Below are 57,671 nucleotides of genomic sequence, written 5' to 3' on the forward strand. Positions count from 1 at the left end.
CTAGCCAATCTAATTTTCTATTTTTTTATCTTGAAATAATTCAAGTAAATCAGAGTGGTTTGCAGCTGGTTGTTCTTTCAGAAATATGTTCGCATAATCTTCTAAATGTTCTTCCATAAGGGAAGTTGCGAGTTGTTCATCACCTTGCTCAATTGCATTAAGAATAGCCGTATGCTCCTCAATCGAGCAACTGTTATGGGCTGGGGACTCATACATGCGGATTAATAATGACGTTCTGGCAATTAATGTTTGAAGGTAGTTCGTCACCAAGGGATTGTTATTAATTTCGCTCAGCTTTAAATGGAAGTCACCTGAAAGTTTTACCCACTCTTTCCAGTTACCATCAGAAAGCGCATTTTCTTCTTTTCTGACTAATTCTCTTACACTTTGTAAATTCACATTTTTCGCACGTTTCGCGAGTTTTCTGACTGTTCCCAATTCCAGCATGCTACGTGCCTCAAACACAGCTTTGGTGTCTTCTAGATCATGCTCAGCAACAATAGCACCACGATTTGGCTGTATTTCAATAATTTTATCGTGAGCGAGCTTTACAAAAATCCGTCGAATCACGCCACGCGTAACTCCAAATGCCTTACATAAGGGTGCTTCAACCAAACGAGTACCTGGTTTTAATTGACGATTTAAAATTGCATCTAAAATTGCATTATAAATGTGCATATCTATGTCTTTGTTATTCAGTGCTTTTTGGCTTTCATCTGAATGCAATGACATTTTTTAGGGTCTCCTTAGCGCATTGAAGTTACAAAACAGTGCAAATGTTAGACGGGGCATAAAGAGCTAATTATAGGCTCTAAACGATTTTAGCAATGAATGTGTATAATGCAAAGAAAAATAAAAAATATAAATATTAGATATTTAATTAAAAATCATGTTGATAAAAATGAAGATTTTAAAATTAAATTCATTGTTGGCTCAAAATTTGCATTGTATGGATTGTGCACAATACTGAATTATATTATCAACAATTTGACTGAACTTTGTGAGTCATTTTTGGGAACGACTTATGTTGCAAGTTAAGAAAAGTATCTTGTTTGGAGTGATGGCCTCTTGTGCAGGTTTTTGTCATGCAGGGGTGGAATTCAACACAGATAGTGTGAATGTGAAAATTAGCGGTTTGATTGATACTGGTATTGCAACAGTGACAAACGTGAAGGGTGGAACCAAGACTGAAGCTGTAGATAGTATTTTGGGTGTGTCTAACATTGGTTTTAGTGGAAACTATAAAATTGATGAAGATTATCAAGCCTACTTTAATTTGCAGTCTGGTTTTAAACCTTCAAAAGGTGAACAAAACAAAGATGGTGAGCTTTTTGACCGAAATGCATATGCGGGCCTGAAAACACCTTATGGTTCATTAAGTGTCGGAAAACAATGGACGTTTAACGATGATTGGTTTGTCGGTAGTGTATTTAAAGGCGGTTATAACTCAGGTGCCATCTTTAAAATGTCTGAGTTCGATGCTGTAAGTGAAATTTACAGTAATACTTTTAAGTATTCTTCGCCTGAACTGAATGGTTGGCAGTTTGGTGCTTTATATGCCACAGATGATGACTCTGCGAAAAATACACACGGGCAGATTTTCTCTGGTGCAGCGAAATATACAACACCAAAACTGATGTTAGGCGCAGCCTATGAAGATCATGAAGCACATGATACCGATAATCATTATAGATTAACCACTTTAGCTTCAAAGTATACATTTGACCAATTGACCACCCGTTTAGGTTTTGCATACGCAGATATTACAGGACCGGGTCAATATGCAGCGATTGCAAGCAACTCAGCTGACCAAAAGGCGTGGGCTACTGAGGTGGGTGTGGATTACAACTTTACCCCGAAGCTCACCGTATCAGGCGATGTGATCTATAAGCAAAATACAACATTTGATCATGACGCGATGGTCTATAGAGCGCTGGCAATTTATCAAGTACGTAAACCTCTTAGCTTAGTCGCAAACCTTGCTTATCTGACAAACGATGATGGCTCAAGTGAAAGTTTAGTTAACACTGATTCAACACTCCCTGGGGGGGGTTATGCAAATCAGGACCAACTTTCATTGGCTTTGGGCATGAGACTGACATTCTAGCCACAAAACAAAGACCACGAGCTTAGAGCCTATCCAGCGATAGCTTGTAACCGAATTTAATGAATTTAAAATGAGAGATCACAATGGATAACAACTCAGAAGCATTAATTAAGCCAGGTTATGACCCCGCTTTAACCAATCAGGATTTAGCACCACTTAAAAAGCAGACTTGGGGCTCATACAATATTTTTGCCTTTTGGATGTCTGATGTACACAGTGTTGGTGGATATGTCACAGCAGGTAGTTTGTTTGCATTAGGTTTAAATAGCTGGCAAGTTCTAGTCTCCTTATTAATTGGCATTGTAATTGTTCAGTTCTTTGCCAACTTGATTGCCAAACCAAGTCAAAAGACCAGTACACCGTTTCCTGTCATTTGTCGTGCAACTTTTGGTGTTTTGGGGGCCAACATCCCTGCGGTGATTCGAGGATTGATTGCTGTTGCTTGGTATGGGATTCAAACCTATTTAGCATCAAGTGCTTTTATTCTGGTTATCCTTAAATTCTTTCCTGATATGGCGATATATGCTGATGTGAAGCAGTATGGCTTCTTAGGACTTTCATATTTAGGCTGGATTGGTTTTATGCTGCTTTGGGTGTTACAAGCAGTCGTGTTCTGGTCGGGTATGAATAGTATTCGTAAATTTATTGATTGGGCTGGGCCAGCTGTTTATGTGGTCATGTTCGCCATGGCGGCATGGTTGGTATATGAAGCGGGATGGGAAAATATCGATCTTAATCTGGGTGGCGTGAAGTACGAAGGTTTAGATGTATTACCCGTCATGATTGGTGCTATCGCCATTGTTGTTTCTTACTTCTCTGGACCTGTCTTAAATTTTGGTGACTTTTCTCGATATGGCAAATCATTTGAAGCTGTTAAGTTCGGAAATTTTCTAGGTCTACCGGTTAACTTCCTTGGGTTCTCATTATTAACTGTGGTATGTATTGCTGCGACTTTACCAATTTACGGCAAATTAATTACTGACCCTGTTGAAATGGTTGGTAAATTGGACAATACCTTTGTAGTGATTTTAGGTAGCTTAACGCTCATGATTGCTACAGTCGGAATTAACATTGTCGCGAACTTTGTCTCGCCAGCATTTGATTTCTCAAATGTCTCTCCAAGTAAAATCAGCTGGCGTATGGGTGGGATGATTGCAGCAATTGGCTCTATTTTCATCACCCCTTGGAATCTATTTAATAATCCTGAAGTTATTCACTATACCATTGATATCTTAGGTGCTTTTATTGGTCCGTTATTCGGTATCTTGATTGCAGATTACTACTTTGTTAAGAAGCAAAACATTGCCGTAGATGATCTTTATACATTAGATAGCAAAGGTAACTATTGGTATAAAAACGGCTATAACTACAATGCAATTTATGCCTTGATTCCATCCGCAATTATTCCAATTTTATGTGTGTTGCTTCCGCAATGGCATGTACTCGCAAATTTCAGTTGGTTTATTGGAATGTTCTTAGGGCTGCTCACTTACAGTGTGATTAGTATGAGATCACCCGTCAAATATTCAAAATCAATAAATTAAGACTCAATTTAACCCCGTTAAGCCATTAGCGGGGTTAACTGTTAGCACGAATCTGAATCTATTTGCTTAATAGATTTCTCAATTGAATTATGAAAGATCAAAGGTTAATTATGCGTATTCAAGTCATTAATCCAAATACCAGTCTGGAAATGACACAATCTATTGCAGAAAGTGCGAGAAATGTTGCGGCCGAATCCACAGAAATTTTGGCGGTTTCTCCAACTCAAGGTGTTGCGTCAATTGAAGGACACTATGATGAAGCAATTGCTTCCTTTCATTTATTAGATTTGATTAAACAAGGGCAGACGCAACAAGTCGATGGTCATATCATTGCGTGTTTTGGAGACCCGGGTTTAGATGCTGCTCGAGAGTTAACAGATGCTCCAGTGATTGGTATTGCAGAAGCGGCTTTTCACATGGCCACTTTAATTGCAACAAAGTTCTCTATTGTAACGACGCTTAAACGAACCAAAATCATTGCGGAACATCTGTTACACCAATATGGCTATACCCATAAATGTGAAAAAATCCACTGTATCGATTTACCTGTTCTTGATCTAGAAACGAATGAAACAGAAACCTATGAAAAGTTACTTCAGATGTGTTTATTCGCGAAGCTGAATGATGGGATTGGTGCAATTGTTTTAGGCTGTGGGGGAATGTCCAAACATGTTGATCGAATTTCCCAAGAGCTACAAATTCCAGTAATAGATGGGGTGACGGCTGCGGTTAAATTACTCGAAGCACTGCATGGTTTAGGACTGCGTACCAGCAAATGGGGTGATTATGACTACCCAACTCAAAAGTAAGGCTTGAGCATTTTTAGAATTTAAAGACAGTCATTGTCTATGCATTACATGGGTTTAATTATTCAGCATATGCACGTTACAAAAAGAGATGCCGCTTTACTCAACGCGCGAATTGTAACTTTTATGCTCAATAGATTTTATAGATATCATTTTTAGTTTGGAAAACATATGGCAACTTTACATGCACCGACTTTTGAGATTCCTTCACATTTACAGCAGTATACAAATCTAGCGGATGAAAGAATTGGAGCAAAAGTGATTGATTGCTCTGATGATTTTTTTGCAGAAGCAAAACGGATGTTAAACGCGAGTGCACCGATTTTTGTCGAAGATAAGTTTGATGATCATGGTAAATGGATGGACGGCTGGGAAACACGCCGTAAACGCCATGCTGGATATGATTGGTGTATTGTCAAACTGGGAGTCGCTGGAAAAATTCGCGGTTTAGATATTGATACGACATTCTTTACAGGAAATTATCCAGCATCAGCTGCACTAGAAGCATGCTATGCCCCTAGTGATGAGCTTGAGCAGGTCGAATGGCAAAGCTTTTTACCCAATAGTATTCTAGGTTCCAGTCAGCATCACATTTTTCATGTTGAATCAGAACAGGTGTTTACCCATATTCGATTAAATATCTTCCCAGATGGTGGGGTAGCCCGTTTACGTATTTATGGTGAAGTTCAGATTCAAATCAAAGACAGTGGGCAAACACTGGATTTACTCGCACTAGAAAATGGTGGGCGAGTCATTGCTTATAGTGATGCACATTTTGGACATCCACGTAATCTGATTAACCCGGGAAGAGGCGTAAACATGGGGGATGGCTGGGAAACCAAGCGCCGCCGTGAACCGGGTTTTGATTGGTGTGTATTGGCATTAGGTCAAACTGGGACCATTGAAAAAATTGAAATTGATACGGCACACTTTAAAGGGAACTTCCCAGCACAAGTTTCTATTCAGGCTGTATATGTGAAAGACGCGACCGACCCTCAATTGATACCGCAAAGTATGTTTTGGCCATTTTTACTCGAAGCCCAAGACATGCAAATGGATCACGTACATAGCTACATTGATCAAGTTCTCGCACATGAGAAAATCTCACACATTCGAATCAACATGATCCCAGATGGCGGTATTAGTCGTATTCGTTTATGGGGTAAAGTCACGACTACAGTGTAACTGACATGAATAAAATTCAAATACAGCCATTAACTGCTGAAAACTTCAAGCCCTTTGGCGATATTCTCATGACGAAGGGGAATGATTTTTTTTATATTAATGAAAAGCATACCGAACGCTATCACGATTTGGCAGAAATACAATCAGATGCAAAAGTCGGCATGAGTATTTTCAATAATATTAAGGCAAGTCAGTTTCCTATAGAAATTTCGATGCTTGAAAGACATCCGCTCGGCTCGCAAGCATTTGTCGCTATGCATGGGCAAAAGTTTGTGATTGTTGTTGCGGAAAGTTTAGATAAAGACACTCCTGATCTGAATAAAATTAAAGCTTTTATTACTAATGGTAATCAAGGCGTTAATTATCACGCAGGAACTTGGCACCACCCGCTTATCACCCTAGAAGCACCGAGTGAATTCATCGTTGTAGATCGTATTGGGGGTAGTCAGAACTGTGATGTATATCCATTCGAAAACATGCTTTATGTAGAGTCAGAATAATTAAGATTTGAACTTTAGTTTTGATGCTTAGAGTATTGAATTTAATGTAGAAAAACCCTGCAATACAATCAAATTGCAGGATGTAAAAACCTAGTCTTAAGCAATAGAAATAGCGTTTTATTTATCTTGCGAGGAAATAAAAGTGACACAAGATTATTTATGTGGACAAGACCTGATCGACCACATTCAGAATGCACCATATTCACGAGATTTGATTGGCTATCATGGTGAACCACCTAAAGTAGAATGGCCAAATGGCGCTCGTATTGCAGTACAGTTTGTACTGAATTATGAAGAAGGGGGTGAAAACCATATAGAACATGGTGACGCTGGTTCTGAGCAGTTCTTATCGGAAATCATTGGGGCTGCAAGTTTCCCAGACAAACATATGTCGATGGATTCTATGTATGAATATGGGTCACGCGCAGGATTCTGGCGTATTCATCAGGAGTTCAAAAAGCGTAATTTACCTATGACGATTTTCGGTGTGGGCATGGCTTTAATTCGCAATCCCTATATTGTACAAGCCATCAAAGATGCAAATTATGATGTAGTTTCACACGGTCAGCGTTGGATTCATTATCAAGACATGCCCATTGAGCTAGAACGCCAATATATGGATCAAGCCATCAGTGTGTTGGAAACTTTATTTGGACAAGCGCCGATTGGTTGGTATACAGGTCGGGATAGTCCTAATACCCGTCAGTTATTGGCCGAGTTTCCACAAATTAAATATGATAGTGATAATTATGGTGATGACTTGCCATTTTGGAGTTCACTGACGGATGCTACAGGTAATAGCCGTCCACACTTAATTATTCCTTATACCTTAGAAAGCAATGATATGAAGTTCAGCTCACCAGGGGGATTTAACAGTGGAGAGCAATTTTATCAATATCTAAAAGATTCGTTTGATGTGCTTTATAAAGAAGGTGAAAGCTCTCCCAAAATGTTATCTATTGGAATGCACTGTCGTATTTTGGGGCGTCCTGGTCGTTTTAAAGCTCTACAACGCTTTTTGGATTATATTCAAGCACATGAGAATGTTTGGATTTGTCGACGAGGGGATATTGCTGAACATTGGTATCAGCATCATGCGGAATAAGGAACCTGTCTGAGTTCAATTATACGTTTAGAAATAATTAACTTATGCAACAACATCCAAAATGCTATCTATGCAGAGTTTCTAGGAAATGAAGTGGAAATTTTTTAGATGGATGGGGGGCTTCATCTTTTTTCTGTATAGGCAAATCAGACAGACTATATTTGTTTAGGAGAGTGATGGTAGCCCATAAAATTGTGTGAAAAATACAACTCGCGAATGGTACTGGCGTGAAAAGATACTTTAATAGTGCAACTCACTTATTTATTATTTTTTATTTGAAATTAAATAATTAGGTTTTAATTTTACCCTAAATATTTTGATCTCCATTAGAAAATAAATGTTGGTTCAAAAATTGCTTCTATGTTTATTGTGGTGCAATTTTGCATGCAGGAATAAATTTTGAATCAATTTAGGTCAAAAGTAATACCAGATAAAGTAAAGCATGGAGAAAAAATGGAAATTTATACTCAACGATTAGAAGCAGTTACAGAAAATTGTGACTTTGATGTCATTGAGCTGACTTTCGATACGCGCCAAAAGAGCCGTTTTCGTGCAACTTTAAAAAATGGGGTAGATATTGGTGCAGATTTACCGCGCACAGGCATTTTACGCAGTGGATCATATATTTCGACGGAAAGCGGAAATATTCTTAAAGTTGAAGCGAAACCAGAAAAACTGATGAAAGTTTCGGCACAGCAAGAATTTGATTTATTAAAAGCTGCATATCATCTCGGCAATCGTCACGTTCCCTTAATGTTGACGCCAACAGCATTATATTTCGAACCAGATCATGTACTGGCTGAAATGGTAGTGGGTTTGGGATTAAACGTTGCAGAGGTAGATCATCCTTTTGAACCAGAAAGCGGTGCTTATGCACAACATCAACATGATCATCGCTTAAGCCCAATCAAGACTTTACATCATGTCCATCACTAATCCGTCACAACTACTCAGCTTGTTGACCTTGTCATCAACTGCGTTACCGATAGGGGCATATTGCTATTCGCAAGGTGTGGAAAGTGCCATTGATCGAGGGCTGATTCATGATGAAGCCTCCAGCATTGCTTATTTTGAAGAAGTGCTGGAAATGCTCTTGGTTCGTTTTGAGTTGCCAGTGCTGAAACGTTTAATGCAATACAGTGATGACGAAGTAAATTTTACTTACTGGGCAAACTTTTACCGCGCCAGCCGTGAGAGTAAAGAGCTACTGGCAGAATCGAAACAGTTGGCATTTTCTTTAAATGCATGGATTAGAGACGTATTAAAGCAACCCGTTAAAGTGAAAAAACAGCTGGGCTTTGTTCCAGTGTATGGAAACCTGTGTGGCACCTTGGGGCTAAATCAAACAGAAGTACTCACGGCTTATACCTTTACCCTTTTAGAAAATCAGGTCTTGGCGGCAGTTAAAACCGTACCGCTTGGACAGATGAGTGGTCAGCGTATTTTGTGGCATTTACATGCGCTTATTCCCGCAGCAATTACGCGTGCGCTGGCATTGCCAGACACAGAAATCAGTAGTGCTTTACCGCAATATGCCATGCTCAGTATGCACCACGAGACCCAATATTCAAGACTATTCAGATCATAATTTTAAGAGGAAAAAATATGTCACAACGTAGCCCATTACGTGTAGGAATTGGTGGACCAGTCGGGTCGGGTAAAACAGCGCTGACCTTGAATTTATGTCAGGCCTTGCGTGAAAAATATAATATGGCTGTCGTCACCAATGACATTTATACCAAAGAAGATTCAAACTTTTTAACCCGCAATGAAGCCATGTCTCCAGAGCGTATTGTTGGGGTGGAAACAGGTGGTTGTCCGCATACTGCCATTCGTGAAGATGCGTCTATTAACCTCGCGGCAATTGATGATTTATGTGAAAAGTTTGATGGGCTTGAGCTGATTATTATTGAAAGTGGTGGAGATAATTTGGCAGCGACATTTAGTCCTGAGCTTTCAGATTTAACCCTGTATGTGATTGATGTGGCGGGAGGAGAAAAGATTCCACGTAAAGGTGGTCCAGGCATTACCAAATCCGATTTGTTGATTATCAATAAAACCGACTTGGCACCAATGGTCGGCGCAAACCTAAGTGTGATGGACCAAGATGCTAAACGTATGCGTGGCGATAAGCCGTTCTTGTTTAGCAATATGAAAACCAAAGAAGGTTTGGAAATTATTATTTCGTTCATTGAAAAACAAGGTCTATTCAAAGCTTAATTCGGGGAAACACCATGACTTATTTAAAAAGAACTTTAGTCACTTTCGCCGCAGCTTTTCCAATGTGGGCAATGGCACATCCCGGACATGAACAACAGAATAGTTTCTTGACGGGCTTTATTCATCCATTTACTGGAATTGATCACCTCACAATGGCAATCGCTTTTGGTGTGCTGCTGTGGTCAGCGGCTAATCGTTGGAAAGTAGGCGGATTGTTGGGTTTAGTTGTGGCCATGATTGCGGGTTTTAGCCTTGGGCAGTTGCATATCGTTTCCGCAAATATTGCTGAATACGGCATTGTTTTCTCCTTATCTGTTCTTGCCATTGCCCTATGGACCAAAGCCAATCGACTGTTTGCAGTTGCGACTATGGTTTTAGCAAGTTTTCATGGTATGGCGCATGGTGCCGAATTGAGTCATTCAGGTCATGTGATCGGTTTAGTCTTCGGCATGGTTGTTGCTATGTCTTGTATCTACGCAGGTGGCTTGGGTTTAGGTGCATTGTTACAAAAATATGTGCCACATGGTAAGAAAATTGTCGGTGGAATTGCCGCAGTTGTTGCATTGATTGGTTTGGCTTAATGATTTTTAGGTCGTTTTGATGAACAAATTTCAGCACAGCAAATTATTGGTATTGATCACGCAGAGGAAGCATGCAGGATTTAACCGTCAGTCGAACGCATGATGCTCAATTATGGTTTGCCAAGTTGGAACTCGGTTTTCAGGCTCAAAAAGAGCCTGAATGCACGGTGTTACATCACCGCAAACATTATGGTCCTGTTCGGGTACAAAAAATGCTTTGGCCTGAAAAAACAGGGGTTTGCCATGCCATTATTGTGCATCCACCTGCGGGCATTGCGGGTGGGGATCACCTGACTTTTGATATGTCTGTCGATGCGCAGGCTCATGCCTTAGTGACCACCCCGGGCGCAGGTAAATGGTACAAAACCAATGGTAAAAAGGCCTATCAGCATATCAATATTTGTTTGAATGCTGATGCTATTTTTGAATGGCTGCCGCAAGAAACCATGCTGTTTAATGGTGCGAATGCGCATTCAGAAACCATCATTCATTTGGATCATGCAGCCAGTTTTATTGGTTGGGACATGTTGGTCATTGGTCGCCAAGCACGTGAAGAGCAATTTAGTGATGGTGCCTATAGCAACCAGTTCAAATTGTTCCGTAATCAAACTTTGTTGGTGGCAGATACTTTAAGTTTTAAGGGCAATGACCGCTGGTTAAGTTCATGCCTAGGCATGCATGGTCAATCTGTGATGGGGAGTTTCTGGGCCGTGCCCCCCATGCAATATCGTGCCAGTCTAGATTTAGAACAGTATTTGGATTTAATCCGTGAACTGATGATGCGTATGGATGTACCTGTCACCTTAACGGTTTTGGATGATGTGATTTGTGCGCGCTATTTGGGGAATGATGTTCGGCAATGTCACGATGCTTTTGCTGCCATCAGAGCGAAATTAAGACGCTATTGGTACGATCTGGATGAAGAATTCCCACGTATTTGGAGAACTTAAATTCATTTTAGCCTGTAATTTCAAGACCAAATGACACAACGATTTTTGGTCATGTATAGCTCATGAGCGAAGCATCTCCACGTTTAAATAGGTAAAAGATATGGAATTAAATCCAACAGAAAAAGACAAACTTTTAATTTTTACCGCGGGTTTGGTTGCAGAGCGCCGTAAAGCACGTGGTTTAAAGCTGAATTATCCTGAAGCGATTGCGTATATTTCTGCTGCCTTGCTTGAAGGTGCACGCGATGGCATGAGCGTAAGCGAGCTGATGCACTACGGCACGACTTTACTGAGCCGCAATGATGTGATGGATGGCATCGCAGAAATGATTGTTGAAGTCCAAGTTGAAGCAACCTTTCCAGATGGTTCAAAACTGGTGACTGTACATCAACCGATTATGTAAAGAACTATAAGGAATAAAGATGATTCCAGGTGAAGTAATTACGTCAGATCGCGATATTGAGTTAAATGTTGGACGTGAAACCCTAAAAATAACGGTTGCGAACGCTGGGGATCGACCAATTCAAATTGGTTCGCATTTTCACTTTTATGAAGCCAATGATGCTTTGCAATTTGAGCGCGAGCGTGCCAAAGGCTACCGTTTGAATATTGCTGCGGGCACCGCAGTACGGTTTGAGCCGGGTCAGAGCCGAGATGTCGAATTGGTGGCACTAGCAGGAAAGCGTGAAGTGTATGGTTTTGCGGGTCGAGTGATGGGGAAACTTGACTAAGTCGGGCCATCAAAATCTTTTAAGAATTTAGAGTAATCTATGATGAAAATGTCACGTCGTGCATATGCGGAAATGTTCGGACCAACCGTAGGGGATCGTGTTCGTTTGGCGGATACGGAACTGTTTATTGAAGTCGAACAAGACCTGACCACTTATGGTGAAGAAGTTAAATTCGGTGGTGGTAAAGTCATTCGAGACGGCATGGGGCAATCCCAATTGTTGGCAGATGATGTTGCCGATACCATCATTACCAATGCACTTATTGTCGATTGGTGGGGCATTGTGAAAGCCGATGTCGGTTTAAAGAATGGTCGTATCTGGAAAATTGGTAAGGCGGGAAATCCTGACATACAACCCAATATCACCATTCCGTTGGGAGCGGCCACGGAAGTGATTGCGGGGGAAGGTCAAATTCTAACTGCAGGCGGCATTGACACGCATATTCACTGGATTTGCCCGCAACAGGTAGAAACTGCACTCATGTCAGGTACAACCACTATGATTGGTGGCGGAACAGGTCCAGCAGCAGGGACATCCGCAACCACAGTGACACCGGGACCATGGCATATTGCGACCATGTTGCAAGCCATCGATGATTTACCTATGAATATTGGGCTATTGGGCAAAGGAAATTTGAGTTTGCCCGATCCTGTCCGCGAGCAGATTGAAGCAGGTGTGGTGGGTTTAAAACTGCATGAAGATTGGGGTTCAACCCCTGCTGCCATTGATAACTGTTTGACTGTCGCGGATGAATATGATGTGCAAGTCGCAATTCATACTGATACTTTAAACGAGAGCGGCTTTTTAGAAGAAACGTTGGCGGCATTTAAACAGCGTACCATTCACACCTATCATACTGAAGGTGCAGGTGGTGGTCATGCGCCTGATATTTTAAAAGCTATTGGTCAGGCCAACGTGTTACCATCTTCAACCAATCCGACGCGCCCATATACGGTTAATACCATTGATGAGCATTTGGACATGCTGATGGTATGTCATCATTTAGATCCTGCGATTTCAGAAGATGTTGCATTTGCCGAAAGTCGAATTCGTCGTGAAACCATTGCCGCGGAAGATATTTTGCAAGATTTGGGCGCAATTTCCATGATGTCGTCTGATTCACAGGCAATGGGGCGTGTGGGCGAAGTGATTATTCGTACATGGCAAACCGCACATAAAATGAAAGTGCAGCGTGGACCGCTAGAAGGTGATACGCCATATACGGATAATCAGCGGGTTAAACGTTATATTGCGAAATATACAATTAATCCAGCCATTACCCACGGTTTGTGTCATGAAGTCGGCTCGGTCGAAGAAGGTAAGCTGGCAGACTTGGTGCTGTGGAAACCTGCATTTTTTGGTGTTAAACCTGCCATGATTATTAAAGGCGGTATGATTGCAGCAGCACCAATGGGGGATATTAATGCGTCCATTCCAACGCCGCAGCCTGTGCACTACCGTCCCATGTTTGGCGCAAATGCCCGCGGTGTGCATAACACCTGTATTACCTTCTTGTCTCAGGCAGGAATTAATAATGGTGTAGCGGAAAAATTAGGTCTGAAGAAAATCATTTCTGCATGTAAAAACACACGTAATATTTCAAAAGCCGATATGAAGCACAACACCTATACACCAGTGATGGAAGTTGATTCGGAAATCTACGAAGTACGGGCAGATGGCATACATTTGACCTGTGAACCAGCAGAATTATTGCCAATGGCACAGCGTTATTTCTTGTTTTAATTAATTATCTTGCTTAAAAGCCAGCCAATTAATCTCTCACGAGTTTAAAGTCTTAAATCCATAACGTGAATAAACTCCTTTATGGATTTTTGGCTAATGATTCTATTTACTAAGCATGAGTATTTAGGATACCCAAACTAGTTTTAACTAACTGGCATGTCCTTTCAGGCTTTGTTGCACAAAGATTTTAAAATTAGAACAGCTCTAAGCTAATTAAAACGTAATCATTCGATGAATACCTTACTAGATTTCAGGCAGGTTTCCAGTTATGTGGCAGCAGCTCTCACCATTTTTTATGGCGATGGCTATCACTTAACCGTACCGAATTTGTCGGAAACTTATTTAAGCAAATTTCATACCTGAGTTGTCGATTAAATTTGAGTGGATTGCGATAGCTCAATTTTTTAAATCTTTATGCAACAAAGCCTTATGAACTTAAAGTATCATGTTCTAAATTTAACATAATCTATATTATACGCAATCAAAAATGGGAGCCTAAGCTCCCATTTTTATTGATGATTTTTTAATTCTTTAAGCATGGCATCCCGTAAAATTTTATTCATTCGTGTTTGATAGCCTTTGCCTTGGGCTTTTAGCCACTGCATGACATCTGCATCGATGCGAACCGTAGTTACTTGTTTAGTCGGCTTGTAAAATGGATTTTGCACTGCATTTTTCCAGAAGCTGTCATCAAGTTCAGGAATATCTGAAAAATCGATTTCACTGTCTGGACGTTTAGCTAATGCTTCCAGTCTTGCCTTTTGTTCTTCAGACAAAACAGGAGGATTATTCAAATCCATTTTGTAAGTAACGGTTTTGCTCATACTGTTTCCTCTCTTTTTTCTCTGCCTGTCGTGCCGAAATAATGCGGATATGATCCATCCCATTATGGTCTTGTACTGTGTGGGCCACCAATAAAACAGCTTGCCCATGTACCATACCTATCGCTTGCCAACGATATTCACCATTTTCAAAGCGATCCTGTTTGAAGACGGCATAGGCATCATAAAAAACCAAGGTTGCATCTTCGAAAGCTACACCATGTTTTTTGAGGTTTGTATCTGCTTTATGCTCATCCCATGAAAACTCAATTTCCATAGTTGTATCGCTTTTTGTTAATATAAAAATGTTAATACAAAATTGTAAATTTTGCAAAGTTGTTCCACTTTTTATTGGCAAAATATTACAGAATCGAACATAAAAAAGCCGACTTGTTTCAAAATCGGTTTTTTGGTCATTTTAGAATTTTTCTGGTTTTGTTAAGTGTTTGATATTTATATTAATATACAAGTGTATTGCATATAATCGCCATTATGTTAAATAGCCGATAACTAGATGAATCATAGAGATACAATACTTCATAATTTTTTATTTTAAAGCATAGATCCGAAACGCTATATTCTCATGTAAGAAAAATACTAAATTTTAGCAGACTTTTAAACACGTATATCTTATATAATAACTTAACTTATTAATAAATATATATTTTAATCACAGGTAAAACCTATATGTCATCACAACCTTTTGTTAATTCTGGTATACATCCACAATTTGCGTTAGACAGATTTAAGGCTACAGAAAAAACAATAATTAATAAGTTAAAAGAGTTTTGGTACGTCACATCTAGTGGAGATAGTCTTAAGATTAAGAATTCAACATATGATTATTTTTTAATTAAGCCAACTACTCAATTTACAGAGAAATTTAATTTAGATAGAGAAATAGTATGTTTATTTAGCCCATATGAAAATTTTGAGCCAAGAACTTTAGATGTATTTGATACAATTTTTCAAAAAATGCCTAAATCACGTGTAGAAAACTTATGTGCTATCTTAATAAGTAAAAATTCTAGCGTAGAAGAGCAAGTTAAAAAAATATCAAACTCCGATCCTGAACAAAAAATTATTATTCCTTTCACGTATGATGAAATTCATAAAAATCTAAATTCTGAATTATATGATAGTAGATTTAGAAAAGTTTTTTATTCAAGAGATTTATTTGCATTTAAATCACCTCTCAAAAAAGACAGCTATTTTTTTGGTCGAAATAATTTAGTTAATGAACTGGTTAGTAAACATAATTCCAGTGAGCATGCTGGGGTATTTGGATTGAGAAAAAGCGGTAAGACATCAATTATTTATGCCATTCAACGGAAGCTTAATATAGAAAAAAAATCTTGTGTAATGCTTGATTGTGAAAGCCCTGCAATACATCAAAAAAGATGGTATGAACTATTAAAAGAAGTAGTACAAGAGTATAAATCTTTGAAGATTTCAAATGTTCGTATTGATTTAGATAGTCGATATGATGAAAAAAATGCAGCTAAGAGTTTTGAAGAAGATATTCTAAAAATATATAATTCTAAAAAAAAGGAAACTACGTTATTCATTTTTGATGAAATTGAGAGAATCAGCCCATTTACAGGATCCTCTCAACATTGGTCTAATGGCACTGATTTTATTTATTTTTGGCAAACATTAAGATCGTTTTATCAAAAACATCCATCCGTTTACACCTATATGCTTGTAGGTACAAATCCTAAATGTATAGAACAGCCTCAATTTTTTGGTCAAGATAATCCAATTTATTTGTCTTGTTCCATTCATTATTTACCTAACTTTTCAGCAAATCAAGTCATTGAAATGGTTGGAACTTTAGGTAGGCTGATGGGGCTTAATTTTGGTACAGATATTTGTGCCTTACTGCATAATGATTGTGGTGGACATCCTTTTTTAATTAGACAAATGTGTAGTTTTATTCATAATACTTATAAAAATGAAAGACCATTTACAGTAGATAAAGCTACATACCGTACGGCATTAGCAGATTATAAATCTAATCTTCAACAATATTTTGACATGATGCTAAATGTTTTATCATCTTGGTATCCAGATGAATATGAAATGTTAATAATGCTTGCTTTAGAAGATATAGAAACATTTAATGAGTTTGCAAAAGATAATCCTAGTATGGTTGACCATTTACTTTCATTTGGTCTTATTCAAAAAAGTTACAATCACAAGTATGTTTTAAGTTTAGATTCTCTTGAAATTTATTTGAAAAATAAAAATAAATTTAAAAAAATTACACTTTCTGATGAGGAAAAGTTAGAAGAAATTTCGTTAAGAAGAAACAGATTGGAAAAAAAATTAAGAAATTTAATTTTAAATGGACTCAGGTTTGCTTATGGTAAAAAAGCTCAAGAAGAACTATTAAAAGCGATTCCAGAGGATAGAAGAGAAAAATTGAGGTCTTCTTCTATTAATGACTTACTTAGTAATAATACCCAACTGTTTTTTATAGACTTAAGGAATATTCTTAATAAAAATTGGGATAAATTTTCTAATGTTTTACATGATTTTGAGAAAGTAAAATTCTTAATGATCTTAGATGATCTTAATAAATATAGAGTTGATGCTCATGCTAAAGATATTGATGAAACAGATTTTAAACAAATTAGGATTTATTTTGACAAGCTTGAAAGTTTGCTAGAATCTTAGATTAATTTAAGATTTTCTAAAATTAACATAATACACCTTATACGAAACTAAAAATGGGCGCCTTTAGCTCCCATTTTTATTATATTTTTTAAAGTCTTAGGCGTGTTGTACTGTGAGTTTTAAGCCTAAAGCATTCACTACACGATTAATCGTATCAAAACGTGGTGCTGAATCATGACGTAGGGCTTTGTAGAGTGCCTCACGCCCAATTCCTGCTTCTTTAGCGATTTGAGTCATGCCACGAGCTTTGGCAATAACACCAAGTGCATGAGCTAATTCAGCTGGATCATTCTCTTCAAGAACCATATTGAGATACATCACAATGTCTTCTTCAGTTTTGAGTGACTCAGCCATATCAAAACTTGGTAAATCAGCTACTTTAACCATTTTAATCCTCCAACGTTTTCGATAGTTTGACTGCACGATCGATGTCTTGTTGTTGAGTTGATTTATCTCCACCACCAAGCATTACAATCACAACGTCACCATGTTGGATGTAATACATCCTCCATCCAGAACCGAAGTGATGTGTGCTGAAAAAACAGGAGGTTTTAACTTGGTAAACTAAACACACTCATCAGGAGTTTACCATGAGCAAGAAACACAAGACTTACACCACAGAATTTAAAGCTGAAGCCATCAAATTAATTGAAGCCAATCAAGGCAATGTCTCGGAAACAGCTAGACAACTTAGCATTTCAATGCAAACTCTTTCAAATTGGAATACCAAAGCAAAGGCTGGAACTTTAGCAGGTACAAAACAGTATTCACCTGATCTAAACGCTCTACTCGAAGAAAATAAAAAACTCAAACAACAGCTCAAAATAGCTGAAATGGAACGTGAATTTTTAAAAAAGGCAGCAGCGTACTTTGCCAAAGAAAGTCAGTAAGGTACGCCTATATGAAACAAAAAAGATATTCTTTTCCAATTACCTTAATGGCTCGATTACTTCATGTTTCAGTTTCATGTTTTTATGATTGGCTCAAGAGAGGCGTGAGCAAAAGAACGATTCAACGAAATCAACAGACGATATTGGTGAAAATAGCCCATGAGGAGACAAGGCAGAGCTATGGTTATATTCGATTAACCAAATACTTACAAGCTCAGGGTATAAAAATGAGTATGTACGCTGTACGTCAGATAAAAGCGCTGAACCACCTGTATTGTAAGCGACACAAGCGTTTTAAAAGGACTACGAATAGTGACCATAATCGAGCGATCTATGAAAACCTGCTGGAGCAACAATTCTCAATGACTAGACCAAATCAAGCATGGTCAAGTGATATTACGTACATATGGACTGTTGAAGGATGGCTGTACTTAGCAGCGGTAAAAGACCTTTACACGAAGCAAGTGGTTGGCTATAGCTTAAATGAGCGCATGACAGCACAGCTTGTTTGTAATGCGCTAAATATGGCTATTCACAATCAAAAACCAACCAAAGAACTGATTGTGCATTCAGACAGAGGAAGTCAATATTGCAGCCATGAATATCGAAATATACTTGAGCAATATGGTTTTCAAGGTTCAATGAGCAAGCGCGGAGACTGTTACGATAATGCACCGATTGAAAGCTTTTGGGGAATACTGAAAAATGAGTTAGTGCATCATTACAACTATCAAACCAGAGAAGAAGCCAAAGCAGATATTATAAAATACATTGAATTATTTTATAATCATCGAAGAATTCAAAAGGGTTTGGGTTTTAAGACACCAAATCAAATGGCCGAAGACTTTTATAAGTTGGCTGCCTAGAATCTCCCAAGGGAAAGTCTCCTGATAATTCAGCGTATATCAACTTTATACATGCGAAGAGTAAGTGATCTCAAGGAAGAAGAGTTAGATCAATATTATATCCCTATAGAAGAATGGAAAAAACGATTAGGGTTAAGAACAGAATAAATCGTAGAGCTTTTTTAGAAGATTAGATTTTGTTTTTGCTAAAAAATTAGTTTTTCTAAAATTAACATAATACACCTTATGCGAAATCAAAAAAGGGAGCTGTAAGCTCCCTTTTTTACTAATTTTTTCAATTTTTAGATGTCAATCTAGGCTTCAATAAATTAAGCACCTAAACGCATTAATTTCTCTTGAATCGCATCGCTTACAAAAGCATTAAGAGAATTATCACTTGATGCTAAAACAGCTTTACGGTGTAACTCAGGACTAATACGGACATTAAATGTACCTTTGAATGGCTGATCGGGTTTTTTACCTAATTCAGCACAAGACTCTAAATATCCATCGACAGATTCCTGAAAAGCTTGTTCAAGAGTTTTTAATGTTTCTGCTTCATAAGTGATGAGATCACGGATAAATGCAAGCTTTCCAAATAACTCACCTGTTTCAAGATCAGGTTCAATTGTACCTAGATAACCTTTGTATTTTAAATAGCTCATAAAAATCCCTCCTGCTTGAGTGCCTGTTTTACAGATTTCAAAGCCCCACCTTTGATTTCATTTTCAGGGTGTGGCCTGTGCAGTAAAATCATGTGTTCAGTTTTCGTATTAAAAAAACGGACACGAGAGCCTGCCATTTCAAATTTTTCATAGCCGAGCTGATTCAGTAAAACGACTAAATCTTTATACGGAAATGTATTTTTTGAATTTCCAAATTTTTCCAGTAACTTTTCCGTTTTACCCATACTTCAGCCCTACTGCTATTGCAACTAAGTATAGTTACTTTTAAATAATAATTGCAACTATATTTAGTTGCAGTTTCGTATAACAGCCCTTATGTTAAATCAGGTTTAAAACTTAATATCATGTGAATTAAAGTAGGTCGGATCAAACTCTATCTCTCCTATTTCATCCTCGATAATTTGCATGTAATCGTCATATCTTGGATGTTTGGGGTCTTGTAATGCATCTAAAATATCAAGATATCCAAAAATTCCTCCAATATCTTCAAATGGAGCATGATTTTGACCATCTATACAACATGGATATTTTTTATTTAAATCAGGAGATTGTCTGCTTTCTACAGTAATCAAATGTTCCCAACAATCGCCAAAATCATATGTATATATAATTTTTTTACCTACACGTAGAACTTCTTTCAATTTTTGTCTTTTATTGATCTTTTCATGCTTAATAGTCGTGAATTCATGTAAATGGCTATCTTCCCAATCAAAAGCAGATTGAATTGCCTTATGGAGCCTAGATAAAGTAGCTGCCGATGAAATTTGAATAGTTCTCCAGATTTCAGGATCACTACCTAGCAGACTAATTTTTAATTGAAAAACTTCATCAGAAGATTTGAGCTTTACAGTTCCCATAACAGCCTAGTTCTCAAAAAATAGTTTTAGTAAATCTAAAATTAACATAATACACCTTATGCGAAGTCAAAAATGGGAGCTTAAGCTCCCATTTTTACTGATGATTTTTTAATTCTTTGAGCATAGCATCCCGCAAAATTTCATTCATTCGTGTTTGATAGCCTTTGCCTTGAGCTTTAAACCATGCAAGTACATCAGCATCTAAACGAATGGAAGTTTGTTGCTTCACTGGGCGATATAATTGATTATGGCGTACAGCATTGCTCCAGTCGGTAATTTCAGGCATATCTGAGAGATCTAGCTGATCGTCAGGAACCGTTCCCTTAGCAAGCAAGCGTTGAATTTCAGCATCTTGCTTGTCGCTGAATTTTTCATTCAGTTCTTTGCGTGAGTATCTAACCATGCTCATATCTATCTCGCTCCGCTTTGGTGACTTGTCTTGCACTAATGATTCGTATGATTTCACAGTCATCTTCATCAAAGATGGTGTGAGCTACTAAGAGCATTAGTACGCCTTTTACTTTTCCAATGGTTTGCCAACGTTCTTCACCATCGGTATGTCTGTCTTGGATTGAGATCCTTAATGGATCATCAAAAACAAGGCTTGCTGTTTCGAAAGAGACATCGTGCTTTTTCTGATTCTTTCGATTCTTTGCCTCATCCCATTCGAAATACTGTTCCATAAAAAACATTCAAATTTGTATATACAATAATGTATCACAAAATTGTATCACTCAAGCTGAAAAGCGTAATTTTTAGTCAGATTTATTGGCAAGAACTATCAAAACTGTTCATAAAAAAACCGACTTGTTTCCAAGTCGGTTGAACGAGAACGTTCCAGAGGGTATGAATAACGATAAGATACTGATCTTAAAGTAATATTAAAAACACTGTTATTCACCAATTAAAATGTCTATGCGATAAACCATTTAAAATGTCCTGTTTTTAACCACAAGAGTCAAGCACAGGATTTAAATTTCTTTGTCCAATAACAGCTTTCTGAGCTTTACGGCTCGGCATACTTTTCTTGGCACGGGAACGTTTATTCTGTTTCTCCAATTCTTCATGTTGTTGCTGGATATGCGCCAGGACTGAACCTAACCGTTTATTCTCAACAATCTCATTTTGCTGCAGCCCAGCCAATTTATTGAAGATGCTGTAGTTGAGCTTTCGTCCTTCATGCATGAGGGCCACAGTGCCATCCGGATACTCCAGAAATGAAACGTATTGCCCAGCAAGCTTATGATTCAGCTCTGTCGGTTCAAGCAGATAAATACATTTGTCATAGGTAATCGTCAGGTTCTTGGTGACCTTACGCGGTTCCTGCCAGGTAAAAATATCATCCAGTTCAAGATCAGATTCGGTTAATGGTCGATGCAGGTTCTTTGAGTTTCGCGCACATTTGGCGAACTTCTGATTGAACTGCTCAATAAAGCAGGGCAACCAGGCATTTGCTTCTGCAATCGAACAGATGCCTTCCAGGCGCATCTCCTTGATCAAACGGTCCTGAAGGGTTCTATTCGCTCGCTCTACGCGACCTTTGGCCTGGGGTGAATTGGCGAAGATAATATCAATGTTTAACTCATTCAGAATCCGCCCAAATTGCGTGATCTGGCTGTCTTGCCTAGATTTCTGGTTGACTCTAAATACCGAGTGTTTATCGCTATAAAAGGCCAAGGGCTTGCCGTATTGCTCAATGTAGGCTCGGGTTGAAAGCATATAGTCAAAGGTCGTTTCAGCCTCACAAAAGCGTAGATGCAACAGCTTGCCGGTAGCATCATCGATATAAACCAGCAAACAGCATTTGGTGGCTCTTCCTTCAAACCAGTCATGATATGAGCCATCAATCTGGATCAGCTCACCGAAGCAATCACGGTTATAGCGTGGCTGGTATGGGCGTTTTAGACGTTTGGATCGCGGAATCCAAAGGTCATTTGCAGTCATCCAGCGCCGAACCGTTTCTACCGGGATATTCAGGTCAAACATGCTGCTGAGCTTCTCATGCGCCAAGGTAGGTCCAAAGCCCAGCAGATGTTCAGAAATAATGGAAAGACATTGCGATTTTAATAAATCGTCATGGCGATGATGGCCCGGTTGACCACGACTGGCATGCGTCATGCCTGAAACACCAGGCGAATTCAAACATGAGGTGCGACAGTTTCAAAAGCCATATGATAATCAACAAGCTGAGCAAATTTCTCTAATGGTGTAAGCCAATCTAACGCCTTTCTAGGACGAGTATTCAGTGACATGGCAACTTGATTTAAATAATGCTGATCTGCCTGATTTAAATCAATCCCTTTAGGTAAATATTGCCTAATTAAACCATTCATATTTTCGCATGTGCCTTTTTGCCAGGGTGAATGTGGGTCACAGAAATATACATCTATGCCTAAATCTTCTTCGAGTATTTTATGTTCTGACATCTCACGTCCACGGTCATAGGTCAACGTTTTACGCAGTTCTGCAGGTAAATATTTCAGAGCTTCAGTTAAAGCCTTGCGCACTGATTCTGCCTTTGCATCAGGTAATGTTGCCAAGATACAGAGCCGTGTATTTCGTTCAATAAGTGTTGCTATCGAACTTTTATTGTCTTTACCTTTAATTAAATCAGCTTCCCAATGACCCGGTATTTTTCTTTCTTGAACTTCGGCTGGGCGCTCATGAATAGTTTTAATATCCTGTAATATAGAATCTTTTTTAGGTTCACCGTTAGCTTTTCGCTTTTTATTTTCATGACGTAGACAGGATAATAAGTCTTTTTTCAACTCACCCTTGGGTAATGCTCGTATCGTTGAATAAATCGTTGTATGGCTTACATTCATTGTTTGATCCAAATCAGGAAATGTCTTTAAACGCTTTGCTATTTGCTGAGGAGACCATAAACAACGGATCGCTTCAACAATAAATTTCCAGAGGATTGAATCGATTTTGAGTTTTCTGTGACCACGTCTACGTCTAGCAAAAGTGTTATCAGAAGCATATTGAGCTTGATAAACGTCATTGATGCTATTTCTTTTAAGCTCACGATAGATCGTACTAGGATGTCTTTTAATAAGTTCAGCAAATTTTCTGGCTGAAAAGCCTTCTTTTCTTGACTCAAGCATTAATGCAGTACGATCTTCAAAGTTAAGATGATGGTATGACAATTTTATATACTCCATAAACCCTTTAAATTAATTAGGTGGTTTATGTCGCACTTCAAGTTTTACTCTGCCCCATCTTGATTGAGCTTCTGCAATAACCGGGTATTTGACGGGTGGAAAGATTCAGGATTTCAGCAGCACGGACTTGGGTAATACGATGATCTCGAACGTCTTGCAGAACTGCAAGACGTTGAATTTCTTTGTCAGACATAGTGATCAGCATCTATATTTTATATCCAGTCCATGGTGATAAAAACCATCATAAACCAGACATTTTTATTGGTGAGAATATAGACACTTTAAATGGGTTCTAACAAACACGTTTCGTATAAGCTCTATTATGTTAAATGGAAGCAAACGACCTCCAAGAAAATCGGTATAGTATGAATAGTTATTGAGTAGATAAGAGAATTAAGTTAATGAAATACTCAAAAGAAAAAATAGTAAAAGCCCTATTACTTGCTCCTTTACCACTACTTTTTTTCACAGCATTGCTATTTATCATAATGAATCGTGAATATAGTCTATATTCAATTTTTGTGGTTTTTGCAGGGCATGGTCTTGTTTACTTGGCTTATAGTATTTTGACAGTACCTTTTAGCTTTATGGTCTCAATTCTTTTAAATCGTTATAGTATTCTTAATTTGCTAACTATCTGTATTAGCTCTTTAATTATTGCTATGCCATTTTTTGTTCTTTTTGGATGGAGCCATACAGGAGAAGTTTCGAAAGAATGGTGGAAGATGTATACCGACACTTGGACTATCTTTATGGCTCTAATTCCAGGCTTGTCTTATTGGTTATTTTTAACTGATTTTAAAGTTAAAGAATTATTAAAGAAAAAAATAATATATTTCAATATATTATCTTTTGTTTTGACTTATTTGTCTTTGTTTCATCAGAAATATACATTGATAGACCGGATAGTTGTAGACAAGCTTGGAAAAGTTGAAGTTATAGGAGGAGGATTTCCATTACAGTTTTTAGTAGATGGTGAAATATCTCCAGGCGGTAGTATAGCGCTAGATCCTTTAAATATTATTATAGGAATAGATCAATTCATTTTTTTATATTTTATTCTTGATTATTTATTTTGGCTTATGTGTCTTTTAGTCGGTTATGCGTTTTTTCGAAAGATAAAAGTGAAATTATAATGTCTAAAATATTTATAAAATTAGGAATTTTACTTGTAGGTCTATGTCTACTTCTAATCATTAATTCATACAAACAGAAATTAAATCATGATAAAGAGATGGCAACACAGACAACAATACTTTTCTTTAATTCACTTGCTAAACATGATCTAGAATCAGCAATCAAATATGTTTGGCCAGATGCGCGATTACATGAAGATTTAAAAAGTTCTGAAAGGTTTCTCTCTTTCAAAGACTCAAAAATTTTAGAAGTAGTAAGGATTAATTATGATTCAGCGGAAAGTAGACCTGAGTATTATCAAGAATTTTATAAAATTATTTCAGTGATGGTAAAAGTTAAAGTCGTCCATATAGATGATGCTGGTAGTCCAGTAGGTGACTATATTTTATTTATTACTCTTGTGAAACAATCTCCTCAATCTGATTGGCTAATTACAGAATTTGGTAGTGGGCCTTAAGATAGTAATTATAGAGAAAAGCTAAAATTAACATAATACACCTTATACGAAATGTGTTATAATTTATTTTGAAATTCAAATACTTATTTCAAAGTTTATAGCCCAAACATCACTGTTTGGGTTTTTTTTATGATTTTTCACGTTCCACGCCTATTCTTTGACCAATGTTTCACGACTTTGTTCATATTAGTTAAACAATCGTGGTTAATCATAGGGGCTAAAAAAACGGCTCCAAAAGCCGGGGTATTAACAGCCTTCAATGCAGATGCAGAAATAGCTTTCGATCTTCAGCCGTACAAGTATCAGTGTTGAAAAAGAAAATTACGGAACTCACAGCTGCATAAAATATTCTCCGATCCTTGATGACTGGTCATCATTAAGGCTTTTGCCCTACTGCCCTTTGAACTGTAGCAATCCCTACTCCAAACTGTTTTGCCACACTTCTAAAAGTCGAGCCATCTTCCTGCATGGCTTTTTGTATTTCTGCATAATCAACTTTACGCTTTCTGCCCTTATATAAGCCTTTCGCTTTGGCTTTAGCAATACCTTCCTTTTGCCGTTCACGGATCATGGAGCGTTCAAATTCTGCAAATGCAGCAAGCATTTGGAACATGAGCTTATTTATTGCCGACTGTGCAACATCATGGCTAAAGGTCAGATTTTCTTTATGAAAAATGATGGTTATGCCACGATCATTCAGGCTGTTCACAATGTCGTTCAGATCATTCGTATTACGTGCCAGGCGGTCAATACTGTGAACATGCACCGTATCACCATCACGCAGATATTCGAGCATAGCGAGCAATTGAGGACGTTCACGGCTACCCCCACTTGCCTTCTCTATGAAGGTCTTATCGAGGTGGATTCCATCCAATTGACGTTCCGTATTTTGTTCCGATGAACTGACTCGGATGTAGCCAACCTGATTAGGCATTTTGTACCGTTAGATATTGGAGTTATAGATACATATTGTACCGAAATATAAAATTAAGTCTATAGATACGGTTCTAAGTCTGATTTTATTAGGTCTTAAATTGTTCCGTTAGGCTATGCCTTTTAGTTACATAAAATTAGCTTTAATAATTATTTTTTTCTCAGATATGTCACGTGAAACATAATTTATCATTAATAAAAAAATCCTGTATTCATTGGCGATTTTTTTGATTAGTTAATAGGCTTTGAATTCTTAAGCATGATTTGAGTTAGTTAGAATAATGTATACATCTTGATTTTATATGAATTTTACGTAAAATTTACGATAATTTTATTATATATCAATAGATTAAAATCTAACATACATCACTCTACTGACTATTTATTCAGGATGTTATGAAAAACCTGCACAATCTATTTATTTGCCTCACGACACTATCTTCAAGTTACGCTTTAGCTTCAGATAATGGTAAACCTGCTGATTTAAGCTTTTCTGGGAACGTTTCACTTGCGAGCGAATATCGCTGGCGTGGTCAGACTCAAACAAAGAATGACCCTGCATTACAAGGCAACTTTCTTTTAAGCCATGCTTCAGGAGTTTATTTTTCTATATTTGCATCGAATGTAGATTTTGGGGACGAAGCACATTTAGAATTGGATCCTCAAATTGGCTATACAGCACCAGTAACATTAGGATCGATACATCCCACAGCAGATATTGGCATGCTTCGCTACAATTATGTCGGCAACAGTGATTTAAATTATAATGAATATTATTTCAAAATGATTTTTAATGCCTTACTGTATCAAAGCGACAGCCTTATACCAAGCATAAGCTATACCAATAACTATGGCGGCAAAGTAACCAGTGAGAGCATGGGTAAAGATATCTCAAACTGGTATTTTAATGTATTGTATGCAACCCCTATCTCTCAATCTGATTTTGGTGCAAATGCAAGCCTAGGCTATTCAAAAGCAAGCGAGGAAATTTATGGTTCTGAAGCGGAGGACCATTTTTTTGATTGGAAAATAGGTGCAACTTATGCCTATAAGCCTATGGGAATAAATGCAGAATTAGCAGCGATTGGTAGCAATTTAAATACCAAAGGTTTTACAGATACAAATAAAAAAGGCGTAAGAACAGCAGGTGTATTTACGCTGACAAAATCTTTTTAAAAACTTAAATGCCAATAGTATCAACAGTACTATTGGCATATTTATTTGACTTTGGTTATACCAACATATGCGCTATCTCTTTTCGATTAAACCCTCTCTCACTCAAGATTAGCCTTATCAATTTTTGTATTTTTTCTGAGGAATGATCATATTTCTGCACTAAATCATCTGCATCCATCTCTTGCAAATTATATTTTAAATATAAATCTTCATTGAGCTGCTGATTTCCAGAATCATCAATAGAACTGAGTTTAAAATTCATATTACGTCTGCTAAACATCCCAATGCTGTTCTATTGAGGTAATCTGATGATGAATATGTTGATACTCCGCACGTTTAACCGTACACCACAACTCAATAAAGTCTTTCCCTACATATTTTTCTAAAATGGCATTGCCTTGAAAAAGTGCCAAAGCATCCAGCTGATTCGTGCTCAAAAAAACAGGCTCATTATTGGATTGGCTCACGTCCTTTGGTATTTCTAAAGATTGCGTTAACCCATGCAATGCCCCGATACAGATCATGGCAACAGTTAAGTATGGATTACAATCTGCACCTGCAACACGGTATTCTAAGCGCTGATTTTCATTGTCGGAACAGGGTATCCGGATGGCCACATTACGATTATTTACCCCCCAATTCGCTTCTAACGGGACATGGTTGCCCACTTTGAACCGTCTAAATGAATTTACATTGGGTGCAAGAACTGCCATTGATGAGGGGAGCAATACAATCAAGCCACTAATCGCTTTCAATAACTGATGTGACAGCAAATTATTATTGTTTCTGCTAAAAATATTTTGATGATCTTGATTGAATATACTCATATGAAAGTGCATACCGCTGCCAGCTTTAAGCATATCTGGCTTTGCTAAAAAACTGGCTTTCAGTCCATTTTTTACAGCAATTTGTTTGATTGTGCGTTTCAACATCATGATCTGATCGCATAGCTTAAGGATGTTCTCACTATGCTGAATATTGATTTCATATTGCCCTGAAGAGGATTCGGATACTAAGCCTGTAATATGAATGTTCTGTAAAATGGCAATACGTTCAATTTCATCTAAAACTTCTTGATATCTATCTTGCACATTCACATCAAAACATTGATTTAGATATGTGGTATTCGAACTACAAGCACTATCACCATCCACCAAATAAAATTCTAATTCAGCGGCCATACAGGGATAAAAGTTTTGTTGGTGTAAGCTGTTTAAAACTTTTTTTAAAATATTGCGGGGTTCAACTGGGCAATCATTATTTTGATCATCTTTCATGCTCAGAAATAACTGTGCATTTAATTCTGGTTTTAAAGCACAGGGTTGTAGGCTGCCGGGTACTGGCTTACATAAACAATCAGGCTCCCCTATTGATCGACCTAAACCTGTTTCTTCAATTATTTCACCATTAAGACTCATCGCATAAATGGAGAGCGGGAAATAACTTTCTTGTACAACTTTTTTTAAACATGCGATATCTATACGTTTACCACGGACATGCCCATTAAGATCATGTAAATAAACATCAACATGATTGGTATTGGGATAGCGATCCAGATAACTTTTTACTTCTTCTAGAAATAGTAAATCTTCAGTATTGTTACATTTTAGATTAAAGGGTGTCGAATCTTGGATTAATTCAGCAACGTCTACAATATTGTGTTTCTTCATGAGTAAAGCACTCATAATTTGATCCTATCAAACTTTGATAGCTATCAAAATAAAACAAGTTCTCCCTAAAGTAACGTAAACAAAACGTAAAATAAAAGTGTTTAAAAAAACACTCCTTAAATCTTTTTATCACGTCTAAAAACAACAATATCAGCCCACAAAAAGAATAATAAATTCCTTTTAAATCAGTAAGTATTTAAAAATCTCAATCCAACACCGGGTTCAGTAATAATATATTTTGGCTGAACAGCATTATCATTTAATTTCCCTCTTAATTTAGCGACTAAGATCCGCAAATAATGAGTATCTTCTTGATGCGTTGGGCCCCATAGATCTTTCAGAATTTGAGGCTGAGTAATCAATTGACCTTTATTCTTCGCTAACAAACTCAGCAGCTGATATTCTTTGCGTGTTAAAGAAAGCAATTGCTGATTGAGAAAAACCTGACGTTTAGAAAAATCAATTTTTAATACGCCATCATCATAAACAGCTGAATCTACGACCACATGCTGCGCTTGGCGAAGCAAAACACGTATTCTTGCCATAAGCTCTTGAACACTAAAAGGCTTGGTCACATAATCATTTGCACCTGCATCTAATAGTTTTACTTTTTCTTCCTCATCAGCACGTACGGACAATACAATGACTGGTGCGTTAGACCAGCTTCTGAGCTCAGACAGCACATCAAAACCATCTAGATCAGGTAAACCTAAATCTAAAACTACCAAATCTGCACCCTGCAAAGCCAACAGTTCTAAGCCTTTTTGGCCGTTTTCAGCCAAAAGCGTTTTATAGCCCTGTGCTCTGAGTGCGATGTCTAAGAATTTTCGGATCTGGTTTTCATCATCAATAATCAGCACATTGGCCATCGCACTTGCAGATACGTTTTGCTCTGACATCAGATCTCCTTATTGAATTGAATAGAATACTTCACGCCACTTGCTGTATTGGAAGTTGCATGCGAATACAAGTACCTTGATTATTCTTGCCTGATGATGCCATGATTTTCCCCATATGCGCACCTACAATCGCTTTAACAATAGTTAGGCCCAAACCTGTGCCATATTGCCCGCGGTCACCGCGCTGCATTGTATAAAACATATCAAAAATACGTTCTCTCTCATCTTCCGGTATGCCCTGACCTTGGTCGGTAATGGCAATTTCAATCATATTTTCATTTATTTGTGCTATATCAATGATTACTGCTTTATTTTCTGGCGAAAATTTCGCTGCATTTTCTAAGACATTAAAAATTGCCTGTTCAATCAATGCAGCATGTACAAATAAGCTCAAAGATTCTTGAGGCGCATGTAGCTCGACCAAAGCCTGCGGCATATAACGCTTTAGTCGGCGTATAGCTGAACCAATTAATTCATCTACGCCAATCCAGTCCCGCTTCAAGCTTAAACCTTCATGTCCTAAACGGGTCATGTCCAATAAGTTTTGAATATAGCGGTCTAAACGTTCGCCCTCTAAATGAATCGCTTCCAGTAAACTGTCCTGATCTTTTTCATCCATCGAATGGCGGTAACTACTCAAAGTGTCCGCTGCGCCAATCATAGAGGCTAAAGGTGATCGCAAATCATGCGACACTGAAGATAAAAGCGCTGAGCGCAATTTTTCTGTTTCAGAATTCACATTGGCTATTTCTAAGGCCTTGGTAAGTTGCGTACGGGAAATAGCTTGTGCAATATACTCCACCATAATTTCAGCCAATTGTTTTTGTTCAGTATTTAAAATAGTTTGAACATTCGGGAATTTTAATCCAACCACCCCTAAACATTGCTTAGAAGCCAACAACGGGAGAAACCACCACTCATTTTCCGTGAGGGTTTGTGTAAAGCGGCCAGATGGCTGATGGTTTTTTAAAGTCCAATCGGCCGAAATCTTTTCTTTATCACTGATATTTTCTAATGCTGTTTTCGCTTGTGATGTTTCAGGGAAATAAATCCAAACTTCAGCATTTAAGTTTTTGCTCAGGCTATTTTTAGCAATCTCCTGTACTTGGGTTAAATCTAACGCTGTGGACAGCTTTTGCCCCAAATCCTGCATGATGCTGTTATAGCTGTTTGCCGTTTTAAGGGCGGTCACCTGTTCTTTCAAGCGTGAAGCCAAACGGCTCGAAATTAAGGCGGCTCCCAAAAATGCAACTACCGTGACTACACCCTGATGTGCAGAGATCTGAAATGTAAATTGTGGTGAAATAAAGAAAAAGTTATAGGCTAAAAAGAATAATAGGGCAGAAAAAACCGCTACTAACATTCGTGTTTTTGATGCAACGAAAACTACTGCGGTAATAAAAATAACGGATAGATCATTTATACCAAGATACTTTTCACCCAAGCTTGCTATTCCAATGCTGATGACAGTGGTCGCAAGCACATACAGCATTTCCCTAATCGAAAAAAATGCCCTTTGATTGAAAACTGAATGATATTTTTTATCCGCAATAATCGGCACAATACTGAGTTCAAAATTTGGCTGATATTTCAGTAATTGATCGATCAAATTGGGCCTTAAACCCAACGAAAACTTTTTCTGAACAGATTGCGCTAGAACCAAGGTCGAAATACCGCGATCCATGACATAATCAAATAAAGTTTTTGCATGCTGCTGGCCATAAAGGATTTCGGTCATGCCGCCCAATTGACGCGTTAAATTCAAGGCTCGTTCTATTTCACGGCTTTGTGAGTTTTCTTGTTTATCGATGACTTGAGTATCTTCAGAAAAGGCTACGACAGTCCAATTTGCTAAACGATGTTCTGCAATTCGGCATCCTGTCCGCACTAAAGCTTCAGAATGTCCACAGCCATCTACCATAACTAGAATATGGTTTTTTAAGGGAATTGGTACAAGCCCGTGAATAGCAAAGTTTTCCCGTACATTGCTATCGACATGGCTAGCAACCGTTTGCATGGCCAATTCACGTAAAGCGGTTAAATTGGAACTGTTAAAAAACCGCTGCAATGCCTGTTCTGCTTGTTCAGGCACATAAACTTTGCCTTGATTTAAGCGTTCCAATAATTCATTGACTGGCAAATCAATTAGGCGAATATCACGGATACGTTCGAATAACCGATCTGGCACCGTTTCGGTGACGCGAACCCCTGTAATTTGATATACCACATCATTCAAACTTTCTAAATGCTGAATGTTCATGGTGGTAAAAACATCAATACCTGCATCTAATAATTCATTGATGTCTTGCCAACGCTTTTCGTGGCGACTGCCTGGCATATTGGTATGCGCAAATTCATCAACAAGAACGATACTGGGCTTTTTTTCAAGAACGGCATCTAAGTCTATTTCTTCAAGTTTATGCCCTTGGTACTCAATGATTTTACGCGGGATAATCGTGAGCCCTGCAACCAAATTTTCGGTTTCTGCACGACCATGCGTTTCGACATAACCAATAACGATATTATTGCCCTGCAAGGCCAAATCATGCGCACGAACCAGCATAGCAAAGGTCTTCCCCACACCGGGGGCTGCCCCTAAAAATATGGTTAAGCGCCCAGATTGATAACGCTGAGTATGTTGTAGCAAAACATCTGCTTTATTATTTCTATCGTCCATAAAGATATCTTTTGTCTTTGAAGAGTGGTCACCAGGTTATGCCAAAATAAATGAACCACTTATTTCTAAAAGCTTAGATTCATTGTTTAAAATATTGGCTCAATATCTGCCCGAATCCGTATTTAAATCAGCAGTGAATATTGTCTCTACATTTATAACAGAGAAGATTGAGGTGCCGATTATTTAAAAAGTCACTCTCACCCATTCATACAATACATTCCCCATCAGTCCTGACAAGGAATGCCTAGCGCTATTGAATATATTGTTCTTAAACATCATACAAGCACATCAAATTGCCAGCTGATGACCCATATTAATTTCCAATCTGAATTACTTTCCAATGTGATCCAAAGCCAAATTCAGTTCAAGCACATTCACACGTTCAGCCCCCAAAATGCCTAAAGTAGGCTGAACCGTATGTTGCTGTACCAATTTCAGCACATCTTGCTCAGAAATCTGTCGTGCTTGTGCCACACGTTTGACCTGAATCAACGCAGACTGCACACTTATTTCAGGGTCTATTCCACTGCCTGAAGCGGTCACCAAATCTGCTGGAATTTTTGATTTTTCAATCTGTTCCTGCGCTGCAATTTGATTTAAACGTTCATCGACTGCTTGGTGCAAAGCTGGATTGGTCCTCGCCATGTTACTCCCTGCCATTGCCATCGGATCATAATTTGAAGCCGATGGGCGTGACTGAAAATACTGTGCCTGAACAAAAGGTTGTGCAACCAGACTTGATCCCACAACCCGATCTTTCTCCACAATCAAACTACCATTGGCTTGATGCGGAAAGATCATTTGACCCAGTCCTGCTGCAACTGAACTATACACAAAACCGCATAGCCCCAAAGCAACAATACTTAAGCCAATAGATGCACGTGTTAAACCTGCCAATGATGAGTCAACCAATTGACTTTTTTCCAATGGATTATTTTGCAATGCATCATTTTCAATATTCATTTTTTTCATCCTCACAAATTTTTAAAGTGATAACAATGGACTGATCATCAGATCAATCACTTTGATTGCAACGAATGGCAACAACACCCCACCCACCCCATAAATCAACATATTTCGGCGTAACAATTGTGTAGACGTAGACGGTTTAAACTTCACACCACGTAAAGCAATTGGAATGAGTAATGGAATGATCATGGCATTAAAAATAAGTGCTGAAAGAATGGCGCTTTCAGAACTGCCCAAGTGCATCACATTTAAGACATTCATTTGCGGAATAGCAGCAACGAACAATGCAGGTAAAATTGCAAAGTATTTCGACACATCGTTGGCCAAGGAGAAAGTGGTTAATGCACCTCGGGTAATGAGCTGCTGTTTCCCAATTTCAACAACTGCCAGTAATTTGGTTGGGTCTGAATCCAAATCCACCATATTGCCAGCTTCTTTGGCCGCTTGCGTACCTGAATTCATGGCGAGTCCAATATCTGCCTGTGCCAAAGCAGGTGCATCGTTGGTCCCATCCCCGACCATCGCCACCAAATGCCCTTTATTCTGCTCTTCACGAATACAATGCAGTTTATCTTCAGGTCTTGCTTCAGCAATATAGTCATCGACACCTGCTTCCGCTGCAATGGCTGCCGCAGTTAAAGGGTTATCCCCTGTGACCATGACGGTTTTGATGCCCATTTCACGTAAGCGCGCAAATTTTTCTTTAATCCCTTGCTTAATCACATCAGAAAGCTCGATCACCCCTAAAAGGTTTTGATCTTTCGCGACCACCAACGGGGTTGCACCTTTAGATGCGACTTGCTCTACACGGGCTTTGAGTTCGCTATGGTTTTCAAGGGTCTGTGATGCAAATTTAAGAATCGCATCCAAAGCCCCTTTACGTATTTGATGACCATCTGACAAATTAATGCCTGAAATACGCGTGGATGCATTAAAAGCAATAAATTCCGCCTGATCTGGGTCAACCACACGTTCACCCAATTCTTTTGCCAAAGCCACCACCGATTTACCTTCAGGTGTGGGGTCTGCAAGTGACGTGAGAACCGCCGCTTGGCGAAGTTCAGACTCTGTCACACCTGCTAGCGGATAAAATGCAGTTGCCTGACGGTCACCATAAGTAATGGTTCCTGTTTTATCCAGCAACAACACATCCACATCACCCGCCACTTCAACCGCTTTACCCGACTTCGCAATCACATTAGCCTTTAAGGCTCTGTTCATACCCGCAATCCCAATTGCAGGCAGCAAGCCACCAATCGTGGTTGGAATTAAACATACCAATAACGCAACCAAGACGATTGGATTGATTTCAATATTCAGAAAATGTCCAATAAAAGGCAGACTTCCCACCACGACAATAAAAGTCACCGTCATCACAGTCAGTAAAATACCCAATGCGATTTCGTTCGGTGTTTTTTGACGGTTAGAACCTTCAACCAAAGCAATCATGCGGTCGAGGAAACTACTTCCTGCTTCGGCCATCACTTGTACAACAATACGGTCGGTTAAAACCTTGGTTCCGCCAATCACGCCCGACTTGTCTGTGCCTGCTTCACGTAATACAGGTGCAGACTCCCCCGTAACAGCCGCTTCATTAATGGTGGCAAAACCATAAATAATTTCACCATCAGCAGGAATCAACTCTCCTGCACGAACTTCTATCAGGTCATGCATTTTCAATAAAGAAGCCGCAATGTGTTGACCATCAGTATCATCTTTATGCTGAATCAAGCGTGCAGTCAGATTCTGACGGGCCTGTCTTAAAGAGGATGCTTGACCTCGACCTTTGGCTTCCGCCACCGCTTCGGCATAATTGGCAAACAGGACAGTGATAAATAAAATAAAGGTGACCAATAAGCCAAAAACTAAATCAGCTTTCCCCATCAAGGTACTGACCAAGGTAATCAGCGTCCCGAGCCACACAATCGCCATGACAGGATTTCTAATCGCATGTTGTGGAAGCAATTTAATACATGCATTTTTCCACGCTTCAGCTTGGAATAATGTTGACGTATTTTCTTTGTTTTGAAAATTTTCTTGATTCTGAACCGCTTGTTTTGAATGATTCATTGTACTCACCCTTACCCCTGTACCAATAACAAATGATCAGCAATCGGCCCTAAGACGAGGACTGGCATAAACTGTAATAAAGTCAACATCACCACAATCGCAATCAGTGTGAACGCAAAAGTGGGGGTTTCAACTTTTAAACTACCGCTACTTTCAGGTGCCTGACGTTTCGCAGCTAAACGTGCTGCAATCCACAATGGAATAATCAGTGTCGGGAAACGACCCAGTAATAAAGCCAGACCACAACTTACATTCCACCATACGGTGTTATCGGCCAAACCTTCAAAACCTGAACCGTTGTTGGCAAATGCAGAAACATATTCATACAGCACTTGTGAAACAGCGTGGTACTGCGGATTACTATTGCCTGTCAATTCAGGGAAAAATAAAGTCACAGCCGTTAAACTTAAAATCACAATCGGCTGGATCAAAATGACCACTGCCAACAATTTAATTTCACCTGCTTCAATTTTTCGGCCTAACAATTCAGGTGTACGCCCAGTCATTAGACCCGCAATAAACACAGCCAAAAACAGGTAAATAATGAATTGCTGTAAACCACAACCAATCCCTCCCCAAATGGCATTGATCAGCATATTGGATAAAGCCACAAACCCTGTGAGTGGTGCAGATGAGTCATGCATCATATCGACAGAACCATTATTGACTTGCGTGGTCACGGCTGCCCAAAGTGCCGAGGAAGCTTCGCCAAAACGAACTTCCTTTCCTTCCATTGCATAAAGCTGTGTGGCTGTAGATGAAAGACTCTCAGACCAAATTGCACTACTTGCCGAAATAACAGACATCAACAACATTGTGCCAAAAACAAAGCCAGCAAATTTTGCACGCTTGGTGAAAAAACCCAACATGAAAATCACAGAAACTGGAATCAGAAGAATCGCCAACATTTCTAAAAAGTTTGATAATGGTGTTGGGTTTTCCAGTGGCACACTACTATTCGGCCCATACCAACCACCACCATTACTACCCAACTGTTTAATAGCCACCATTGGTGCAACTGGACCCAATGGAATTTTTTGAGTTTTCAATTCTGTCGTTTGATCGATGACTTGAGCTTCAGGCCCGCCTTGAAATGTAGATGGCACCCCTTGGCTATTCAGCAACAATGACCACACCATGCACAATGGAATTAAAAACCGAAACGTTGGTCGAATCACATCCGCCCAATAGTTCCCGATATTTATGCGCTGAACTTTATGATTAAAACTTGCATTTTGATCTTCTTCAGAAAGGGCATTCGAGTCCTTATAAAACAATGCTCGAACAGTAGCCACCACCATTGCCAACCCCATCATCGGGGTAATAATTTGCATCCCCACAATACCGACCATTTGCGACAAATAAGACAGTTGAGCCTGTCCAGTATAATGTTGCTGATTGGTATTGGTTAAAAATGAGATCATGGTATGTAAGGCCAAATCCCACGACATATTCGGCGCGTTATTGGGATTAAATGGCAAGCTTGCTTGAGTCATGAATAATACCCAAGTGACCACACCAATAAACAAACAACTCAGTACGAAACTCAATGAATAGGTCTTCACGTTCATACCAAGTTTAGGATTGGTTCCCAGCACTGCATAGATTGGTTTTTCAATCCAATTGAACACAGGGTCAATTTTCATCTCACGATTTTGCATAATTGCCGCGAGGTATTTCCCCAAGGGATAAGCCAAAATAGTGACTATTGCGAGCAGTAAAATAAACTCTAACATGGCATTTCACTCCCATTTATCAGAGCTAAAAACACCTTACAGTTATTGAGATATCTATCATTTTGATTATTTTGTACAAAGCATATTTTTGGATGCTGTACTTTTTGATGCACTATGAGTATCGCACTCATCTTTTCCATCCTAAACATTGGGATATTCCACAGCTTAGTATGAAAAATAGCTGCGTAAACTCTCTATTCACAACTCAGACCCTGCCGTAAAAAAAGCGTAAAAATTTAGCTACGCTCATTTATAAACAGTGAAAAATAGCTTAAAAATATGGAAAATTTTAACTCTTTACTGCATCTATTTATGGATAATCTTGCACTGCTTAAAGCCTTATTTTTAGGTTTAATTGAAGGCTTAACCGAGTTTTTACCTATCTCCAGTACAGGACATTTAATTCTCTTCGGACACTTAATTGATTTTAAATCAGATTCTGGACGTGTGTTTGAGGTTGTTATTCAATTTGGAGCAATTTTGGCAGTATGTTGGCTTTATCGACAAAAAATTATCGCATTGATTCGAGGCTTTTTTTCAGGTGAGGTGCATGCAAGACGCTTTGCAATCAATGTATTTGTGGCCTTTCTTCCTGCCGTGGTTATTGGGGTCTTAGCTGTCGATTTTATTAAGCAAGTGTTGTTTAGCCCATTGGTGGTCGCTTTTGCCTTAATTATTGGCGGACTTATTATTTTTGCAGTTGAAGCCAGAGAATATAAACCAAAAACTATTGAAGCCACGGACATTAGTTTCAAGCAATCTATCCTTGTGGGTTTTGCACAATGTGTTGCCATGGTTCCTGGTACATCTCGCTCGGGTGCAACCATTATTGGTGGCATGCTATTAGGCTTATCACGTAAAGCAGCAACTGAGTTTTCTTTTTTCCTTGCTATGCCCACTATGTTGGGGGCAGCAACTTATGACTTATTTCGTAATGCTAATGTTTTAACTTCAGATAATTTAGTAAATATTTCTGTAGGTTTTATGGCTGCATTTGTTGCAGCCTTATTGGTCATCAAAGCTTTGGTTAAGTTTGTAGAAAAACACTCATTAAGAGTATTTGCTTGGTATAGAATTGTCTTGGGGATACTTATATTGATTATTTTTTAGAAAATACCAAAAAATTAACTTAATTAACCTCAATCGCGGATAAGCGACTGAGTTGAAAAATACAAGGACTAGAGTAATCAGTTGAGTTACCACACCAAACTCACAACTCTAGTCCTGATGATAATCTTTGAACCGTAACGGGTTTGTCGGAGACCAACTTTCCTGAGAGAATGTTCCGATGAAAAAACCCAAATATACCCCTGAAATCAGAGATAGAGCGGTTCAATTATTGATTGAATCCGAAAAAGATTATCCTTCTACTTGGGCTGCAATCACAGCAATTGCACCCAAGATTGGCTGTACTCCTGAAACACTACGTTCCTGGCATCAGAAGCATTTAAATCAACGGAATCCAATCAAAGTACAGCAGCTTTCAGACCAAGAACGCATTAAACAACTTGAACGCGAAAATAAAGAACTGCAACGAGCCAATGAAATTCTACGCAAAGCAGCCGCTTTTTTCGCCCAGGCGGAGCTCGACCGCCCACACAAATAATGGTGGATTTTATCCATAATAATAAAGAGCTGTACGGAGTCGAGGCGATTTGTAGAATTTTACCGATCGCACCTTCAACCTATTACCGAACTTTAGATCTCGCGGACAATCCAGAGCATCGAGCGAAACGAGATTTACATGACTTGCATCATGCTGAACAAATTAAACGAATTTGGAAGGAAAGTTCAGGTCGATATGGTGTACGTAAAGTCTGGCAAAAATTAAAACGTGAGGGTTATGTTATTGCACGTTGTACAGTTGCTCGATTGATGCAAAAGCTAGGTATACAAGGTGTTTGGCGTGGTAAGAATAAACAAACCACCCGTAGCCGAGATGATCAAAAACGAGCAGCCGACTTAGTGAAACGGGATTTTAGTGCAGATCAGCCTGACCAGCTATGGGTCGCAGACTTTACGTATATTCAAACAAATTCAGGCTGGGTATATACCGCCTTTATTATTGATGTGTTCTCACGAGCAATTGTTGGATGGAAAGTATCTACACGGATGAATACAGATATGGTGCTCGATGCATTGGAGCAAGCATTGCACGATCGAGGCATGCCAAAGAATGTGATTCATCATTCCGACAGGGGTGTGCAATATCTTTCCATTCGCTATACCAATCGTTTAGAAGCAGCAAATTTACGAGCATCAGTCGGTACGACTGGTGATTCATACGATAATGCTTTGGCTGAAACGGTGAATGGCTTATACAAAACAGAGGTGATTAAATATTTAAAAGCAGATTGGCAAGGTTTAGCGGATGTACAACTTGCGACACTAAACTGGGTAGATTGGTTTAATAAAGAGCGTGTACATAGTGCACTAGGTTATGTATCACCTTTTGATTTTGAAGCAATGTACTATGATAAGATTAACCCGTTAGGTCAGGTGGCCTAACTTAAATAAAAAGTCTCCGACAAACCCGGTACGGTTCACCTTATAGTTTTGGGAGAGACTTTAAGGCTTTTTATTACCTTCTTCAATTCATAAAATTTAGATTAATACTCTTAGACAGAAATCACTGATGAGCAAAAAGGGGCGAATATTTTTAGGATCTATCGAGGAATAGCGATATTCCAAAATTTGCATCTTTCCCCCGCTCAATCCGAACAGGATTTATCTTTATCGTCCTTCATTTAACGTTTACTGCATTGATTCTAGAAGAGTTATTTATTAAAAAGCTAAAGATTTTCTTATAAAAACTCTCAACTTAAAAGGGTTAAGTCCAATAGTCCAAAGCTAAGATTTGATTTCTTCAAATTCGGTTATTTTTAAAAAATCTAAAGTATCAATAGCGACATTCTTTACCTGTTCACTATACTCCGTCAATCCTCCAATCACTTCTCTAAGAGTATCCTCAGCAAATACTTGTCCAAGTTTACCAAGAGCAATAATTGAAGCAATTTTCTCTTCATCACTTCGTCCAATTTTTGTATTTATAATTCTTATAAAAATTTTTGCGCTCTCTCTAGGAGCTAAACTTCTGTAACTAAGTGCTAAAATAGCCGCCACTCTTTTGTTTGGATTGGATTCACCCTGGGCATCAATAATTCTAATTAATCTTCTAATAATATCATTTTCATTATTAGACATAGACTCCCCCTTTTCAACTGTTTCAAAAACTTTAATCATACATCTGGCTATCAATTAAAAATATAATCTTATAACTTCATTCAAGCCAGTAACATACTGACTTGAATGAAATTTACTTAACCTATATCACTATAAAACAACTATCTGGAAGTAAATCGACCTTGTTCATCACGCGGTGGGGTGCTACCTGAACCTCGACCACCTGAGCGGCCACCACGATCATCATCGTCGTCATCACGGCTGCTGCTGCGACCACGTCCGCCTGAGCGGCCACCGCGATCATCATCGTCGTCATCACGGCTGCTGCTGCGACCACGTCCGCCTGAGCGGCCACCGCGATCATCATCGTCGTCATCACGGCTGCTGCTGCGACCACGTCCGCCTGAACGGCCACCGCGATCATCATCGTCGTCATCACGGCTGCTGCTGCGACCACGTCCGCCTGAGCGGCCACCGCGATCATCATCGTCGTCATCACGGCTGCTGCTGCGACCACGTCCGCCTGAGCGGCCACCGCGATCATCATCGTCGTCATCACGGCTGCTGCTGCGACCACGTCCGCCTGAGCGGCCACCGCGATCATCATCGTCGTCATCACGGCTGCTGCTGCGACCACGTCCGCCTGAACGGCCACCGCGATCATCATCGTCGTCATCACGGCTGCTGCTGCGACCACGTCCGCCTGAGCGGCCACCGCGATCATCATCGTCGTCATCACGGCTGCTGCTGCGACCACGTCCGCCTGAACGGCCACCACGATCATCATCGTCGTCATCACGGCTGCTGCTGCGACCACGTCCGCCTGAGCGGCCACCGCGATCATCATCGTCGTCATCACGGCTGCTGCTGCGACCACGTCCACCTGAGCGGCCACCACGATCATCATCGTCGTCATCACGGCTGCTGCTGCGACCACGTCCGCCTGAGCGGCCACCGCGATCATCATCGTCGTCATCACGGCTGCTGCTGCGACCACGTCCACCTGAGCGGCCACCACGATCATCATCGTCGTCATCACGGCTGCTGCTGCGACCACGTCCGCCTGAACGGCCACCACGATCATCATCGTCGTCATCACGGCTGCTGCTGCGACCACGTCCGCCTGAACGGCCACCACGATCATCATCGTCGTCATCACGGCTGCTGCTGCGACCACGTCCGCCTGAGCGGCCACCGCGATCATCATCGTCGTCATCACGGCTGCTGCTGCGACCACGTCCGCCTGAGCGGCCACCGCGATCATCATCGTCGTCATCACGGCTGCTGCTGCGACCACGTCCACCTGAGCGGCCACCACGATCATCATCGTCGTCATCACGGCTGCTGCTGCGACCACGTCCGCCTGAACGGCCACCACGATCATCATCGTCGTCATCACGGCTGCTGCTGCGACCACGTCCGCCTGAACGGCCACCACGATCATCATCGTCGTCATCACGGCTGCTGCTGCGACCACGTCCGCCTGAGCGGCCACCGCGATCATCATCGTCGTCATCACGGCTGCTGCGATTATTGGAATTTTTATCGTTTATATGGCTGCGTGAGCCCGCTTCTCGTGCTTCTTCTGAAGTGAATTCATGAGCATTTCCACTCCTGTGAGCAGCTCTTCCCGCTTCACGCGCCTCTTCTGAAGTAAATTCGTGAGCATTTCCGCTTTCATGTGCGGCTTTCCCACCTTGACTTGCTATTTCGCGTTGTCTTTCTGGATCCATACTTGCAAATCCGCGCTTAGAAGTATCTGTATCATTTTCATTATTTTGAGTAGCCATATTTATACCGTCCTATCATTGTTAGGTAAGATAAAATGCATAAGTTATAAATAATGAATTAATGGTGAATTATTAATGTATATATATATTAACTAATGTGATATTTATAACAAATTATTTTTATTAAGCTATTCAATTATATAAATATTATATATTTTTTTATTAACATAATTAACAAGAAATATTTATTTCTTTACTAGAAATTATATTTAAACAAAGACAGTTATTTTAAATCTATAGATTAATTATAATTCATACTCTTATTGTTTATTTAATGCACTAGGTTGTAAAATATTGGATAATCTAAAATAAATAATTTTACAATGAAATAAACTGTGACATTAATAATGTATCTTTATTCAATACAATATGTAAATTTTAGATAGATGCATTTCCCAACTATTAAAAATGGATGAAGATGAAAATGGCTAATCAACAACAAAACCAGCAAGATCAACAAAACCAGCAAGATCAACAAAACCAGCAAGATCAACAAAACCAACAAAACCAGCAAAATCAACAAAACCAGCAAAATCAACAAAACCAACAAAACCAGCAAAATCAACAAAACCAACAAAACCAGCAAGATCAACAAGGACAACAAGGACAACAAAGTAAGTAACCCGAATCCTGCTTAAGCCGATTATTCCTTAATTTGAATTGTTGGCTTATTTCGATGGGTTAATTGATATGCACATAGTGAGGCGTAAATTCCGCTGAGAAATCCATGAAGACTACGTGCTTTACTCGTCACTAAATTGTATTGCCCCTTCAATAAACTGAATAATGTTTCTATTTTATTGCGTTGTCTTAGGTGATATTCATCTGATGCACAGAGTTGAATAGCCTGCATATTCTTCCGATGATAAGTAATTAAATCAATACCTTGATCTTTCAATCTAATTTTTAATTCTTGGCTGATGTAACCTCGATCCCCGTAAAGTTTTCCGTTTAGGCCATCAACTAATTGCTCAACCATTTTTATGTCAGCAACATGTCCATTCGATAAAGCAGAACAGGCAATTTCACCAAATTGATTCATCGCAATATGTAATTTACAGCCATAAAACCAGCCCATTGAGCTTCTACCACGTGATGCAATTTGGACTAATGATTTATGACGTTGAATACGTTGATTCTTACAAACAGGTAGCATTGTTGAATCAATCCATAAATATTGTGTTTCTTGACTTTTCATCAGAGCGACATGCAGGGCATGCAGTGCTAATTCATGCCTTTTGATCAGATGAATCATACGTTGATAACAAGGCAAGTACTTAAATAAATAGCTTTTATCTAGCTTTAGCCATGTGAAAAAGGCTTTGAAATTATTGAAATGAGAACATTTGTACCAAATGGCAATAAAGCAGATTTCTGAAATTGTGAGTTGAGCAGTTCTGACTCTTTGGGAATCACGGTTTTGTTTGAGAAACTCCCAATAAGTTGCTTCAAATTTAAGAAAAAAATCATCAATTACGCAGAATAATTCAGTACTATTGAACATCAGGACTAGAGTTGTGAGTTTGGTGTGGTAACTCAACTGATGGCTCTAGTCCTCTTATTTTTCAAGTCAATTTCTTATCCGCGATTCGGGTTAAGTAAGATCAGTAAAACAATACAAAATAAAGTTAAAATAAAAAAATAAGCTCTGATACTAATTCAGAGCTTATTTTTTATTTATATTATACTCTAATTGTTTTATTAGAATCTTAATCAGTTTTACTGTTAGAGAGATTTACTAAATTTATAAAAATTAACTAGTGTTAAGTAAAATTATCTATTAAAAATTCTTGTAATGAATACTAATTTAAAAGGGAATTAGCCTGTGCTATTTTCAGAAATATCTAGGTCCAGAGTCAGTATCTAGAGAAAAATACAGACAAAAGTGAAACGGGATTATGAGATATCTTAATATGGTCAATAAAGAGAATAATCCTGCCGAATTAGTCCCTACACCTGGTTTAATTTCAAGAGCAGAAAGGTATGATTAAAATTGTGAAAGAAGCAGGTAGTGGACATGAAGCTCTTTATAAAGCATTGCACTATGAATCTGCCCCTCATTTTTGATAATATCAATCTTTTAGTGAACGCTTTAGGTTTAAAACTTGCAATGCATTATGCTTAAAATTTAAAAAAATTAAAGCTCAAGGCTTCTAATTTTGACTTCTAATAAGAGATTTTACGTTAAATCGTTAATTAAAAAAATTTATATATAAAACTTGTAATTAGGTGTGCTTTTATTGCTATTCAATAATTATTTCATAGTTATTCTGATTATATTTAGCTGCATATACGGCTACTTCTTGACTAATTTTTTTATGACTTTTATCTAAGTATGAAAAGTTTATTGAATCCTCATTGTGCTGCTCATAATTGATGGCGTATTTATATTCTGAATAAGGATAAAGAGTACCTAAACTATAAGTTTTTTGAGCGCTCATATAAGTTATTTTGAGATCTGTAATTGGGTCACTAGTTTGATTTATAATAGAAATATATCCAGTTCTTTCAAATGGTTGACATCCCATAAGTAGAAACAATGTAAGACAATACAATAGGCTATTCTTCATTTCGATAGTTCTGTTCAATTGGCCTTATCAGTCGATTAATAATTATAACTTGTGAGCTATCACAGCTATGATCTACTTCTGTTATCCGGTAATCCCCCCTAAAAATAATAGGGTCTAAAAGTAGAATTTTCTCTTAAGATACGAGAAGGAAAATGTCCACCCGACCTCGAGCACAGGCAGGTTAAGTACAAAAATAACATGATCGAATGTGATCATGGCAAGCTCAAACGAATTATTAGGCCCATGTTAGGATTTAAATCTATGAAGACGGCTTATTCCACAATTAAAGGTATTGAAGTCATGCGTGCACTACGTAAAGGCCAAGCTTCGTCATTTTATTATGGTCAGCCTCAGGGTGAAGTGTGTCTAATCAACAGGTTATTCGTTCTCTAAGCTTTTTGAAGGGAACATCATCGTCTCAAATCTCTATTTGCAACAGTGCCAATAGGATTGCATTCATTGAATATGTAGCTTATGATTAGAAGTGTAAAGTAATATTTTATATTACTTTATGGACCATTTCTGTGCCCAATGGTCGATAAAAATGAAGTAAATAGTACAAATTTCTTCTAACAAGAATGAATTACTATTTATGGATCCGAGCAACACCGTTGAACGAGGTTAGACTGTAAGAGTCAGATATCGTTTTTTAGGCATCGGCTAAAACAAAACCAGTAAAAACAATAATTTTTTTACTGGTTTTTTATTTTTAGTAGGTATATTCACCAGCAGTATCTGTAAAAATAATAATTTTCCATTGGATATTGTTTAAGGTTGAGCCGTGTTGATGGTGATTTTGAGGAGGAAATTTATCTCCTTTATTTGATGTAATTTCCTTATTACACCCTGTGCATCTATAGATCCCAGAATGTGGGACTTGCTCACTAGGTTTATATACTTTATCCCAACCTTCCCAATCAGGGATATGTTTTAAAAATTTAGAATTACCGTAAATAGCCATACTTTTTTACATCCAATACAATAATTTAGTACTAAGATAATCAATTTATTTTGAGTAAAAAACAATCGATAAAGTATTCGTGGCGACAGTTTGTGTCGTATTTTCAATGTCTAAAGCTGTATTTAGGTCTAACCCTGGCAGATTTTGCTGCACGTTTGCATATCAGCGCGAGAACGCTACAAAACTGGGAACAATCCAACTGGTCCTGCAGCGACTTTAATTCGTATCCTAGATGCTCATCCGACTCTGATTTAAGAAGTATAGATAATAAAAAACCCCAACATCCTGTCGGGGTTTTTTATTGATTTGGTGTGACTGACGTTGCCGTTATATCCCCACATTCCACGTGTTAACACTTAATATTATTGTTTTATGTCCTGGAACATCCTGTTCCTGATGAATTCATCATAGGAAAGTTTCAGTATTCCGGATAGCCGCAAAGGACCGAGATTGCTGTACGCTTTTGCTTACAAAATAGCCTAAATTTTATCCACAGAAATTGGGGATATTTTCGGCCTTGGGAAGACCGGGAATATTGAGAAAAGTTTCAATTTGATTAAATATTGATCAGTTTTATTGGCGGAATATATCAAAACTGTTCATAAAAAAGCCGACTTGTTTCCAAGCCGGTTTTTTGCTGTTTTTCAGGTGGGTCGAAAATTTTTAACTATATGAAAAACAAAGGTTTTATGAAACGCTGTTATTCACCAATTAAAATGTCTATGCGATAAACCATTTAAAATGTCCTGTTTTTAACCACAAGAGTCAAGCACAGGATTTAAATTTCTTTGTCCAATAACAGCTTTCTGAGCTTTACGGCTCGGCATACTTTTCTTGGCACGGGAACGTTTATTCTGTTTCTCCAATTCTTCATGTTGTTGCTGGATATGCGCCAGGACTGAACCTAACCGTTTATTCTCAACAATCTCATTTTGCTGCAGCCCAGCCAATTTATTGAAGATGCTGTAGTTGAGCTTTCGTCCTTCATGCATGAGGGCCACAGTGCCATCCGGATACTCCAGAAATGAAACGTATTGCCCAGCAAGCTTATGATTCAGCTCTGTCGGTTCAAGCAGATAAATACATTTGTCATAGGTAATCGTCAGGTTCTTGGTGACCTTACGCGGTTCCTGCCAGGTAAAAATATCATCCAGTTCAAGATCAGATTCGGTTAATGGTCGATGCAGGTTCTTTGAGTTTCGCGCACATTTGGCGAACTTCTGATTGAACTGCTCAATAAAGCAGGGCAACCAGGCATTTGCTTCTGCAATCGAACAGATGCCTTCCAGGCGCATCTCCTTGATCAAACGGTCCTGAAGGGTTCTATTCGCTCGCTCTACGCGACCTTTGGCCTGGGGTGAATTGGCGAAGATAATATCAATGTTTAACTCATTCAGAATCCGCCCAAATTGCGTGATCTGGCTGTCTTGCCTGGATTTCTGGTTGACTCTAAATACCGAGTGTTTATCGCTATAAAAGGCCAAGGGCTTGCCGTATTGCTCAATGTAGGCTCGGGTTGAAAGCATATAGTCAAAGGTCGTTTCAGCCTCACAAAAGCGTAGATGCAACAGCTTGCCGGTAGCATCATCGATATAAACCAGCAAACAGCATTTGGTGGCTCTTCCTTCAAACCAGTCATGATATGAGCCATCAATCTGGATCAGCTCACCGAAGCAATCACGGTTATAGCGTGGCTGGTATGGGCGTTTTAGACGTTTGGATCGCGGAATCCAAAGGTCATTTGCAGTCATCCAGCGCCGAACCGTTTCTACCGGGATATTCAGGTCAAACATGCTGCTGAGCTTCTCATGCGCCAAGGTAGGTCCAAAGCCCAGCAGATGTTCAGAAATAATGGAAAGACATTGCGATTTTAATAAATCGTCATGGCGATGATGGCCCGGTTGACCACGACTGGCATGCGTCATGCCTGAAACACCATCTTGATTGAGCTTCTGCAATAACCGGGTAATTTGACGGGTGGAAAGATTCAGGATTTCAGCAGCACGGACTTGGGTAATACGATGATCTCGAACGTCTTGCAGAACTGCAAGACGTTGAATTTCTTTGTCAGACATAGTGATCAGCATCTATATTTTATATCCAGTCCATGGTGATAAAAACCATCATAAACCAGACATTTTTATTGGTGAGAATATAGACACTTTAAATGGGTTCTAACAAACGCGTTTCGTATAAGCGCCATTATGTTAAATGATCATTCTAATGAATGACATTTCTCACAAATTTTACCTGCTCATCACTTTTATTATGATATGAGTACAAAGTAGAGCTAGAAAAAATAAACGAATCTTCAGGGCCTAGAATCTTAAATTGACCTTCAATTTCAAGTGTTAACTCTCCATGGATAATATAGAGCATTTCTTTCCAGCCTTCTGGATCAGGTTCAGCTATATAAGAATCGCCAGCTGCTAGTGACCATATCCACATTTCTGTCTGTGTACCGTTATCCACTGTACCCAGTAAATTTGCATAGCTTTCTGTATGATTGCCTTTCCAAGCTAAGATATTTGTACAAGAGTGTTGAATTTTTGAATCTAGCGGACTAACTAAAGTACTAAAACTAATATTTAGGGCATTTGCTATAGCATCTAATTTAGCCAAACTAATATTTATTTGATCTGCTTCTAAAGCAATTATTGTACGTCTGCTTACCCCTGAACGATCAGCAAGCTCTTGTTGAGTCAGTTCTATTTTCTCTCGAAAAAAACGAATATTTTTTCCTAAAAATTCAAGGACAGTATTCATTCTGAGTATTCACAAGTTTAATGTGCAATATATTGCACTATAAACAAGATGAATGCAATAATAGTGCAGTATATTTCACTTTAGATTTTGTAATGTCCTTAATTCATTTCTTAAAAGAAAGATTACCTCCTGAGATCGTACTTGTATTTATAACTATGATTTGGGGAGGAACCTTTTTAGCTGTTCACTATGTCCTTAATTACACGACTCCTATTTTCTTTGTTGGTTGCCGATTTCTGGTTGCTGCTATGATTTTGCTTATTTTTACGTTTAAGTATCTAAAAAAGATAAGTAAAGATGATGTTATTGCGGGTATTTCGATAGGTGCCGTACTAGCACTTTCATACGGACTTCAAACTATAGGTTTAAAGACGATAACAAGTAGTGAGTCTGCATTTTTAACAGCACTATATATTCCTCTTGTACCAATATTAATCTGGATTTTTTATCGGAAGCTTCCAAATATCTTTATTTGGATTGGAATATTTTTTTCCTTTATTGGTTTGATACTTCTAACAGGGAATGATTTTAGGGGCGTTAACTTTAATTTAGGACAAATTTTTACTCTTTTGAGTGCGCTGGGAATAGCCCTTGAAATCATTTTGATCAGTAAGTTTGCAGGTAGAGTCGATTTAAAGAATGTCACTATCATCCAATTAGTAGTAGCGTCTATTTTCTGTTTTTTTATCATGCCTTTCGCAGGAGAAACGGAAATTCCTAATATTTCATGGCAACTCGTAGTAGTTACATTAAGTCTGGGATTTGCCAGTACACTCATTCAATTTGCTATGAATTGGGCACAACGTACTGTTGATCCTTCTAGAGCCGCTATTATCTATTCAGGTGAGCCTGTTTGGGCAGCAATATTCGGAAGGCTAGCAGGAGAGCGTTTACCATTTTTAGCTATTATTGGTGGGCTTTGTGTCATTTTAGGAATATTAATTAGTGAGATAAAAACTAAAAATAAATAATTTTATTATTGAGTTTCGCTAAAATCAACATAATACACGTTATACAAAACGTGTGAAATTGATTCTATGACATTAATTTTTATGTATTTTTTTAAATTTAAAGCCTGGTCGTTAGTTTAGGCCTTTTGCTTTCTTATAACAGCCATAAATGGCTTATGAGCATGAGTGTATTTTCAATTTAATGGAACAGATAAAATGCCCTATACAGTGAAGTACAGGGCATCTAAATTACTTAACATTCACTACGATTTTTCCAATTTGGGCATTTGTTTCCATATATTTATGAGCTTTTTGGATATCCTCAAAATTGAAGGCTTGGTCAATTAAAGGTGATAATTGACCTGACTCCAAACCTCGATAAACAAATTGTTTTGCCTGTTCTAGAGCATTTGAATCAGTGGTAATTTCAAAGAGCTCATAACCACGTAATGTTAAATGTTTACCCAAAACATCCATAACACTCATTTGGATATCACGTGTATCAAGCGCACCATATTGGAAGAATGTGCCTTGTTTAGCCATAGCTTGCATGATTTTCCCTACAGCTGGTCCACCTACAGGATCAAACACCATATTTACACCCTGATGATTGGTAATATGATTCAACTCATCAACTAAATCTTGTTCTTCAGTCGCGATCACATATTTAGCCCCTAAATCTATGAGTTGCTGCTTTTTAGCACTAGTACGAGTTAATGCTATTGGAGTAGCGCCTATCATATTAGCAATCTGAATTGCTGCTACGCCAACACTGCTTGATGCAGCACCAATAACAACATATTGGTCTTTCTGTAAGTTGCCAAAATGTACTAATGCACCATAAGCCGTCACAAACATCATCCAGCTTGCAGCAGCCTGTTGGAATGTCAAATTCTTAGGATGCTTCACAATCGCATGGACTGGCAGATTGATCAGTTCTCCGTATGTACCGTATTCATCAAAGCCAAAAGATGGAATGACACTAACCGCATCACCAATACTAAACTCTGAAACACCTTCACCAATCCCTGTAACGACACCTGCAGCTTCATAGCCAAGTACAGAAGGAAAAGTTGGTTCAATAACATAATTACCAGTACGGTACATGATTTCAGCCCGATTTAAGCCAATGGCATGTACTGAAATCTGTACTTCACGTGCTTTAGGGGCAGGAATCTCTAAATCTTCAATCTGTAGGACATCAGCACTACCAATTGCACGCATCATTACAGTTTTAGACATGTTTCTTTTCCAAATGATAAATAGATGGAATCAGCATAATCTTTCAAATAGATCAGATAAATAAACAATCTATTTATAGATTAGTTCTATTTTTTATAACAATCTTTTGCGAAAACATTTTCAACCCAATCTATAAACACTTGCATACGAGCTGGTAGATGTTCTCGATGGGTATATAGCAAAGAAATAGGTTTAGGCACATTTTGATAAGTTGATAACACTTCAATAAGTTGGCTATTCTCTAGATAGGGTTGAATCGCATGACGAACCCCTTGAATCAAGCCCAGACCATGTAAGGCAGCACTTAAAAATGATTCTGAATCATTAACTAGAATACTTGAATCTAACTTATATTCTTGAACTTCCTGAGTCACAAGAAATTTCCAATTCATGACCTTACGTTGTTTACCGCTAAAATAATTAACTGCTTGATGATGTTTTAAATCATCTAAGGTATGAGGTGTACCAAATTTCTTTAAATAAGATGGGGCAGCACAAGTTACCATTTCAACTTGTCCAAGAGATTTCGCAATTAAGGTAGAGTCATCTAAGTATCCTAGTCGAATAGCAAAATCTACACCTTCATCAATGAGATCCACTAAGGAATCAGAAGACTTCAGAATTAACTCAATATTTGGATATTGCTGTTTAAAATCAGCTAAATGAGGAATTAGAATTGCTTTAGCAACAGTGATAGGTACATTAATTCGTAACTTACCAGATATATTTTGAGCCTGTAGATTAGGCTGAAAACTATTAAAAATAGCATCGAAGTATTCAAGTAATTGTAAAGCTTTTTGATAAAAGGCTTCACCTTCTAAGGTCATGTTCACTTTACGGGTAGTTCTATTGAGTAATCTGACACCAAGTTCATCTTCAAGCTGTTTGATGGCTTTAGAAATAAGTGGACGATGCAAACCTAATGTTTCAGCAGTATGAGTAAAACTCTGTGTTTCGACTACACGGACATATATTTGTAGTTTCTGCAAATGATCCATTTAATAGAGGTGGATCAGGAAATTTGAACAACACTTATAAGTGATATTTTGCTCCCCAAATGATGTTATAAACATCAATATATGGAGTATTTTATGGCACGTAGACCAAGAAGAAATCATTCAAATGATTTTAAAGCTAAGGTAGCACTTGCTGCGATTAAAGCAGAAAAAACACTTGCTGAATTGAGTGCTGAATTTGATGTTCATCAAAACCAAATTATCGACTGGAAAAATCAACTGATTTCAGCTTCCTCGCAAGCTTTCGATCAATCAAAAGCTCCAACAGAACCACCCATCGATCTAAAAAAACTACATGCAAAAATCGGTGAGCAGGCATTAGAAATTGATTTTTTAGAAGGTGTGTTGAAGAAACTGGGCCGCTTCAACCACAAAAGTTAATCGATGACTCACTTCAGATTTCAGTATCTAAGCAAGCTCAGCTGCTGAAAGTCTCCCGTGGTTGTTATTACTATCGCCCAAAACCTGTGAGTGCATCAGATCTGAAGCTAATGCGGTGTATGGATGAGTTACATATGCAATACCCTTTTGCAGGTAGCCGGATGATGCGTGATTTGTTGAATCGTCAAGGACATCATATAGGACGACGTCATACACGTACTTTAATGAAGAAAATGGGCATTAATGCGTTATATTGCAAACCAAATTTAAGCCAGGCTAATCAAGCTCACCGCAAATATCCATATCTGCTCAAAGGATTGGCTATTCAGCGCAGTAATCAAGTGTGGTCTACGGATATAACGTATATCCCTATGGCAAAAGGCTTTGTTTATTTATGTGCTGTGATTGATTGGCATAGCCGCAAGGTACTTGCGCATAGAGTATCGATTAGTATGGAGGTTACATTTTGCATAGAAACATTAAATGAAGCTATTGAAAAATATGGTCGACCTGAAATATTTAATACAGACCAAGGCAGTCAGTTTACCAGTGATGCATTTATTGATGTATTGAAATCAAATGGCATTCAAATCAGTATGGATGGTAAAGGTCGATGGGTTGATAATGTGATGGTTGAACGATTATGGCGGAGCGTTAAATATGAAGAGGTGTATCTCAAAGCCTACAGCAATGTTTTGGATGCGAAGAAGCAATTAAACGCATATTTTGAATTTTATAATTTGAAACGACCTCATTCGAGTCTGGACAAAATGACTCCAGATGAGTTTTACTATGACCAGCTACCACAACAAAATAAGGTAGCTTAACTAGAGCAGAGTATCACTTATAAATAAGCTTTTAGTTGTTCAAACATGTGGGACCACCTCTAATTTTGCCATTAATTTATTATAGAAATTATAACAAATGGCTTATTTAGACATCTTATTCAAAGTACATATATTTTAGAACTTCTAAAATTAACATAATACACGTTATACAAAATTCCATTGTTTTATCTTTTAAAATCAGTACAGTAAAACATTGCAAAAGCCCATTCACCCTCGAATGGGCTTTTTTATGATTTCTCATATTCCACGATTCTGATTAGCTTGACTGCTTAATCTAAACAAATGAGGGGGCCTACTTTATGAATAAGAACACACTCTGTACTCAAGTATGTAACTTTAAGCTATACTCTATAGTTACATAATTCGTGATTTAAAGAGACCTAGAAAAATAGAAATGGTATTTATTTGAGCTAATCAAAGTTGAGAAACTTTAGAATTCTTGCGTTAGTCAAATTTTAAGCAGCCAAAAGCTATATTTTATGAGGTTTTAGCCAATTCAAAAATTAGATAAACTATACTTTCGCAAGAGGTCTTTTGATTAAATAATAAGCGTGGAACGTGAAAAATCATAAAAAAGCCCACCTTGGGGAAGATGGGCTATCAACTAGAAACTACAGCATTGATTTCTAAAGAGAATTATAACGAATTTCGTATAAGGTGTATTATGTTAATTTTAGGGAAATTAATCAGTTGATGAAAAATGAAAATAGGAATTTTTTGGTTTTTGCAAAAGCAAGTTATCGGCATAGCTCATCCATTCAATTTAAATGATGCAGATTCAATAGGCTTAATTGATAGTCCATATACACATGTCGATTATTGGAAAAATATGCAAAGTGTATACCCAGAACTACGTCATTATGAATATGAACAGATTCCAAGGGGTAGGGTAATTTTCGACGCAAATAAAGGAAAAGCAATCGTGTATATGGACAAAAAATTATTTAACACAGTAACAGCCACTAAAATTTATGATTTCTTTGATATAGATTCAGAAAATGCTATTCCAAGAAAAGATCCTCACTATCGTACTTAATTGTTTAATTTAGGCTAAAATGAAATTCTCTTTTAATAGGGGTATGAAGATGAGAAAGCGTTTAAAAGACTATAGCCTTGATCAAGTTTCAAATCGCCAAAAGGTTTCAGGTCAAGTATTACCAATTCAATTTAGCAATGATGAAGCAACAAAACGTGTTGTGATGCACAGTGCTAAACGAGTTATTAAGCAGCATAAAGCAGAACTTCAAGAGCTTGCTTATAAATGAGTTTGATTAGCTCAACATTCGTGATCGCTGTACATGATGAGATCCTATTACAAACTGGCGTGGGGCGAACAGGCTGTCATATTGAAAAGCTAGAAAGCGTATTAAGCCGTATAGATCAGCAGATGTATTACAGCAATGTAAGCGACATTTTTGAGATCGCAGCATGGTTTGGTATTGCTATCTCAAAAGGTCATGCTTTTGTTGATGGTAATAAAAGAACTGGTTTAGCTGTAATGCTGACTTATCTAGAAATTCAAGGTGTTACCATTCAGGAACAAACAGGTTTAGATGATTTGATGGTCGATATTGTTGAATCACAAGAAGAACATGAATTGTTAGCCAAAATTGTGGCTGAATTCTTATACGAGCTTTCGATAATTTAAACTAAGAAATCAGAATCTGAATATTTGGATCATCGATATTCGATAAAATATTCTTATAAATTAAATAATTTTCATCCTCTCGGCAGATAAAAAATACTTCTGCAACATGATCATATTGAGGCAACATAGAGAGTATGGTGCCAATCGCAATTTCAGCAGCCTTTTGAGGTGGAAAACCATAAACACCTGTACTAATACATGGAAAAGAAACAGTGAGTGCATGAATTTCATTAGCTTTGAATAGTGCATTACTATAAGCATCACAAAGCAATTGTGGCTCATTGTGTTCGCCATCTAACCATCGTGGTCCAACCGCATGAATAAGGTATTTAGCAGGCAGATTACCTGCTGTTGTTACTTCTGCTTGACCTGTAGGGCATCCACCTTTTTCTTGATTTAGACGAACACATTCTTCTTTCATCAATGGTCCAGCTTTTTTATGAATCACATAATCAAGTCCCCCACCACCAAGCAAAGATTTATTTGCTGAGTTAACGATGGCATGTACAGCAAAAGCTGTTATATCTGCTTGGATGAGATGGACTTTTTTCATAAATTTTATGCAATACCGCGATCTTTTTTAAATTGAGAAATAATAGGATTTAATTCAGATCCACAGAATTCAATATACTCATTTGTAATTCCACGACCACTAGAAGGATGTGGCAACCCAACTACAGTGCAGTTTTCAAATTTATTGATATAAGCCAATGAGCCATGATAATCAGGCATTCTTAATGTTTGCAATTTTTCAATTTCATTGCCCATAATTGGAGTGAATTTATCCCTTACTTTATAAAATTTTAGTACCTTAGTTAAAAGCTCACTTCCCATAAACAGAATTACTTTAGGTCTAAGTTCTTCTATATGTGCTATAAAATTATCAACATTTTCATCTTGTTTGTAGAAAGGAATTGCAGAACGAGATTTTTTTGATTCTACAGCCCAATTAGTTTGTACAATCATTTTGTCGAAAGCATCGCCTAAGCCTTCCTCATTTAGAGGATGCCCCCACATAGAAAACCAAGTTCTAATTCTTTTATCGTATTTAATCCATGTCTTAGCAACATCACCATATCGCAATGATTTATTAGAAAAGGTACATTCTTTAGTCATATCTATTATAACTTCTTGCCCCTTACTTTGTGATTCTTCACCCCATTCATAACCACAAATCATTAATCCGTTTTTATCATTAAAGCCTGCGAAAATTGAATTTGCTAAATTTAGACTTTTTCCCATTTTATCTTCTCTGATACTTTTAAGATTCAAATTATCACATATATTTCATATAAATCATTTATATGGAAAGTTTTTTATAGATATAAAAATACACTTAACATAAAATCTCTTATACGAAATGGGTTTGTTAGAACCTAATGTGGTTCCGTTAATTAGACCACTCAATTCAGTTTTATAAGTGATAAATCCGCTCTAAATATTTAAATTATGCTGCCATTACTTTTAGTAAATGTTGATCATAAAATTCATTCGGTGTTGCCTTATTCAAACTTGAATGAGGACGTATCATGTTATAAAAACCCAAATATTCAGCAATTGATTGTTTCGCTTGTTTAACCGTATCGTAAGCCTTCAAATAGACTTCCTCATGCTTCACGCTGCGCCATAAACGCTCAATCATCACATTATCCATCCATCGTCCTTTCCCATCCATACTGATACGGATATTTCGCAATTTTAACTCATTCAAAAATGCCTCGCTTGTGAATTGACTGCCTTGGTCTGTATTGAACACCTCAGGACAACCATATTTCACAATTGCTTCTTGCAACGCATCTATGCAAAAGTCTGTTTCCATACTGATCGATACTCGATGAGCCAGTACTTTACGACTATGCCAATCTATAATTGCAGCACACAGATAGACAAAGCCTTTAGCCATAGGAATGTACGTTATATCTGTACACCAGACTTGATTAGAGTGATCGATGACCATGTTTTTCAACAGATATGGGAAAATACGGTGTGCAAGATTAGGCTTACTGGTATTGGGTTTTGGATACAAGGCATGTATTCCCATCAAGCGCATTAAACGTCGGACTTTACGCCGACCTATTTGATGTCCTTGACGCTGTAGCATATCTCGTATCATTCGACTGCCCATAAATGGGTAGTCGAGATGAATTTCATCGATTAGACGCATCCAACTCAAATCAGTTGATGAAATCTCTTTGGGCTTGTAATACAACGTACTGCGATTGATTTGAATCAATTGCGATTGTTGTCGTACCGAAAGTTGATGGGTCTTATCGATCATTTTTTGCCGCTCAGCTGCCCTATTTTTCTGAGCGCACCTTCTAAAAAATCAATTTGCAATGCCTGATGTCCTATCTTGGCATGTAGAGCTTTGAGGTCAATCTCTGGTTCTTGTTGTGCTGTTGGTCGTGAAAAAATATTGACTGATTGCTCAAGCAGTTGATTTTTCCAATCGATGATTTGGTTTTGATGTAAATCGAATTGAGTAGAAAGTTCAGCGAGTGTGTGGTCGCCTTTAATTGCTGCGAGAGCAACTTTAACTTTAAACTCTGCTGAATGATTACGACGTTTTCTTCGTGTCATGGTTGACTCCAAAAACAAGCATTTCCCATGCTTATTGGGGAGTAGATTATCACTTATAGGCGTGGTCTAAAATCCTAGAACCACATCAACCCATTTAAAGTGTCTATATTCTCACCAATAAAAATGTCTGGTTTATGATGGTTTTTATCACCATGGACTGGATATAAAATATAGATGCTGATCACTATGTCTGACAAAGAAATTCAACGTCTTGCAGTTCTGCAAGACGTTCGAGATCATCGTATTACCCAAGTCCGTGCTGCTGAAATCCTGAATCTTTCCACCCGTCAAATTACCCGGTTATTGCAGAAGCTCAATCAAGATGGTGTTTCAGGCATGACGCATGCCAGTCGTGGTCAACCGGGCCATCATCGCCATGACGATTTATTAAAATCGCAATGTCTTTCCATTATTTCTGAACATCTGCTGGGCTTTGGACCTACCTTGGCGCATGAGAAGCTCAGCAGCATGTTTGACCTGAATATCCCGGTAGAAACGGTTCGGCGCTGGATGACTGCAAATGACCTTTGGATTCCGCGATCCAAACGTCTAAAACGCCCATACCAGCCACGCTATAACCGTGATTGCTTCGGTGAGC

General features: G+C 38.3%; 57 protein-coding genes, 7 pseudogenes and 1 other annotated feature (1 of these 65 running past the window's edge). Of the genes and pseudogenes, 31 read left to right on the plus strand and 33 right to left on the minus strand.

The window, feature by feature from the left end; genetic code table 11:
* Positions 1-9: 9 nt before the first annotated feature.
* Positions 10-732: a GntR family transcriptional regulator gene (locus AC4CUZ_RS18550; protein WP_178928922.1), complete on the minus strand. Its 723-nt coding sequence runs from the start codon at positions 730-732 to the stop codon at positions 10-12.
* 292 nt (positions 733-1,024) lie between these two features.
* On the opposite strand from AC4CUZ_RS18550, the gene AC4CUZ_RS18555 reads away from it, so the two are divergent.
* The 14 genes from AC4CUZ_RS18555 (at position 1,025) to ureC (ending at position 13,472) form a co-directional block, all read left to right on the plus strand.
* Positions 1,025-2,107: a porin gene (locus AC4CUZ_RS18555; protein WP_485138936.1), complete on the plus strand. Its 1,083-nt coding sequence runs from the start codon at positions 1,025-1,027 to the stop codon at positions 2,105-2,107.
* A gap of 83 nt (positions 2,108-2,190) precedes the next feature.
* On the plus strand, positions 2,191-3,651 hold the full coding sequence (locus tag AC4CUZ_RS18560; protein ID WP_178928923.1) for an NCS1 family nucleobase:cation symporter-1: 1,461 nt from the start codon (positions 2,191-2,193) through the stop codon (positions 3,649-3,651).
* A 110-nt stretch (positions 3,652-3,761) separates the two neighbouring features.
* Complete coding sequence (locus AC4CUZ_RS18565; protein WP_178928924.1) at positions 3,762-4,460, plus strand: aspartate/glutamate racemase family protein; 699 nt, start codon at positions 3,762-3,764, stop codon at positions 4,458-4,460.
* Positions 4,461-4,628: 168 nt separating this feature from the next.
* A complete protein-coding gene (alc, locus tag AC4CUZ_RS18570) occupies positions 4,629-5,642 on the plus strand; it encodes an allantoicase (RefSeq protein ID WP_178928925.1) in 1,014 nt (337 codons plus the stop codon).
* Positions 5,643-5,647: 5 nt separating this feature from the next.
* Positions 5,648-6,142, plus strand: a complete 495-nt coding sequence (locus AC4CUZ_RS18575) for an ureidoglycolate lyase (protein WP_490748088.1) — start codon at positions 5,648-5,650, stop codon at positions 6,140-6,142.
* Positions 6,143-6,284: 142 nt separating this feature from the next.
* Positions 6,285-7,247, plus strand: a complete 963-nt coding sequence (gene puuE, locus AC4CUZ_RS18580) for an allantoinase PuuE (RefSeq protein WP_178928927.1) — start codon at positions 6,285-6,287, stop codon at positions 7,245-7,247.
* 453 nt (positions 7,248-7,700) lie between these two features.
* Complete coding sequence (gene ureE / locus AC4CUZ_RS18585) at positions 7,701-8,183, plus strand: urease accessory protein UreE (RefSeq protein WP_005100601.1); 483 nt, start codon at positions 7,701-7,703, stop codon at positions 8,181-8,183.
* Entirely contained in the window at positions 8,170-8,835 is a 666-nt protein-coding gene (locus tag AC4CUZ_RS18590) for an urease accessory protein UreF (protein WP_005100599.1), read from the plus strand. Before ureE ends, AC4CUZ_RS18590 begins: the two co-directional genes overlap by 14 nt.
* A gap of 17 nt (positions 8,836-8,852) precedes the next feature.
* Positions 8,853-9,467: an urease accessory protein UreG gene (gene ureG, locus AC4CUZ_RS18595; protein ID WP_005100598.1), complete on the plus strand. Its 615-nt coding sequence runs from the start codon at positions 8,853-8,855 to the stop codon at positions 9,465-9,467.
* Between the two features lie 14 nt (positions 9,468-9,481).
* The gene (locus AC4CUZ_RS18600; RefSeq protein WP_490748089.1) at positions 9,482-10,048 is read left to right on the plus strand and encodes a HupE/UreJ family protein; all 567 of its coding nucleotides are present in this window, start codon (positions 9,482-9,484) and stop codon (positions 10,046-10,048) included.
* Between the two features lie 71 nt (positions 10,049-10,119).
* Positions 10,120-10,998, plus strand: a complete 879-nt coding sequence (locus AC4CUZ_RS18605; RefSeq protein ID WP_005100596.1) for an urease accessory protein UreD — start codon at positions 10,120-10,122, stop codon at positions 10,996-10,998.
* Between the two features lie 100 nt (positions 10,999-11,098).
* Complete coding sequence (ureA, locus tag AC4CUZ_RS18610; RefSeq protein ID WP_000422459.1) at positions 11,099-11,401, plus strand: urease subunit gamma; 303 nt, start codon at positions 11,099-11,101, stop codon at positions 11,399-11,401.
* A gap of 19 nt (positions 11,402-11,420) precedes the next feature.
* Positions 11,421-11,729: an urease subunit beta gene (locus AC4CUZ_RS18615; RefSeq protein ID WP_005100595.1), complete on the plus strand. Its 309-nt coding sequence runs from the start codon at positions 11,421-11,423 to the stop codon at positions 11,727-11,729.
* Positions 11,730-11,771: 42 nt separating this feature from the next.
* Positions 11,772-13,472 (plus strand): urease subunit alpha, encoded by a 1,701-nt coding sequence (gene ureC / locus AC4CUZ_RS18620; protein ID WP_490748117.1) that lies wholly within the window; start codon positions 11,772-11,774, stop codon positions 13,470-13,472.
* 509 nt (positions 13,473-13,981) lie between these two features.
* Here the strand turns inward: ureC and AC4CUZ_RS18625 are convergent.
* Both AC4CUZ_RS18625 and AC4CUZ_RS18630 read right to left on the minus strand, forming a co-directional pair.
* Complete coding sequence (locus tag AC4CUZ_RS18625) at positions 13,982-14,296, minus strand: BrnA antitoxin family protein (RefSeq protein WP_038350244.1); 315 nt, start codon at positions 14,294-14,296, stop codon at positions 13,982-13,984.
* A complete protein-coding gene (locus tag AC4CUZ_RS18630) occupies positions 14,259-14,570 on the minus strand; it encodes a BrnT family toxin (RefSeq protein ID WP_063454728.1) in 312 nt (103 codons plus the stop codon). The genes AC4CUZ_RS18625 and AC4CUZ_RS18630 overlap by 38 nt, the downstream gene beginning before the upstream one ends.
* 410 nt (positions 14,571-14,980) lie before the next feature.
* On the opposite strand from AC4CUZ_RS18630, the gene AC4CUZ_RS18635 reads away from it, so the two are divergent.
* The gene (locus tag AC4CUZ_RS18635) at positions 14,981-16,972 is read left to right on the plus strand and encodes a hypothetical protein (protein ID WP_490748090.1); all 1,992 of its coding nucleotides are present in this window, start codon (positions 14,981-14,983) and stop codon (positions 16,970-16,972) included.
* A gap of 96 nt (positions 16,973-17,068) precedes the next feature.
* Here the strand turns inward: AC4CUZ_RS18635 and AC4CUZ_RS18640 are convergent, their stop codons facing one another.
* Both AC4CUZ_RS18640 and AC4CUZ_RS18645 read right to left on the minus strand, forming a co-directional pair.
* The gene (locus AC4CUZ_RS18640) at positions 17,069-17,359 is read right to left on the minus strand and encodes an addiction module antidote protein (RefSeq protein WP_005093398.1); all 291 of its coding nucleotides are present in this window, start codon (positions 17,357-17,359) and stop codon (positions 17,069-17,071) included.
* 1 nt (position 17,360) lies between these two features.
* Positions 17,361-17,495: pseudogene (locus AC4CUZ_RS18645) on the minus strand (type II toxin-antitoxin system RelE/ParE family toxin); the annotation flags it as partial.
* A gap of 67 nt (positions 17,496-17,562) precedes the next feature.
* Between AC4CUZ_RS18645 and AC4CUZ_RS18650 the strand changes: the two are divergent.
* Positions 17,563-18,728, plus strand: a protein-coding gene (locus tag AC4CUZ_RS18650) for an IS3-like element ISAba22 family transposase (protein WP_085944217.1) whose coding sequence is annotated in 2 segments (ribosomal slippage) — positions 17,563-17,821 and positions 17,821-18,728 — 1,167 coding nt in all. Because the reading frame shifts where the segments join, the coding sequence is not laid out codon by codon here.
* 308 nt (positions 18,729-19,036) lie between these two features.
* On the opposite strand, the gene AC4CUZ_RS18655 is transcribed toward AC4CUZ_RS18650, so the two are convergent.
* The 8 genes and pseudogenes from AC4CUZ_RS18655 to AC4CUZ_RS18690 form a co-directional block, all read right to left on the minus strand.
* Positions 19,037-19,372: a type II toxin-antitoxin system HicB family antitoxin gene (locus AC4CUZ_RS18655; protein ID WP_035270373.1), complete on the minus strand. Its 336-nt coding sequence runs from the start codon at positions 19,370-19,372 to the stop codon at positions 19,037-19,039.
* Entirely contained in the window at positions 19,369-19,617 is a 249-nt protein-coding gene (locus AC4CUZ_RS18660; RefSeq protein WP_044425274.1) for a type II toxin-antitoxin system HicA family toxin, read from the minus strand. The genes AC4CUZ_RS18655 and AC4CUZ_RS18660 overlap by 4 nt, the downstream gene beginning before the upstream one ends.
* A 105-nt stretch (positions 19,618-19,722) precedes the next feature.
* Entirely contained in the window at positions 19,723-20,250 is a 528-nt protein-coding gene (locus AC4CUZ_RS18665; RefSeq protein WP_000537572.1) for a plasmid pRiA4b ORF-3 family protein, read from the minus strand.
* 94 nt (positions 20,251-20,344) lie between these two features.
* The gene (locus AC4CUZ_RS18670) at positions 20,345-20,659 is read right to left on the minus strand and encodes a BrnA antitoxin family protein (RefSeq protein ID WP_176538571.1); all 315 of its coding nucleotides are present in this window, start codon (positions 20,657-20,659) and stop codon (positions 20,345-20,347) included.
* Positions 20,646-20,933, minus strand: a complete 288-nt coding sequence (locus tag AC4CUZ_RS18675) for a BrnT family toxin (protein ID WP_004884492.1) — start codon at positions 20,931-20,933, stop codon at positions 20,646-20,648. The genes AC4CUZ_RS18670 and AC4CUZ_RS18675 overlap by 14 nt, the downstream gene beginning before the upstream one ends.
* 262 nt (positions 20,934-21,195) lie before the next feature.
* Positions 21,196-22,392, minus strand: a pseudogene (locus AC4CUZ_RS18680) (ISNCY family transposase); the annotation flags it as partial.
* A complete protein-coding gene (locus AC4CUZ_RS18685) occupies positions 22,389-23,414 on the minus strand; it encodes an IS30-like element ISAba125 family transposase (RefSeq protein ID WP_001988464.1) in 1,026 nt (341 codons plus the stop codon). The gene AC4CUZ_RS18685 and the pseudogene AC4CUZ_RS18680, both read right to left, overlap by 4 nt.
* 53 nt (positions 23,415-23,467) lie before the next feature.
* Positions 23,468-23,619 (minus strand): annotated as a pseudogene (locus AC4CUZ_RS18690) (ISNCY family transposase); the annotation flags it as partial.
* Positions 23,620-23,815: 196 nt separating this feature from the next.
* On the opposite strand from AC4CUZ_RS18690, the pseudogene AC4CUZ_RS18695 reads away from it, so the two are divergent.
* The 3 genes and pseudogenes from AC4CUZ_RS18695 to AC4CUZ_RS18705 all read left to right on the plus strand — a co-directional run.
* A pseudogene (locus AC4CUZ_RS18695) lies at positions 23,816-24,226 on the plus strand (hypothetical protein); the annotation flags it as partial.
* Positions 24,227-24,256: 30 nt separating this feature from the next.
* Complete coding sequence (locus AC4CUZ_RS18700) at positions 24,257-24,550, plus strand: hypothetical protein (RefSeq protein ID WP_228723781.1); 294 nt, start codon at positions 24,257-24,259, stop codon at positions 24,548-24,550.
* A gap of 98 nt (positions 24,551-24,648) precedes the next feature.
* Positions 24,649-25,008, plus strand: coding sequence for a DUF4829 domain-containing protein (locus AC4CUZ_RS18705; protein WP_224223039.1), 360 nt, complete (start codon positions 24,649-24,651; stop codon positions 25,006-25,008).
* Between the two features lie 376 nt (positions 25,009-25,384).
* Here AC4CUZ_RS18705 and AC4CUZ_RS18710 read toward each other — a convergent pair whose 3' ends face one another.
* Positions 25,385-25,942, minus strand: coding sequence for a recombinase family protein (locus AC4CUZ_RS18710; protein WP_004763415.1), 558 nt, complete (start codon positions 25,940-25,942; stop codon positions 25,385-25,387).
* A 395-nt stretch (positions 25,943-26,337) separates the two neighbouring features.
* Here AC4CUZ_RS18710 and AC4CUZ_RS18715 point away from each other — a divergent pair, with 395 nt between their 5' ends.
* Entirely contained in the window at positions 26,338-27,117 is a 780-nt protein-coding gene (locus AC4CUZ_RS18715; protein WP_004762550.1) for a TorF family putative porin, read from the plus strand.
* 55 nt (positions 27,118-27,172) lie between these two features.
* Here AC4CUZ_RS18715 and AC4CUZ_RS18720 read toward each other — a convergent pair whose 3' ends face one another.
* The 7 genes from AC4CUZ_RS18720 to kdpA all read right to left on the minus strand — a co-directional run bounded on the left by AC4CUZ_RS18720 (position 27,173) and on the right by kdpA (position 37,138).
* Complete coding sequence (locus AC4CUZ_RS18720; RefSeq protein WP_004762551.1) at positions 27,173-27,379, minus strand: hypothetical protein; 207 nt, start codon at positions 27,377-27,379, stop codon at positions 27,173-27,175.
* 10 nt (positions 27,380-27,389) lie between these two features.
* Positions 27,390-28,802 carry a glutamine synthetase family protein gene (locus AC4CUZ_RS18725; RefSeq protein ID WP_004762552.1) on the minus strand — a complete coding sequence of 471 codons (1,413 nt, stop codon included), beginning with the start codon at positions 28,800-28,802 and terminating at the stop codon, positions 27,390-27,392.
* Positions 28,803-28,972: 170 nt separating this feature from the next.
* Complete coding sequence (locus tag AC4CUZ_RS18730; RefSeq protein ID WP_004762553.1) at positions 28,973-29,686, minus strand: response regulator; 714 nt, start codon at positions 29,684-29,686, stop codon at positions 28,973-28,975.
* A gap of 31 nt (positions 29,687-29,717) precedes the next feature.
* A complete protein-coding gene (locus AC4CUZ_RS18735) occupies positions 29,718-32,363 on the minus strand; it encodes a sensor histidine kinase (RefSeq protein WP_004762555.1) in 2,646 nt (881 codons plus the stop codon).
* Between the two features lie 330 nt (positions 32,364-32,693).
* Positions 32,694-33,326, minus strand: coding sequence for a potassium-transporting ATPase subunit KdpC (gene kdpC, locus AC4CUZ_RS18740; protein ID WP_004762556.1), 633 nt, complete (start codon positions 33,324-33,326; stop codon positions 32,694-32,696).
* 21 nt (positions 33,327-33,347) lie between these two features.
* Positions 33,348-35,402 carry a potassium-transporting ATPase subunit KdpB gene (gene kdpB, locus AC4CUZ_RS18745; protein WP_004762558.1) on the minus strand — a complete coding sequence of 685 codons (2,055 nt, stop codon included), beginning with the start codon at positions 35,400-35,402 and terminating at the stop codon, positions 33,348-33,350.
* A gap of 11 nt (positions 35,403-35,413) precedes the next feature.
* A complete protein-coding gene (gene kdpA / locus AC4CUZ_RS18750) occupies positions 35,414-37,138 on the minus strand; it encodes a potassium-transporting ATPase subunit KdpA (RefSeq protein ID WP_490748091.1) in 1,725 nt (574 codons plus the stop codon).
* Between the two features lie 312 nt (positions 37,139-37,450).
* On the opposite strand from kdpA, the gene AC4CUZ_RS18755 reads away from it, so the two are divergent.
* Positions 37,451-38,248, plus strand: a complete 798-nt coding sequence (locus AC4CUZ_RS18755; protein ID WP_490748092.1) for an undecaprenyl-diphosphate phosphatase — start codon at positions 37,451-37,453, stop codon at positions 38,246-38,248.
* Between the two features lie 178 nt (positions 38,249-38,426).
* A protein-coding gene (locus AC4CUZ_RS18760; protein WP_490747898.1) for an IS3 family transposase occupies positions 38,427-39,646 on the plus strand; the annotation gives its coding sequence in 2 pieces (ribosomal slippage) (positions 38,427-38,703 and positions 38,703-39,646; 1,221 coding nt in all).
* Positions 38,702-38,818 (plus strand) — a sequence feature (AL1L pseudoknot). Its footprint overlaps the gene before it by 117 nt.
* A gap of 342 nt (positions 39,647-39,988) precedes the next feature.
* Here the strand turns inward: AC4CUZ_RS18760 and AC4CUZ_RS18765 are convergent.
* Complete coding sequence (locus AC4CUZ_RS18765) at positions 39,989-40,342, minus strand: hypothetical protein (RefSeq protein WP_447054519.1); 354 nt, start codon at positions 40,340-40,342, stop codon at positions 39,989-39,991.
* A gap of 524 nt (positions 40,343-40,866) precedes the next feature.
* Positions 40,867-42,111, minus strand: a pseudogene (locus AC4CUZ_RS18770) (KGG domain-containing protein); the annotation flags it as partial.
* 424 nt (positions 42,112-42,535) lie between these two features.
* Between AC4CUZ_RS18770 and AC4CUZ_RS18775 the strand changes: the two are divergent.
* Positions 42,536-42,733 carry a hypothetical protein gene (locus AC4CUZ_RS18775; RefSeq protein WP_490748093.1) on the plus strand — a complete coding sequence of 66 codons (198 nt, stop codon included), beginning with the start codon at positions 42,536-42,538 and terminating at the stop codon, positions 42,731-42,733.
* Positions 42,734-42,754: 21 nt separating this feature from the next.
* On the opposite strand, the gene AC4CUZ_RS18780 is transcribed toward AC4CUZ_RS18775, so the two are convergent.
* Positions 42,755-43,615 (minus strand): IS982 family transposase, encoded by an 861-nt coding sequence (locus AC4CUZ_RS18780; protein ID WP_490748118.1) that lies wholly within the window; start codon positions 43,613-43,615, stop codon positions 42,755-42,757.
* Positions 43,616-44,354: 739 nt separating this feature from the next.
* A complete protein-coding gene (locus AC4CUZ_RS18785) occupies positions 44,355-44,639 on the minus strand; it encodes a hypothetical protein (RefSeq protein WP_490748094.1) in 285 nt (94 codons plus the stop codon).
* Between the two features lie 183 nt (positions 44,640-44,822).
* Here AC4CUZ_RS18785 and AC4CUZ_RS18790 point away from each other — a divergent pair.
* Positions 44,823-45,074: pseudogene (locus AC4CUZ_RS18790) on the plus strand (DDE-type integrase/transposase/recombinase); the annotation flags it as partial.
* Positions 45,075-45,390: 316 nt separating this feature from the next.
* Here AC4CUZ_RS18790 and AC4CUZ_RS18795 read toward each other — a convergent pair.
* Entirely contained in the window at positions 45,391-45,642 is a 252-nt protein-coding gene (locus AC4CUZ_RS18795; RefSeq protein WP_482830846.1) for a hypothetical protein, read from the minus strand.
* A 125-nt stretch (positions 45,643-45,767) separates the two neighbouring features.
* On the opposite strand from AC4CUZ_RS18795, the pseudogene AC4CUZ_RS18800 reads away from it, so the two are divergent.
* A pseudogene (locus tag AC4CUZ_RS18800) lies at positions 45,768-45,897 on the plus strand (helix-turn-helix domain-containing protein); the annotation flags it as partial.
* 497 nt (positions 45,898-46,394) lie between these two features.
* Here AC4CUZ_RS18800 and AC4CUZ_RS18805 read toward each other — a convergent pair.
* On the minus strand, positions 46,395-47,729 hold the full coding sequence (locus tag AC4CUZ_RS18805; RefSeq protein ID WP_071851543.1) for an ISNCY family transposase: 1,335 nt from the start codon (positions 47,727-47,729) through the stop codon (positions 46,395-46,397).
* A gap of 133 nt (positions 47,730-47,862) precedes the next feature.
* Positions 47,863-48,417, minus strand: coding sequence for a helix-turn-helix domain-containing protein (locus AC4CUZ_RS18810; RefSeq protein ID WP_443516289.1), 555 nt, complete (start codon positions 48,415-48,417; stop codon positions 47,863-47,865).
* An 83-nt stretch (positions 48,418-48,500) separates the two neighbouring features.
* Here AC4CUZ_RS18810 and AC4CUZ_RS18815 point away from each other — a divergent pair, with 83 nt between their 5' ends.
* On the plus strand, positions 48,501-49,379 hold the full coding sequence (locus AC4CUZ_RS18815) for a DMT family transporter (RefSeq protein ID WP_214646294.1): 879 nt from the start codon (positions 48,501-48,503) through the stop codon (positions 49,377-49,379).
* 228 nt (positions 49,380-49,607) lie between these two features.
* On the opposite strand, the gene AC4CUZ_RS18820 is transcribed toward AC4CUZ_RS18815, so the two are convergent.
* Positions 49,608-50,600, minus strand: coding sequence for a zinc-dependent alcohol dehydrogenase family protein (locus AC4CUZ_RS18820; protein WP_171536389.1), 993 nt, complete (start codon positions 50,598-50,600; stop codon positions 49,608-49,610).
* 86 nt (positions 50,601-50,686) lie between these two features.
* Positions 50,687-51,598, minus strand: a complete 912-nt coding sequence (locus AC4CUZ_RS18825) for a LysR family transcriptional regulator (RefSeq protein WP_171536388.1) — start codon at positions 51,596-51,598, stop codon at positions 50,687-50,689.
* 93 nt (positions 51,599-51,691) lie between these two features.
* On the opposite strand from AC4CUZ_RS18825, the gene AC4CUZ_RS18830 reads away from it, so the two are divergent.
* From AC4CUZ_RS18830 to AC4CUZ_RS18845, 4 genes are all read left to right on the plus strand, one after another.
* Positions 51,692-52,824, plus strand: a protein-coding gene (locus AC4CUZ_RS18830; RefSeq protein WP_223235881.1) for an IS3 family transposase whose coding sequence is annotated in 2 segments (ribosomal slippage) — positions 51,692-51,944 and positions 51,944-52,824 — 1,134 coding nt in all. Because the reading frame shifts where the segments join, the coding sequence is not laid out codon by codon here.
* Positions 52,825-53,545: 721 nt separating this feature from the next.
* Positions 53,546-53,881, plus strand: coding sequence for a hypothetical protein (locus tag AC4CUZ_RS18835; protein ID WP_035363642.1), 336 nt, complete (start codon positions 53,546-53,548; stop codon positions 53,879-53,881).
* Between the two features lie 49 nt (positions 53,882-53,930).
* On the plus strand, positions 53,931-54,110 hold the full coding sequence (locus tag AC4CUZ_RS18840; protein WP_016658770.1) for a hypothetical protein: 180 nt from the start codon (positions 53,931-53,933) through the stop codon (positions 54,108-54,110).
* Complete coding sequence (locus AC4CUZ_RS18845; protein ID WP_004769969.1) at positions 54,107-54,493, plus strand: type II toxin-antitoxin system death-on-curing family toxin; 387 nt, start codon at positions 54,107-54,109, stop codon at positions 54,491-54,493. The genes AC4CUZ_RS18840 and AC4CUZ_RS18845 overlap by 4 nt, the downstream gene beginning before the upstream one ends.
* A gap of 1 nt (position 54,494) precedes the next feature.
* Here AC4CUZ_RS18845 and AC4CUZ_RS18850 read toward each other — a convergent pair whose 3' ends face one another.
* The 3 genes from AC4CUZ_RS18850 to AC4CUZ_RS18860 form a co-directional block, all read right to left on the minus strand.
* A complete protein-coding gene (locus AC4CUZ_RS18850; RefSeq protein ID WP_016658769.1) occupies positions 54,495-55,046 on the minus strand; it encodes a macro domain-containing protein in 552 nt (183 codons plus the stop codon).
* A gap of 5 nt (positions 55,047-55,051) precedes the next feature.
* Positions 55,052-55,735 (minus strand): hypothetical protein, encoded by a 684-nt coding sequence (locus tag AC4CUZ_RS18855; protein WP_016658768.1) that lies wholly within the window; start codon positions 55,733-55,735, stop codon positions 55,052-55,054.
* A 205-nt stretch (positions 55,736-55,940) separates the two neighbouring features.
* A protein-coding gene (locus AC4CUZ_RS18860) for an IS3-like element ISAcsp5 family transposase (RefSeq protein WP_490748096.1) occupies positions 55,941-57,073 on the minus strand; the annotation gives its coding sequence in 2 pieces (ribosomal slippage) (positions 55,941-56,821 and positions 56,821-57,073; 1,134 coding nt in all).
* 174 nt (positions 57,074-57,247) lie between these two features.
* On the opposite strand from AC4CUZ_RS18860, the gene AC4CUZ_RS18865 reads away from it, so the two are divergent.
* Positions 57,248-57,671: the 5' portion of an ISNCY family transposase gene (locus AC4CUZ_RS18865; RefSeq protein WP_071851543.1), read on the plus strand. 911 nt of this gene lie beyond the right edge of the window; the window shows 424 of its 1,335 coding nt (coding positions 1-424); its start codon is at positions 57,248-57,250; its stop codon lies beyond the right edge, outside the window.

It is taken from the genome of Acinetobacter sp. 789_lipA (assembly GCF_058242845.1).

Coding starts and splice junctions, on each gene's coding strand:
- AC4CUZ_RS18640 (WP_005093398.1), bottom strand. CDS start 17,359: ATGGTTAAAGTAGCTGATTTACCAAGTTTTGATATGGCTGAGTCACTC.
- AC4CUZ_RS18560 (WP_178928923.1), top strand. CDS start 2,191: ATGGATAACAACTCAGAAGCATTAATTAAGCCAGGTTATGACCCCGCT.
- AC4CUZ_RS18675 (WP_004884492.1), bottom strand. CDS start 20,933: ATGGAACAGTATTTCGAATGGGATGAGGCAAAGAATCGAAAGAATCAG.
- AC4CUZ_RS18635 (WP_490748090.1), top strand. CDS start 14,981: ATGTCATCACAACCTTTTGTTAATTCTGGTATACATCCACAATTTGCG.
- AC4CUZ_RS18655 (WP_035270373.1), bottom strand. CDS start 19,372: ATGAGCTATTTAAAATACAAAGGTTATCTAGGTACAATTGAACCTGAT.
- AC4CUZ_RS18775 (WP_490748093.1), top strand. CDS start 42,536: ATGGCTAATCAACAACAAAACCAGCAAGATCAACAAAACCAGCAAGAT.
- ureA (WP_000422459.1), top strand. CDS start 11,099: ATGGAATTAAATCCAACAGAAAAAGACAAACTTTTAATTTTTACCGCG.
- AC4CUZ_RS18685 (WP_001988464.1), bottom strand. CDS start 23,414: ATGGAGTATATAAAATTGTCATACCATCATCTTAACTTTGAAGATCGT.
- AC4CUZ_RS18555 (WP_485138936.1), top strand. CDS start 1,025: ATGTTGCAAGTTAAGAAAAGTATCTTGTTTGGAGTGATGGCCTCTTGT.
- AC4CUZ_RS18705 (WP_224223039.1), top strand. CDS start 24,649: ATGGCAACACAGACAACAATACTTTTCTTTAATTCACTTGCTAAACAT.
- AC4CUZ_RS18575 (WP_490748088.1), top strand. CDS start 5,648: ATGAATAAAATTCAAATACAGCCATTAACTGCTGAAAACTTCAAGCCC.
- AC4CUZ_RS18850 (WP_016658769.1), bottom strand. CDS start 55,046: ATGAAAAAAGTCCATCTCATCCAAGCAGATATAACAGCTTTTGCTGTA.
- ureC (WP_490748117.1), top strand. CDS start 11,772: ATGAAAATGTCACGTCGTGCATATGCGGAAATGTTCGGACCAACCGTA.
- AC4CUZ_RS18845 (WP_004769969.1), top strand. CDS start 54,107: ATGAGTTTGATTAGCTCAACATTCGTGATCGCTGTACATGATGAGATC.
- alc (WP_178928925.1), top strand. CDS start 4,629: ATGGCAACTTTACATGCACCGACTTTTGAGATTCCTTCACATTTACAG.
- ureG (WP_005100598.1), top strand. CDS start 8,853: ATGTCACAACGTAGCCCATTACGTGTAGGAATTGGTGGACCAGTCGGG.
- AC4CUZ_RS18765 (WP_447054519.1), bottom strand. CDS start 40,342: ATGTCTAATAATGAAAATGATATTATTAGAAGATTAATTAGAATTATT.
- kdpC (WP_004762556.1), bottom strand. CDS start 33,326: ATGAATATTGAAAATGATGCATTGCAAAATAATCCATTGGAAAAAAGT.
- AC4CUZ_RS18710 (WP_004763415.1), bottom strand. CDS start 25,942: ATGCCTAATCAGGTTGGCTACATCCGAGTCAGTTCATCGGAACAAAAT.
- AC4CUZ_RS18665 (WP_000537572.1), bottom strand. CDS start 20,250: ATGGGAACTGTAAAGCTCAAATCTTCTGATGAAGTTTTTCAATTAAAA.
- kdpB (WP_004762558.1), bottom strand. CDS start 35,402: ATGAATCATTCAAAACAAGCGGTTCAGAATCAAGAAAATTTTCAAAAC.
- AC4CUZ_RS18730 (WP_004762553.1), bottom strand. CDS start 29,686: ATGTCAGAGCAAAACGTATCTGCAAGTGCGATGGCCAATGTGCTGATT.
- AC4CUZ_RS18825 (WP_171536388.1), bottom strand. CDS start 51,598: ATGGATCATTTGCAGAAACTACAAATATATGTCCGTGTAGTCGAAACA.
- AC4CUZ_RS18660 (WP_044425274.1), bottom strand. CDS start 19,617: ATGGGTAAAACGGAAAAGTTACTGGAAAAATTTGGAAATTCAAAAAAT.
- AC4CUZ_RS18855 (WP_016658768.1), bottom strand. CDS start 55,735: ATGGGAAAAAGTCTAAATTTAGCAAATTCAATTTTCGCAGGCTTTAAT.
- AC4CUZ_RS18785 (WP_490748094.1), bottom strand. CDS start 44,639: ATGGGATGTCAACCATTTGAAAGAACTGGATATATTTCTATTATAAAT.
- AC4CUZ_RS18835 (WP_035363642.1), top strand. CDS start 53,546: ATGAAAATAGGAATTTTTTGGTTTTTGCAAAAGCAAGTTATCGGCATA.
- AC4CUZ_RS18715 (WP_004762550.1), top strand. CDS start 26,338: ATGAAAAACCTGCACAATCTATTTATTTGCCTCACGACACTATCTTCA.
- AC4CUZ_RS18805 (WP_071851543.1), bottom strand. CDS start 47,729: ATGCTGATCACTATGTCTGACAAAGAAATTCAACGTCTTGCAGTTCTG.
- AC4CUZ_RS18630 (WP_063454728.1), bottom strand. CDS start 14,570: ATGGAAATTGAGTTTTCATGGGATGAGCATAAAGCAGATACAAACCTC.
- AC4CUZ_RS18795 (WP_482830846.1), bottom strand. CDS start 45,642: ATGGCTATTTACGGTAATTCTAAATTTTTAAAACATATCCCTGATTGG.
- AC4CUZ_RS18735 (WP_004762555.1), bottom strand. CDS start 32,363: ATGGACGATAGAAATAATAAAGCAGATGTTTTGCTACAACATACTCAG.
- AC4CUZ_RS18615 (WP_005100595.1), top strand. CDS start 11,421: ATGATTCCAGGTGAAGTAATTACGTCAGATCGCGATATTGAGTTAAAT.
- kdpA (WP_490748091.1), bottom strand. CDS start 37,138: ATGTTAGAGTTTATTTTACTGCTCGCAATAGTCACTATTTTGGCTTAT.
- AC4CUZ_RS18605 (WP_005100596.1), top strand. CDS start 10,120: ATGCAGGATTTAACCGTCAGTCGAACGCATGATGCTCAATTATGGTTT.
- AC4CUZ_RS18550 (WP_178928922.1), bottom strand. CDS start 732: ATGTCATTGCATTCAGATGAAAGCCAAAAAGCACTGAATAACAAAGAC.
- AC4CUZ_RS18815 (WP_214646294.1), top strand. CDS start 48,501: ATGTCCTTAATTCATTTCTTAAAAGAAAGATTACCTCCTGAGATCGTA.
- AC4CUZ_RS18670 (WP_176538571.1), bottom strand. CDS start 20,659: ATGAGCATGGTTAGATACTCACGCAAAGAACTGAATGAAAAATTCAGC.
- ureE (WP_005100601.1), top strand. CDS start 7,701: ATGGAAATTTATACTCAACGATTAGAAGCAGTTACAGAAAATTGTGAC.
- AC4CUZ_RS18780 (WP_490748118.1), bottom strand. CDS start 43,615: ATGTTCAATAGTACTGAATTATTCTGCGTAATTGATGATTTTTTTCTT.
- AC4CUZ_RS18600 (WP_490748089.1), top strand. CDS start 9,482: ATGACTTATTTAAAAAGAACTTTAGTCACTTTCGCCGCAGCTTTTCCA.
- AC4CUZ_RS18720 (WP_004762551.1), bottom strand. CDS start 27,379: ATGAATTTTAAACTCAGTTCTATTGATGATTCTGGAAATCAGCAGCTC.
- AC4CUZ_RS18590 (WP_005100599.1), top strand. CDS start 8,170: ATGTCCATCACTAATCCGTCACAACTACTCAGCTTGTTGACCTTGTCA.
- AC4CUZ_RS18755 (WP_490748092.1), top strand. CDS start 37,451: ATGGATAATCTTGCACTGCTTAAAGCCTTATTTTTAGGTTTAATTGAA.
- AC4CUZ_RS18625 (WP_038350244.1), bottom strand. CDS start 14,296: ATGAGCAAAACCGTTACTTACAAAATGGATTTGAATAATCCTCCTGTT.
- AC4CUZ_RS18820 (WP_171536389.1), bottom strand. CDS start 50,600: ATGTCTAAAACTGTAATGATGCGTGCAATTGGTAGTGCTGATGTCCTA.
- AC4CUZ_RS18725 (WP_004762552.1), bottom strand. CDS start 28,802: ATGAGTGCTTTACTCATGAAGAAACACAATATTGTAGACGTTGCTGAA.
- AC4CUZ_RS18565 (WP_178928924.1), top strand. CDS start 3,762: ATGCGTATTCAAGTCATTAATCCAAATACCAGTCTGGAAATGACACAA.
- AC4CUZ_RS18840 (WP_016658770.1), top strand. CDS start 53,931: ATGAGAAAGCGTTTAAAAGACTATAGCCTTGATCAAGTTTCAAATCGC.